General features: G+C 71.5%; 45 protein-coding genes and 7 pseudogenes (1 of these 52 running past the window's edge). 32 read left to right on the top strand and 20 right to left on the bottom strand.

All coding sequences use genetic code 11. The annotated features are described in order from the left end of the window. Together ACZ58X_RS31990 and ACZ58X_RS31985 are read left to right on the top strand one after the other, a co-directional pair. Positions 1-660: the final stretch of a glycosyltransferase gene (locus tag ACZ58X_RS31990; protein ID WP_470337065.1), read on the top strand. 765 nt of this gene lie to the left of the window's left edge; 660 of the gene's 1425 nt are visible here — the last part of the coding sequence; the start codon falls outside the window, past its left edge; its stop codon occupies positions 658-660. A 308-nt stretch (positions 661-968) separates the two neighbouring features. After that, positions 969-1703: a L,D-transpeptidase family protein gene (locus ACZ58X_RS31985; protein ID WP_470337064.1), complete on the top strand. Its 735-nt coding sequence runs from the start codon at positions 969-971 to the stop codon at positions 1701-1703. A 303-nt stretch (positions 1704-2006) separates the two neighbouring features. Here ACZ58X_RS31985 and ACZ58X_RS31980 read toward each other — a convergent pair whose 3' ends face one another. After that, the gene (locus ACZ58X_RS31980; protein ID WP_470337063.1) at positions 2007-3290 is read right to left on the bottom strand and encodes a hypothetical protein; all 1284 of its coding nucleotides are present in this window, start codon (positions 3288-3290) and stop codon (positions 2007-2009) included. A gap of 225 nt (positions 3291-3515) precedes the next feature. Between ACZ58X_RS31980 and ACZ58X_RS31975 the strand changes: the two genes are divergently transcribed. Continuing rightward, entirely contained in the window at positions 3516-3890 is a 375-nt protein-coding gene (locus ACZ58X_RS31975; protein WP_470337062.1) for a hypothetical protein, read from the top strand. Positions 3891-3963: 73 nt separating this feature from the next. On the opposite strand, the pseudogene ACZ58X_RS31970 reads toward ACZ58X_RS31975, so the two are convergent. Then, a pseudogene (locus tag ACZ58X_RS31970) lies at positions 3964-4117 on the bottom strand (sigma factor); the annotation flags it as partial. A 40-nt stretch (positions 4118-4157) separates the two neighbouring features. On the opposite strand from ACZ58X_RS31970, the gene ACZ58X_RS31965 reads away from it, so the two are divergent. The 11 genes and pseudogenes from ACZ58X_RS31965 to ACZ58X_RS31915 all read left to right on the top strand — a co-directional run bounded on the left by ACZ58X_RS31965 (position 4158) and on the right by ACZ58X_RS31915 (position 15953). Next, positions 4158-6863 carry an ATP-binding protein gene (locus ACZ58X_RS31965; RefSeq protein WP_470337061.1) on the top strand — a complete coding sequence of 902 codons (2706 nt, stop codon included), beginning with the start codon at positions 4158-4160 and terminating at the stop codon, positions 6861-6863. Positions 6864-7163: 300 nt separating this feature from the next. After that, the gene (locus ACZ58X_RS31960; RefSeq protein WP_470337060.1) at positions 7164-7619 is read left to right on the top strand and encodes an SRPBCC family protein; all 456 of its coding nucleotides are present in this window, start codon (positions 7164-7166) and stop codon (positions 7617-7619) included. Positions 7620-7666: 47 nt separating this feature from the next. Beyond that, positions 7667-8872 (top strand): annotated as a pseudogene (locus ACZ58X_RS31955) (MFS transporter); the annotation flags it as partial. A 313-nt stretch (positions 8873-9185) separates the two neighbouring features. Next, entirely contained in the window at positions 9186-9626 is a 441-nt protein-coding gene (locus ACZ58X_RS31950; RefSeq protein ID WP_360235006.1) for an SRPBCC family protein, read from the top strand. A gap of 64 nt (positions 9627-9690) precedes the next feature. Next, positions 9691-11037: a carotenoid oxygenase family protein gene (locus ACZ58X_RS31945; protein WP_470337059.1), complete on the top strand. Its 1347-nt coding sequence runs from the start codon at positions 9691-9693 to the stop codon at positions 11035-11037. A gap of 96 nt (positions 11038-11133) precedes the next feature. Beyond that, the gene (locus tag ACZ58X_RS31940) at positions 11134-11724 is read left to right on the top strand and encodes an SRPBCC family protein (RefSeq protein WP_470337058.1); all 591 of its coding nucleotides are present in this window, start codon (positions 11134-11136) and stop codon (positions 11722-11724) included. A 127-nt stretch (positions 11725-11851) separates the two neighbouring features. Further along, positions 11852-12157, top strand: coding sequence for a hypothetical protein (locus ACZ58X_RS31935; protein WP_470337057.1), 306 nt, complete (start codon positions 11852-11854; stop codon positions 12155-12157). Between the two features lie 340 nt (positions 12158-12497). Then, the gene (locus ACZ58X_RS31930) at positions 12498-12740 is read left to right on the top strand and encodes a peptidoglycan-binding domain-containing protein (protein WP_470337056.1); all 243 of its coding nucleotides are present in this window, start codon (positions 12498-12500) and stop codon (positions 12738-12740) included. Between the two features lie 760 nt (positions 12741-13500). Further along, positions 13501-14172, top strand: coding sequence for a DUF402 domain-containing protein (locus tag ACZ58X_RS31925; RefSeq protein WP_470337055.1), 672 nt, complete (start codon positions 13501-13503; stop codon positions 14170-14172). 690 nt (positions 14173-14862) lie between these two features. Then, complete coding sequence (locus ACZ58X_RS31920; protein WP_470337054.1) at positions 14863-15654, top strand: maleylpyruvate isomerase family mycothiol-dependent enzyme; 792 nt, start codon at positions 14863-14865, stop codon at positions 15652-15654. Then, a complete protein-coding gene (locus tag ACZ58X_RS31915; RefSeq protein WP_470337053.1) occupies positions 15651-15953 on the top strand; it encodes an SDR family oxidoreductase in 303 nt (100 codons plus the stop codon). Before ACZ58X_RS31920 ends, ACZ58X_RS31915 begins: the two co-directional genes overlap by 4 nt. A 35-nt stretch (positions 15954-15988) precedes the next feature. Here the strand turns inward: ACZ58X_RS31915 and ACZ58X_RS31910 are convergent. The 7 genes and pseudogenes from ACZ58X_RS31910 to ACZ58X_RS31880 form a co-directional block, all read right to left on the bottom strand. After that, positions 15989-16483: pseudogene (locus tag ACZ58X_RS31910) on the bottom strand (Tn3 family transposase); the annotation flags it as partial. 979 nt (positions 16484-17462) lie between these two features. Then, positions 17463-18340 (bottom strand): annotated as a pseudogene (locus ACZ58X_RS31905) (helix-turn-helix domain-containing protein). 307 nt (positions 18341-18647) lie between these two features. Then, a complete protein-coding gene (locus ACZ58X_RS31900) occupies positions 18648-18824 on the bottom strand; it encodes a hypothetical protein (protein ID WP_470337052.1) in 177 nt (58 codons plus the stop codon). A gap of 333 nt (positions 18825-19157) precedes the next feature. After that, complete coding sequence (locus ACZ58X_RS31895) at positions 19158-19316, bottom strand: hypothetical protein (RefSeq protein ID WP_470337141.1); 159 nt, start codon at positions 19314-19316, stop codon at positions 19158-19160. A gap of 130 nt (positions 19317-19446) precedes the next feature. Then, positions 19447-19722 (bottom strand): annotated as a pseudogene (locus ACZ58X_RS31890) (helicase associated domain-containing protein); the annotation flags it as partial. Positions 19723-19878: 156 nt separating this feature from the next. After that, positions 19879-20787, bottom strand: coding sequence for a hypothetical protein (locus tag ACZ58X_RS31885; protein ID WP_470337051.1), 909 nt, complete (start codon positions 20785-20787; stop codon positions 19879-19881). Beyond that, positions 20787-21290 (bottom strand): hypothetical protein, encoded by a 504-nt coding sequence (locus tag ACZ58X_RS31880; RefSeq protein WP_470337050.1) that lies wholly within the window; start codon positions 21288-21290, stop codon positions 20787-20789. The genes ACZ58X_RS31885 and ACZ58X_RS31880 overlap by 1 nt, the downstream gene beginning before the upstream one ends. A gap of 372 nt (positions 21291-21662) precedes the next feature. Here ACZ58X_RS31880 and ACZ58X_RS31875 point away from each other — a divergent pair, with 372 nt between their 5' ends. The 7 genes from ACZ58X_RS31875 (at position 21663) to ACZ58X_RS31845 (ending at position 31640) form a co-directional block, all read left to right on the top strand. Continuing rightward, on the top strand, positions 21663-23123 hold the full coding sequence (locus ACZ58X_RS31875; protein ID WP_470337049.1) for a peptidoglycan-binding protein: 1461 nt from the start codon (positions 21663-21665) through the stop codon (positions 23121-23123). After that, positions 23120-23815: an ABC transporter ATP-binding protein gene (locus ACZ58X_RS31870; RefSeq protein ID WP_470337048.1), complete on the top strand. Its 696-nt coding sequence runs from the start codon at positions 23120-23122 to the stop codon at positions 23813-23815. The genes ACZ58X_RS31875 and ACZ58X_RS31870 overlap by 4 nt, the downstream gene beginning before the upstream one ends. Positions 23816-23823: 8 nt before the next feature. Next, positions 23824-25080, top strand: coding sequence for an ABC transporter permease (locus ACZ58X_RS31865; protein ID WP_470337047.1), 1257 nt, complete (start codon positions 23824-23826; stop codon positions 25078-25080). A 198-nt stretch (positions 25081-25278) separates the two neighbouring features. Next, entirely contained in the window at positions 25279-29277 is a 3999-nt protein-coding gene (locus ACZ58X_RS31860) for a golvesin C-terminal-like domain-containing protein (RefSeq protein ID WP_470337046.1), read from the top strand. 68 nt (positions 29278-29345) lie between these two features. Continuing rightward, the gene (locus tag ACZ58X_RS31855; protein WP_470337045.1) at positions 29346-29684 is read left to right on the top strand and encodes a hypothetical protein; all 339 of its coding nucleotides are present in this window, start codon (positions 29346-29348) and stop codon (positions 29682-29684) included. A gap of 158 nt (positions 29685-29842) precedes the next feature. Further along, entirely contained in the window at positions 29843-31141 is a 1299-nt protein-coding gene (locus ACZ58X_RS31850; RefSeq protein ID WP_470337044.1) for a hypothetical protein, read from the top strand. Between the two features lie 25 nt (positions 31142-31166). Then, positions 31167-31640 (top strand): hypothetical protein, encoded by a 474-nt coding sequence (locus ACZ58X_RS31845; protein WP_470337140.1) that lies wholly within the window; start codon positions 31167-31169, stop codon positions 31638-31640. A gap of 12 nt (positions 31641-31652) precedes the next feature. Here the strand turns inward: ACZ58X_RS31845 and ACZ58X_RS31840 are convergent. Further along, positions 31653-32222 (bottom strand): annotated as a pseudogene (locus tag ACZ58X_RS31840) (bifunctional DNA primase/polymerase); the annotation flags it as partial. Positions 32223-33187: 965 nt separating this feature from the next. Between ACZ58X_RS31840 and ACZ58X_RS31835 the strand changes: the two are divergent. Both ACZ58X_RS31835 and ACZ58X_RS31830 read left to right on the top strand, forming a co-directional pair. After that, positions 33188-35071 (top strand): DNA/RNA helicase domain-containing protein, encoded by a 1884-nt coding sequence (locus ACZ58X_RS31835; protein ID WP_470337043.1) that lies wholly within the window; start codon positions 33188-33190, stop codon positions 35069-35071. Positions 35072-35334: 263 nt separating this feature from the next. Beyond that, positions 35335-37812, top strand: coding sequence for a helicase-associated domain-containing protein (locus tag ACZ58X_RS31830; RefSeq protein ID WP_470337042.1), 2478 nt, complete (start codon positions 35335-35337; stop codon positions 37810-37812). 229 nt (positions 37813-38041) lie between these two features. Here ACZ58X_RS31830 and ACZ58X_RS31825 read toward each other — a convergent pair whose 3' ends face one another. After that, positions 38042-39118 (bottom strand): ADP-ribosylglycohydrolase family protein, encoded by a 1077-nt coding sequence (locus tag ACZ58X_RS31825; RefSeq protein ID WP_470337041.1) that lies wholly within the window; start codon positions 39116-39118, stop codon positions 38042-38044. 96 nt (positions 39119-39214) lie between these two features. Between ACZ58X_RS31825 and ACZ58X_RS31820 the strand changes: the two genes are divergently transcribed. Beyond that, entirely contained in the window at positions 39215-39400 is a 186-nt protein-coding gene (locus ACZ58X_RS31820; protein WP_470337040.1) for a hypothetical protein, read from the top strand. Positions 39401-39633: 233 nt separating this feature from the next. Continuing rightward, a complete protein-coding gene (locus ACZ58X_RS31815) occupies positions 39634-40188 on the top strand; it encodes a hypothetical protein (RefSeq protein ID WP_470337039.1) in 555 nt (184 codons plus the stop codon). Positions 40189-40505: 317 nt separating this feature from the next. Here ACZ58X_RS31815 and ACZ58X_RS31810 read toward each other — a convergent pair whose 3' ends face one another. Then, a complete protein-coding gene (locus tag ACZ58X_RS31810) occupies positions 40506-41054 on the bottom strand; it encodes a hypothetical protein (protein ID WP_470337038.1) in 549 nt (182 codons plus the stop codon). A gap of 107 nt (positions 41055-41161) precedes the next feature. Between ACZ58X_RS31810 and ACZ58X_RS31805 the strand changes: the two genes are divergently transcribed. Beyond that, positions 41162-42031, top strand: a complete 870-nt coding sequence (locus ACZ58X_RS31805) for a hypothetical protein (protein ID WP_470337037.1) — start codon at positions 41162-41164, stop codon at positions 42029-42031. Positions 42032-42170: 139 nt separating this feature from the next. On the opposite strand, the pseudogene ACZ58X_RS31800 reads toward ACZ58X_RS31805, so the two are convergent. Continuing rightward, positions 42171-42380, bottom strand: a pseudogene (locus tag ACZ58X_RS31800) (IS21-like element helper ATPase IstB); the annotation flags it as partial. Positions 42381-42499: 119 nt separating this feature from the next. Between ACZ58X_RS31800 and ACZ58X_RS31795 the strand changes: the two are divergent. Continuing rightward, complete coding sequence (locus ACZ58X_RS31795; protein WP_470337036.1) at positions 42500-43231, top strand: DUF7873 family protein; 732 nt, start codon at positions 42500-42502, stop codon at positions 43229-43231. A gap of 583 nt (positions 43232-43814) precedes the next feature. On the opposite strand, the gene ACZ58X_RS31790 is transcribed toward ACZ58X_RS31795, so the two are convergent. Beyond that, positions 43815-45305, bottom strand: coding sequence for a PKD domain-containing protein (locus ACZ58X_RS31790; protein ID WP_470337035.1), 1491 nt, complete (start codon positions 45303-45305; stop codon positions 43815-43817). 308 nt (positions 45306-45613) lie between these two features. Here ACZ58X_RS31790 and ACZ58X_RS31785 point away from each other — a divergent pair, with 308 nt between their 5' ends. Next, entirely contained in the window at positions 45614-45853 is a 240-nt protein-coding gene (locus ACZ58X_RS31785) for a hypothetical protein (RefSeq protein WP_470337034.1), read from the top strand. Here the strand turns inward: ACZ58X_RS31785 and ACZ58X_RS31780 are convergent. The 6 genes from ACZ58X_RS31780 to ACZ58X_RS31755 all read right to left on the bottom strand — a co-directional run bounded on the left by ACZ58X_RS31780 (position 45846) and on the right by ACZ58X_RS31755 (position 54002). Then, positions 45846-49175, bottom strand: coding sequence for a NaeI family type II restriction endonuclease (locus ACZ58X_RS31780; protein ID WP_470337033.1), 3330 nt, complete (start codon positions 49173-49175; stop codon positions 45846-45848). The two genes, ACZ58X_RS31785 and ACZ58X_RS31780, sit on opposite strands and share 8 nt — an antisense overlap. After that, a complete protein-coding gene (locus ACZ58X_RS31775; protein ID WP_470337032.1) occupies positions 49165-50193 on the bottom strand; it encodes an AAA family ATPase in 1029 nt (342 codons plus the stop codon). The genes ACZ58X_RS31780 and ACZ58X_RS31775 overlap by 11 nt, the downstream gene beginning before the upstream one ends. Before the next feature lie 29 nt (positions 50194-50222). Then, on the bottom strand, positions 50223-51962 hold the full coding sequence (locus ACZ58X_RS31770; RefSeq protein WP_470337031.1) for a VMAP-C domain-containing protein: 1740 nt from the start codon (positions 51960-51962) through the stop codon (positions 50223-50225). After that, complete coding sequence (locus ACZ58X_RS31765) at positions 51962-52306, bottom strand: CU044_2847 family protein (protein WP_470337030.1); 345 nt, start codon at positions 52304-52306, stop codon at positions 51962-51964. The genes ACZ58X_RS31770 and ACZ58X_RS31765 overlap by 1 nt, the downstream gene beginning before the upstream one ends. A 330-nt stretch (positions 52307-52636) precedes the next feature. Next, entirely contained in the window at positions 52637-53638 is a 1002-nt protein-coding gene (locus ACZ58X_RS31760) for a hypothetical protein (protein WP_470337029.1), read from the bottom strand. A gap of 7 nt (positions 53639-53645) precedes the next feature. Beyond that, complete coding sequence (locus tag ACZ58X_RS31755) at positions 53646-54002, bottom strand: nucleotide pyrophosphohydrolase (RefSeq protein ID WP_470337028.1); 357 nt, start codon at positions 54000-54002, stop codon at positions 53646-53648. Positions 54003-54697: 695 nt separating this feature from the next. Here ACZ58X_RS31755 and ACZ58X_RS31750 point away from each other — a divergent pair. From ACZ58X_RS31750 to ACZ58X_RS31735, 4 genes are all read left to right on the top strand, one after another. Further along, entirely contained in the window at positions 54698-55459 is a 762-nt protein-coding gene (locus ACZ58X_RS31750; RefSeq protein WP_470337027.1) for a hypothetical protein, read from the top strand. Positions 55460-55815: 356 nt separating this feature from the next. Then, positions 55816-56187 (top strand): hypothetical protein, encoded by a 372-nt coding sequence (locus tag ACZ58X_RS31745; RefSeq protein ID WP_470337026.1) that lies wholly within the window; start codon positions 55816-55818, stop codon positions 56185-56187. A 119-nt stretch (positions 56188-56306) separates the two neighbouring features. Continuing rightward, positions 56307-56579, top strand: coding sequence for a hypothetical protein (locus tag ACZ58X_RS31740; RefSeq protein WP_470337025.1), 273 nt, complete (start codon positions 56307-56309; stop codon positions 56577-56579). Between the two features lie 51 nt (positions 56580-56630). Then, positions 56631-57218, top strand: a complete 588-nt coding sequence (locus tag ACZ58X_RS31735) for a hypothetical protein (protein ID WP_470337024.1) — start codon at positions 56631-56633, stop codon at positions 57216-57218. Positions 57219-57671: the final 453 nt, after the last annotated feature.

Below are 57671 nucleotides of genomic sequence, written 5' to 3'. Positions count from 1 at the left end.
ACCATCAACTCCGGCACCCTCGCGTTCTACCGCGCCGGCATCATTCGCAGCGCGGCGGGAGCCTACGAGAACGAGCACTTCCGCGGCCGTCCCATGCAGATGAACGACGACTCGATGCTGACCTTCTACGCGATGCTCGCCGGGGACACCGTCCACCAGCCCTCCGCCCTGGTCTTCACCCTCGCTCCCGAACGCCTCGGCCACTACGTCAACCAGCAGATGCGGTGGATGCGCGGCACGACCGTGCGCCACCTGTGGTGGCTTCGCTACCTGCCCGCCGGCGGTGTCGTCTTCTGGACCACGGTCGGCGAGTACGTCCACCTCACGCTCGGCCTCGTCATCCCCGCGACCCTTCTTGCCGTCCCCGCCTTCCGTGCCAACCTCGGGGAGATCGCCTTCTACGGCGCCGTGGTCGCAACCGCGATGAGCTACCTGATGGCACTGCGGCTGTTCACCGTCAGCCGCAGCGACATGAGCCGCCGCCAGCTGTTCCTCCTGTTCGCGTGCGCACCCGTCGCGGCACTGTGGCGCACCCTCGTGCTGCGGCCCATGTACCTGTACGCCATGGCGACCTGCACCCGCGTCAACCGGTGGGGAACCCGCGACGCAATCGAGGTCACCCTCGCCGGCGCGGGCCGGGAGGCACCGGCCACCGGATGAAGCCGCGATCGCGTTCGCCGCGCCCGCCGGTCACAGCGACAGAGCAGCCCTTCCCGGCTGCTGCCCGCTGTTCCTCTGCCCCGAGGCCCGGCCGGGCTGCGCGCCCGGGCCGAGCCACTCTGCAGAGCTGCCTGGACCACCGCGCCCGCACCGGGTCGGCCAACCCCCACATCCTCACCACCCGTCTGACCGCCACCACTCGCGTCCCTGCGCAGTGCCGCCCACATCCGTGACAGCCTCACCCCCGTCGCCCTGCTGCCGCGGGTCCGTCACCCCGCCCATGTCGTCCGTACCAGAAAGCACCGTCCATGGCCGTCTCCCGGACACCGTCCTCCCACCGCCGCGGCGCGGCACACCGCTGTGTGAGCGTCGCCCTCGCACTCGGCGTCGCCGTCACGGCAACCGGCGCGAGCCCCACCCAGAAGGCATCGGCCGACGACGGCCCGTTCCCCGTACCGGTGACAGCCGGCCCGGCCGACCAGGTGATCACGGTCAAGGCCGACGGCACCCGCGCCACCGTGACCCTCTGGAGCCGACAGGACGGCCGCTGGCGGCCCCTCGACTCCACCACCGACGCGCGCATCGGGTCCGGCGGCGTCCACGACGGCCCCACCCGTGTCCAGGGAACCGGCACCACACCGACCGGCACGTACACCCTCACCCAGGCCTTCGGCATCTCCCCGGACCCGGGCACGAAACTGCCCTACCACCAGGTCACCACCCACGACTGGTGGGTCCAGGACCCCTCCTCCGCCCACTACAACCGCATGCGCACCGACACCCAGGGCGGCTTCCACCTCACCGAGGAAGGTCCCCTCGGCAGCGAACACCTCATCAACTACCCCGTCCAGTACGACAACGCCCTGGTGATCGACTTCAACACCTCCCCCGTCGTCAAGGGCCGCGGCGCCGGGATCTTCCTCCATGACCTCGGCCCCCGAGCCGGCGCCACCGCCGGCTGCGTCGCCGTCCCCGCCGCCTTCCTGACCCGGACGCTGCACTGGATCGACCCCGCAGACCATCCCGTCATCGCGATCGGCTAGTTGCTCCGACCGGGAAGGTTCGCCGGGTCGTTGGTCGTGGCGGTTCGATGTGCGGTGACGTCCGTCCGGCCGATCGTCGGGGGTGTGGTGGCCGAGCCTGGCGCGGGAGTCCTCGAGCACCCTGCTGGAGGCCTCGGAGCTGCTGGAGGACAAGGACCGTCCGGAGCGGATCCGGGCGAAGGCGGTTGACCCGTCTCATCGAGGTTGGACGAGTCTCACCGACGTTTGGCCGCCGATATCGGGGGGTGTCGTTCTCGACGGTCTGGGGGGAGGACGTTCGGGTTCACGGGGCTGGGTGTGGGGTCAGGTGGTGGCGCAGTCCAGGATTCGACCGTCGGAGGTGCCGACGAGCAGGCGGCCGGGTTCGGGTGCGGTGAGCGCGGTCGGGACGGCTGGGGCGCCGGCGATGGTCAGCCGGTGGCGCCAGCGGAGGGTGCCGTCATGGAGGTCCAAGGCCAGGAGCTCGCCGTCGCGGTAGGCCAGGTAGGCGGTGTCCGCTCCGGTGTCGAGGTCGGTGGCGACGTGGTCGGTCCGGAAGATCCAGCGGGGCACGCCGTCGGCGGCCGAGCGGCGGACGACGAAGGAGCCGCCGGGCTGCAGGCCTCGGCCGTCGTAGACGGTGCCGGCGTAAACCAGGTCACCGTCCCCGGTCTCCGCACCCGGGCCGGGGACGTGCGTCTGCCCGGGCTCCCAGGAGAACGGGAACAGGGGTTGGGCGCCCGGCCCCTTGGGGGAGCACGCCGCGAGCCAGTCCTGCTGGGGTCCCCGGCGGGCTCGTGCGACCTGGCGAACGTAGTCCCGGCTGCCGCGCCGGATCCGCAGGCGTTCTTGCCGGTCGACGTACGCGGTGGTCCGGTGCTGGATCAGCAGGCCGTCAGCGAGGGCGGTGCGTACGGGCCGCTCCGGGGTGTCCTCCTCCTGGTCGAGGGTGGCCAGGACGGTACCGTCCGGCAGTTCCTCGACGGCGAGGACGTGGCGCCGGGGCTCCCAGCCCGGGCCCAGCGCGGAGAGCGCCCGATGAGCTTCGTCCCGTCCGTCGGGGCGCGGTGCGGGTCCCCGGGGGCCGGCCAGGTCGGCGGCGGCGAGCGAACGGGGCGCGGCAGCACGCCAGTCGGACCGCCGCACGACGGCGACGTGGCCCTCGATGTGAGCCCTCCGGTCGTTCTTCCAATCGTCGGGCGGTGCCATCAGCACGCGCAGGGCCTGCCCGTCCAGCCAGGTCAGTCCGAGGACCTGACGGCCGAAGCCGTGCTCGATGAGGGTGGTGGAGGAGCCCGTTTCCCAGTCGAGCAGGAGCAACTCGCCCTCGAAGAAGTAGCCGCCGTCGTACTCCCCGGTCCCGACGGCGAGCAGGGGTTCCGTCGGGTGGAAGGCAAGGGCGTGCACCGGGAACCGGGTCCGGAGCACGGCCCGGCAGCCGAGGTCCCCTACGCCGTACACCGCCACCGTCGCCCTCTGGGCGAACCCGGGCTCACCTGCCACGGCGAGCAGACCACGCCCCTCGTCAGACACCGCCAGGACAGGCTCACCGGCCTCGGCGAACGGGCGCTCACCGAGGACGCGCAGGACATGGAGCGGGGAGGTCATACCGAAGATCCTCCCAGCCGGTGCCGTCGGGCCTACGAGCAGGCCTTGGCCAATTCGTGTCACACCGCCGCGCCGGGTGGATATCGCCGCGGTCTTCCCGGAGCTGGGGCCGTTGGCTCGGCAGGCGGTGCGCCTGCGTCCGCGCCCGGGCGAGCCGACCGTTGATGACAGTTCGGTCGGCGGCCCAGACTCCGGCTGGTAGCCGAACAGGCAGTCCGCCCCGAGGTGCCACCGGGCCCGTCGCCCCGGTGGCCGCTGCCCACCCCCTGCCGCAAGAAGCACCCGGAGCGCCGGAGGGAGGAGGCCACCGCCGCACTCAAGTGCCTGGCGGTCGCGCGGGCGGCGAACGCGGTGCTGCGTCCGTGCCGGACGTACCGGGGCTCGATCGGCGGGAAGAAGGGCTCGAAGCTGGAGCTGCGGGAGAAGGCCGGCCCCGACCGGCTGGGGTGCCCGAAGTGCGAACAGGCCCGCACCGTCAAGGATTTGGGCCCGTTGTTGCTGCCCGCGCCGACCAAACTGGAGCTGGAGCTGATGGCCGCGCTGGTCCCCACCCGGGTGCTTCACGCGAAACTCCATCCCGTGAAGGGGCGCAGTGTGTGACCTCGTGGCGATGGGGTGTCTTGGCCTGTCCTGCCGAGTTGTCTGGACCTGTGGTTGGACCTGTGGGGTTGGTGGTGGCGATACCGGGCGGCCATGGCCGGAGCGAGCCTCCGTCGGCATCGATCCTGTCGCGAAGGCGCCACGCCTCCAAGAAGGGTGGTGGCCGTGACGTCCTCGGCCGTCGACCGGTCGGTGGTCACACGGAAGGCGGGGTCGTACACGCCTCGGCGTATCTGCCGAGCTCAGAGGGCATGACATGATTCCGACGTGGCTCCTGTGACCGGCTCAGAGTATTTCCCGCCCACCGACCGCGTCGCTCTCGTCGAACTGTTCGCCGCCGCGCGAGCGGGGCGGGGCGGGGCGGCGGTCGTTCGCGGTGAAGCCGGCATCGGCAAGACCACGTTGCTGCGTCATGTCACCGAAGGGGTGGCGGGCGTACGGCTGCTGTGGGTGAACGGGGCTGAGTTCGAAGCGGAGTTCGCCTACGCGGCGGTGCACCAGCTCACCCGCTCGTTGCACGACCGGATCGAGCGGCTGCCCTCCGCGCACCGGCAGGACCTGGCCGTGGCCATGGGGCTGCGGGACGGTGGCACACCGAGCCGCTTCACCGTCGGCCTCGGCCTGCTGGGCCTGCTGTCCGATGCTGCGGCCGAGGCGCCGGTGGTGTGCGTCGTGGACGACGCGCAATGGTTGGACCGGGCGTCGGCGCAGGTGCTGGCGTTCGTGGCCCGGCGGATCGCGGACGAGCCGGTGGCGATCGTGTTCGGAGTGCGCGACCCGCACGCCGTCGCGGAACTCGAGGGGCTGACGGCGCTGACGCTGTCCAGGCTGCCCGACCAGGCGGCCCGGGCCCTGCTGTCCTCCCGCCTCCCAGGCCCGCTGGACGAGCGGGTGCGCGAACGGATCCTCGCGGAGGCACGCGGAAACCCGCTCGCCCTGTTGGAACTGCCGCGCCGCCTCGGCCCCGCAGGTCTGGCCGGAGGGTACGGGCTGCCCGCTCCGGTCTCGCCCGCCAACCGCATCGAGCGCAGCTACCAGGAACGCATCTCCCGGCTCTCCGAGGGCGCGCGCACGCTGCTCCTCGTCGCGGCCGCGGAGCCGACCGGGGATCCCGGCCTGCTGTGGCGGGCCGCCGACGTGCTGGACGTGGCGCCGGAAGCCGGACCGGAGGCCGAAGCCACGGACCTGATCGAGCTGGGCGGCCAGTCCCGATTCCGGCACCCGCTGGTGCGCTCCGCGGTGTACACGTCCGCGTCACCGGCCGAGCGCCGCCGCGTCCACGCGGCACTCGCCGATGCCACCGACCCGCTGACCGCGCCTGACCGGCGGTCCTGGCACCGGGCCCAGGCCGCGCCCCGCCCCGACGAGGACGTCGCGGCCGAGCTGCTGCGCTGCGCGCAGCGCGCACGGGGCAGGGGCGGTGCCGCCGCCGAGGCAGCCTTCCTCGAACAGGCCGCGGCCCTCACGGCCGATCCGCGCCTGCGGGCCGGACGAAGCCTCGACGCGGCTCGGGCCGCGCTGGAGGCCGGCTCCTTCGAGAACGCGATCACGCTGGTCGAGGCGGCCGAAAGCGGCCCGATCGACGGCACGGGCCGGGTGGAGGCCGAACTCCTGCGCGGCCGGGCGGCGTTCTTCCGCGACGGCGCGGCCGACGCGGCCGGCCACCTCATCAGGGCCGCCGCTCTCGATCCCGCCCGGGCCCGGCTCCACCTGCTCGACGCCCTGCAGGCGGGGCTCGTCGTCGGCCGCGCCTCCGCCGCCGCGCGCGACGCCCTGGAAGCAGCCCGACGCGCCCCTGCCGCGACGGGGGAGCGCACCACGGCCGACGAACTGCTGGACGCGCTCGTCGCCTACCTCGACGACGACCTCGCAGCGGTCCCGAGGCTGCTGCGCCTGCTGTCGGACGTCACCGATCCGCTGTGGACGCGCCGCCTGTCGCTCGCCGCTCTGCTGGCCATCGAACTGTGGGACGTCGCCCTGGAGGACGAGCTCGCCACCCGTGCCGTCGACACCGCCCGGACCGACGGAACGCTGATGATCCTCCCGGTCGGGCTCTGGATGCAGGCCATGGCAGCCGTCCAGCGCGGCGACCTGCTCACGGCCTCCGCTCTGAACAGCGAAGCCGACGCGATAGCCGACGTGACCGGAGTCCCGCGGCACTGGTACGGCCGACTGTTCGCCGCCGCGCTGCGCGGCGGCGCCGCCGAGGCGGAACCCCTGATCGCCCGGGTCCTGTCCGAATCCCACGCGCGACGCAAGGGCATGCTGACGGCGACCGCCCACGCGGCGGCGGCCCTCCACGCCAACGGGACCGCCGACCACCGCACGGCGCTGGCCTCGGCCCGGCTGGCCCTGACCGACGGCGACCTCGGGACCGCCAGCCTCGCCCTGCCCGAACTGGTCGAAGCGGCACTGCGCTGCGGTGAGGACGCTGCGGCCCGCGAGGCGTTCGCCCGGCTGTCGGACCACGCCCGTGCCGCGAACACCGACTGGGCACTCGGCGTGCGCGCGCACCTCGCCGCCCTGCTGTCCGACGACCCCGAGCCGCTCCACGCCGAGGCCGTGGCACGGCTGGAGGCCGCCGGCCTGCGCCTGTGGCACGGCCGGGCCCTGCTGCACCAAGGGGCGTGGCTGCGCCGGGACGGCCGTCGCCTGGAGGCGCGCCACGCGCTGCGCGCGGCCCACGGGCTGTTCACCGCGACAGGTGCGGAGGGGTTCGCCGAACGGGCCCGGGTCGAGCTGGTCGCCGCCGGCGAACAGGCCAGGTCCGCCACGCTCGGGGCGATGGAGGTGTTGACCGGTCAAGAGTTGAACATCGCCAGACTGGTGGCGACCGGCGCGACCTCCCGGGAGGTCGCCGACCGTTTGTTCCTCAGCCCCCGGACCATCGACGCCCACCTCCGGAGCGTCTTCAAGAAGCTCGACATCACCTCCCGCCGCCAGCTCGCTGCCGTCGTCGGCCAGACGACCTAGGAAGCTCGTCCCGGTGACCAGGTGACTGCCTGCTGTCCGGGACGTGGACCGTACCTCGACGCCACCCCGGGGGAGCGCGGACGACGTCGGCCGCGCGAGGTTCCGTCGCTGTGCCGTCAGCCCATCGGCCCGTCAGCCCGTCTGCCCGTCTGCCCGTCTGCCCGTCTGCCCATCGGCCCGTCGGGTCGTACGGGGCGATGCCGCTGCGCGTCCCGGTATCGGTTTCCGGACGACTTAGGCAGTCGCCTAGGCGACTTTCGCCGATGAGGGCGTGGGGCCGGCCGGACGAGACTCGAGCCCATGAAGAACACGCCCTCGGGCATCGACCGGGCCGCTGCGGTCGTCGCCCGTCGTGAACTGCCGATCAGCGCCCCGGCCCCCGCCGTCTGGGATCTGCTGACCTCCGTGCCCGACTGGCCGTCGTGGCAGCCGGACATCACCGAGGCCCGGGCGCTGACCCCGTTGACGCCGGGCGCCGTGTTCCACTGGCGGACCGCCGGACTGGACATCACCTCCACCGTGTACGCGGTCGAGGCGCCCCGCCTGATCCTGTGGGGCGGTCAGTCCCAGGGCATCACCGCGATCCATCAGTGGAGGCTCACGCCCTCGGCGGGAGCGACCCTCGTCGCCACGGAGGAGTCCTGGGACGGCACGCCCGTGCGAGCCGATCCCGCAGGCATCGGGCAGGCGCTCGACCAGTCCCTGCTCCAGTGGCTCCTCCATCTGAGGTCCGCCGCCGAACGCGCCCCGCGCTGAACGCCGCCGCCCACCCCAGCTCCCCCACCGGCCCGTCAGGAGCCCCCATGCGCAAACCGCCTCCCGGCGCCGTCCTCGCGGTACTGGCCGCCGGCCAGTTCACCGTCATGCTCGCCACCTCGATCGTCAACGTCGCGCTGCCGCAGATCCGTGACGGCGTGGGGCTCTCCGACGCCACCACCACGTGGGTGGTCAACGCCTACGGCCTGGCCTTCGGCGCGCTGCTGCTGGCCGGCGGGCGCGCCGCCGACCTCCTGGGCCGGCGCCGGGTGCTGCTCGTCGGCCTGGGCGCGTTCGGGGCCGCCTCGGCCGTAGCCGCACTGGCCGCCTCGCCCGGTGTCCTCATCGCCGCCCGCGCCGCGCAGGGCGTCGGCGCGGCGGCGATCGCCCCCGCCGCACTCGCCCTGGCCATGGACCTCCATCCGCCGGGCCCCGGCCGCAGCAGGGCGCTCGCGGTCTGGGGCGCGGTGTCCGGTGCGGGAGGCGCGGCGGGAGTGGTACTCGGAGGGCTGCTCACCCAGGCGTGCGGATGGCCGTGGATCTTCCATGCCGTGACGATCGGAACGTTCGCGGTCCTGGCGGCGACGGTCACGTTCGTCCCGTCCACCCCTCCCGCCGACAGAGCCGGCTTCGACCTCGCCGGTACCGCGGCCAGCGCCATGTCCGTGACCGCCCTGGTGTGGGGCCTGACCACGGCCCGCCGCGACGGCTGGACCGACACCCGGGTCCTCGCCGCGTTCGGCGCCGCCACCGCACTCGCGCTGGTCTTCCTCCGGATCGAGCGCTGCGTCGCGGCCCCGCTGGTTCCGCCGCGTCTGTTCGCGGGCGGGAAGGTGGCGGCCGGGAACCTGCTGATGGGCCTGTTCGGCTCGACCTGGATCGCCCTGTTCTACTTCCTCCCGCTCTACCAGCAACAGGTCCTCGGCGAAGACCCGCTGACCACGGGCCTTGGCCAACTCCCGCTCGCCGGTGCCAACATGGCCGGCGCAGCCCTCGCCCCCGCCCTCGCCCGCCGGGTCGGCACCCGGGCCGCGCTGGTCGGGGCCCTGCTGGCCGAGGCGGCCGGGATGCTGTGGCTGTCCCGGATCAGCGCCGACGGCGGCTTCCCGACCGACGTCCTCGGCCCCACCCTCCTCGTCGGCGTCGGTCTGAGCATCGCCTTCGTGCAGCTGACCGCCCTGTCCGTCGAAGGCGTCACCGGCGCGGACGCGGGACTGGCGGGCGGACTGGTCAACACCACCCGCCAGGTGGGCGGCGCCGTCGGGCTCGCCGTCCTCGCGACCGTCGCGGGAACCGTCACCGCCCACGCCACCGGCCACCGGCCCGGCCCGGAGGCGCTGACCTCCGGCTACCGCAGCGCCTTCGCCGCCTCCGCCGCCGTCCTGGCCGCCACCGCCCTGCTCGCGGCCCGGCTGACCCGGCGCACCCCCACCGGCCCCACCGACCGCACCGGCCCCACCGACGCCCCGAACCCCGCTCCCCGGCCCGCACTGACCACCCCATTCCCCGGCAACCCCCGACACCCCCCCCGAAATCCGCCACACACCGACCGAGAGGAACCCCGCCGTGACCACCATCGACGAGACCGCACCCGTCATCGTCCGCCTGTCCACCGAGATCGACGCCCCGCTGGAGCGGGTGTGGGCCCTGCACACCGGCATCGGCGACTGGCCGGTGTGGAACACCGACATCGACCAGGCCCGCCTGGACGGTCCGCTCGCCGAGGGCAGCTCGTTCACCTGGCGCACCCACGGGCTGGACATCACCTCCACCGTCCATGAGCTGGTGCCCGGCGCCCGGATCGTGTGGGGCGGGCCCGCGCACGGCATCGACGGCGTCCACGTGTGGACCTTCGAGCGCGCCGGCGACCGGGTGCTCGTCCGCACCGAGGAGTCCTGGAGCGGCGCCCCCGTGGAGGCCGCCGCCGACCAGCTCGGCGCCGCCCTGCGCACGTCCCTGGAGGACTGGCTCACCTGCCTGAAGAACCGTTCCGAGCACCGCTCCTGACGAGCTGCCACCACCACGCCCTGTGCCGCCGGTACCACCGCACCGACACCCTGAGGAACCGACCATGACCGACAAGCCCTTCCTGACCGGCCACCACACCCCCGCCGCCGACGAACTGACCGCCACCGAACTGACCGTCGAGGGCTCCCTGCCGCCCGAGCTGACCGGTCGCCTGGTCCGCAACAGCCACAACCCGAAGCCCGGTGTCACCCCCACCCACTGGTTCAAGGGCAGCGGCATGGTGCACGGCATCCGGCTGCGCGAGGGCCGCGCCGAGTGGTACCGCAACCGCTGGGTGCGCACCCCCGCGCTGGACGGCGCCCCGTACATCACCGAGAACGGCCCGGACCTGACCGCCTCCACCGCCGGCACCCACGTGATCGAGCACGGCGGCCGGCTGCTCGCCCTGTGCGAGGCCAACTTCCCGTTCGAGCTCACCAGGGACCTGGAGACGGTCGGCCCGTTCGACTTCGCCGGCAAGCTGCGCAGCGCGATGACCGCCCACCCCAAGAGTGACCCGGTCACCGGCGAACTGCACTTCTTCGGCTCCTCGCCCTTCCCGCCGTTCCTCCTCTACTACGTCGCCGACTCCGACGGGCACATCACCCACAGCGCCGAGATCCCCGGCGCCACCGCCTCGCTGAAGCACGACTTCGCCGTCACCCGCAACCACGTGGTCTTCGTCGAGGGCACCGTCACCTTCGACCCCGCCGAGCACTCGGGTATCCCGTACTCCTGGCAGGACGCACAGCCCGCCCGGATCGGTGTCATGCCGCGCGGGCCGCAGGGCGCCGCCGCGGTCCGCTGGTTCCCGATCGAGCCCGGGAACATGCTGCACGTCGCCAACGCCTACGAGGACGCCGACGGGCGCATCGTGCTGGAGGGCCCGACCGTCGACCGCGAGGGCTTCCAGCTGTCCTGGAACTGGTGGGTCGGCGCCCCCGGCCGCGGCAGCGAGCCCAACGCCCGCTCCTACAACCGGCGCTGGACCATCGACCTGGCCGCGGGCCGGGTGGACGAGCGCGTGATCGACGACCTCGCCATCGAGTTCCCCACCCTCAACGAGGACTACCTCGGCCTGGAGAACCGCTACCAGTACGCGGTCTCCTTCCCCGACCAGGACGGCTTCGGCGGGTACGGCGTCGTCAAGTACGACCGTGCCACCGGCGAGCGGCGCATCCACCAGGCCGGCGACGCCCGGCTGCCCAGCGAAGCGGTGTTCGTCCCCGCGGCCGACGGCACCCGGGAGGACGACGGCTACCTGCTGACCGTGGTCTCCGACCTCAAGCAGGACGCCTCCCGGCTGCTCGTCCTGGACGCCGCCGGCCTCGACCGGATCGCCACCGTCCACCTCCCGCGCCGGGTGACCGCCGGCATCCACGGCTCCTGGATCCCCGACGGCACCCGGTGACGAACACCCGGTGACGAACACCCGGTGACGAACACCCGGGGACGACCACCGCCCCGGGACCCCCAGTAGCCCCCCTCCCCACGAAAGAGCACAGCCTTGCGCACACTCACCGCAGCCACGACCGCGGCCATCACCGTGGCACTCCTGCTCACCACCTCCACCGCCGCCTCCGCCCTCACCACCGACCGCCCCACCGCGGCGGCCGAGGCGACCGCCAAGCACCCCGCGAACGTACAGATAGATCAGCAGGCCCCGGTCATCACCCGTACCGACATCCTCATCCACGCCCCGCTGCACACCATCTGGAAGATCCAGACCGACGTCGAGAACTGGCCCACCTGGCAGCCGAACGTCGACAGCATCACCAAGGACACGCCCGGCCGCCTGCGCCCCGGCTCGGTGTTCCGCTGGAGCACCGAAGGCCTCGACATCACCTCCACCGTCAAGCAGGTCATCCCCTGCAAGCGCCTCGTCTGGGGCGGCCCGGCCCAGGGCATCACCGCCGTCCACGTCTGGACCTTCACCCCCACCCGCGACGGCGTCCTCGTCCACACCGAGGAGTCGTGGACGGGCGAGCCGGTCACCGCCAACCAAGCCGTGCTCCAGGCCGCCCTCGACACCTCCCTCCACAACTGGGTCACCAACCTCAAGCACGAGGCCGAGGCCGAGGCACGGGCCACCCGGTAACCCACCCCACCTTCCCCGGCCCGGAACCGGCAGCCGCCCGGTCCGGGCCGAGGCGGTGCCCTGCGCCGGTGCGTCCGATGGTCGAGGCCGCTCCGGCGCGGAGGCCGGCGGCCGCGTCCACGCCCAGGTGACCACCCAGGCGGCCCGGACCGTCGGCCTGATCGCTGCGGCGAGGGCGGGCGAGCCGGTCACCGTGTACGCCACCTACGCGATCCTGGAGCGGATCGTCCGGGCCCACCAGCTGCACCGGCTCCCGGCCTGGGACCTGGTGGTGATCGACGAGGCGCACCGTACCGCCGGCTCCCAGGGCAAGGCGTGGGCGGCGGTCCACGACGACGACCGCGTCCCGGCCGCCCGCCGGCTCTACTTCACCACCACGGGGCCCTGGCAGAACGGGCACCGTCAGCCGTCCGGTGCCGGCCCGGCGTGGTGAGGCAGTGGCGGCTGCGCGCACCTGGGCGAATCGGCCGGCAGGCGGGCTCAACTGGCTTGCGGGCGTCTCAAGGTGGAGGAAGGCCCTCGGAGTGTCCACAGATGAGCGCGGTGGGACAGGACGTTGAGACGGGGGAGGAGCGTGTTGAGACGCCAATCCGTCGCGGGCGGAGCCGGCCGGACCGCACGATGATCAAGCCCGGCGACGCCGCGACTCTGCGGTCACACCGCGCCGCCGCGCCATCCGTTCATCCCCTGCGAAGCCGGCTCGCCCGCAGCTCACGCAGCGAGCGCCCTGGCTCGGCTACGGCCACACCACCTCGGGCACCGGGGTGTGGTGCGTGCAGTACCTCGTCAACGACTACCTGCGCGCGGGCGGCAGCCCGACCATTGACGAGGGCAGTCAGTGGGGCCCGAAGACGGACGGCGCCGTGCGTGATTTCCAGGCGAACGTGTACGGCAACCTGCAGCAGGACGGCATCGTCGGCCCGCAGACGGGCAGCAAGCTGCTCAACTACGACTGGAACGACGCGTACGCCGGACCCAACGGCAAGTGCCAGCCGTTCGTCCCGACGGTCAGCTGACCGCCGGAACCGGAAAGTGCGGGTAAGCCCCGGACGACTACCACCCAGTAGCCGTCCGGGTCGGGGCGGCCGCGCCGGACCGGCCGCGACTGCCGAGCTGCGCCTGACGGTCGAGGACGCGGCCCGGGACGGACTCGGCGACGGGTACGGCGCCCTGCACTCCCGTACGGTCAACGCCCGCTGCACCGGGCGGGGCCGCGCCGCCCGGCCCCGCGAGGCACTCCTGCAACTGCCGGACGAACACGGCGGCGTCAGCACGGCGACCCAGCGCGCCCGCCGTCGTGCGTCGGGACGACGTGGACACACCACGGCGCCGACCACGGCCGGGACGACCGCCAGGTCGTCGTCGCCGATCCGGTCTGGTGGTGAACCCGGACTACGGATCCACCCGCGCGGTGCCGGTACCCGTTGCGATGCCGGCCGGCATGGACGACGAGGCGAGGGAGGCTCTCAACGAGCGTTGATGAGGCCCAGTTGCGTAGCGGGTGCTCAGTCGTCGCATCGCACTGCGAGTGCTTGGTGCAGAGAAGGTCCAGCGGGCATCTCACCCGCGCGGGATGGTCGTCCGGACGACCTGGCACGAGCCCGTCTACGTGGGCCCGGCCGCCCGTACCGTCCCGGTGACCGGATCGTTCCGGACCGCTGGCCGCCCTGGCGCGGATAGGCTCGGCGGCCGAACGCTACGGCTTCCCCAAGCCCTGACCCGCCGTCACACCTTCGAGCGGACTTCCCGGCCCCGCGGCCGGGAAAACTCTTCGCCATGACCGACACCGCCCTGTTCGAGCCCGGCACCACCGCGATCCGCCGCGACGTCCACGCCGACCGGGTGTGGACCGCGATGCCCCAGCGAGTGATCGACGACACCGGCCACGTGCTGACGCTCGCCTACTGGCCGGGGATCGAGAGCCTGGCACCGACGACCTGGATCACCGCGACGCGCACCGGAGACGACGTCACCCGCAAGCAGGGCCTGGAGGACCTGGCGGCCGGGTCCTGGACCCTCGGCCGGTATCGGTGGACCGGCACCGCACTGCTCTCCTCCTTCCTGGCCGGCGAGTGGTTCTCCGTGCACTGCTTCCAGGACGCCGCCACCGGCGACCCGCTGCGCTGGTACATCAACTTCGAGAAGCCCTACCAGCGTCGCCCCGGCGTCGGCATCGACACCCTGGACCTGTGCCTGGACCTGGTCATCACCCCTGACCTGTCGGGGCACCACTGGAAGGACCAGGAAGAGTACGCCCAGCTGCGCCGCCTCGGCCTGATCGACGACTACCTGCACCGCCAGATCGATCGGGCCCGCGGGCGGGCGATCAGCATGCTCGACGACCGTACCGGCCCGCTCGCCGCCGGCTGGCCGGCCTGGGCGCCGGACCCGTCGTGGCCGCTGCCCGAGCTGCCCGCAGACGCCGACGACCCGGCCACCGACCGGTGACCTCGCCGACGACCGGCAGCAGCCAGGGCACCGAGGCCCGCGTACGGGTGTGCGCGGTCCTGGTCGACAACGGCCGGCTGTGCCTGATCCGGCGCCAGCGCCCCGCCGGCCTCCAGCTATGGCATCCGGTGGCCTCACGGGAGGCGCACCCGGGGACGTGGTTGGAGGCGGATCCCCGGCCCCCGAGGCGGATCCCCGGCCCCCTTTCACTGTGGGTGACACGACCGCGCGGGCGGTGTGGCCGAGGAAGCTGTGGACGGTCCACCGCAGGCGTGAAAGGCCGCCCCGGTGAGGCGGCGGCGGTGCAGGTGGCGTACGCCTCGCCGAGGTGGGCGTCGGCGGGGGCGCCGGCGGCCTGGATGATCCGGTCGACGAGGGCGAAGAACGCCTCCCCGCCCTTGGCCTGCACGCCGTGCCCGTCGGCCGGCCGTCGAGCTGCCGGTAGGCCGCGTCGACCTCCTGGTGGTGCCGGAGGGAGGCCGCCGCGGTGAACCACCGGACCTGCAGCGGGCCGTACAGGTCTCTCAGTTCCCGCATGGCCTTCGCGCCGTCCTCGAAGCACTGCTGCTGCTCGGGCCCGGGGGTGGAGCGGCCCGCGGCCGCGCCGCCGGCGGCGGTTCGGACGGCGGCGGCGGGCGGCGGCTGGGAAATTCGCTTTCGGCCGCCGGAGGGCGGTGATAGACAGTCGCAGTGCAGAAGAATCTTGAACTCCCTGACCTGCTGCGACTGATCGACGAGCGGGCGACGGCCTTCCGGGCCGCGATCGCCGCCGCGCCCAGCCTGGACGTGCAGGTGCCGACCTGTCCCGAGTGGACGCTGTTCGACCTGGCGCGGCACCTGGGCTCGGGCCGCCCGTTCTGGGCCGCCGTCGTCGAGGCCGGTCCGGCCGACGCCCCGCCGGCCGAGGCTGTGGCGGCGCGCGCCGAGGCGCAGGCGCCCCGGGAGCGCGAGGCGTTGGTGGCCTGGCTGGCCGCGTCGACGCAGGAGCTGCTGGACACCCTGCGGGAGGTCGGCCCGGACGCCGAGTGCTGGACGTGGTGGGGCGCCTCGCAGTCGCCGCGGACCAGCGGTGCCGTCGCCCGGCACCAACTTCAGGAGATCGCGATGCACACCTACGACGCCCAGCTCACCGCGGGCGCCGCGCAGCCGCTGCCGGCGGAGGTGGCGCTGGACGGCGTCGAGGACTTCCTGTTCACCTGCTGCGCGTGGTCGGGCGTCTGGCCGCACGAGCCGGCCGTCGTCGACTACCACGCCACCGAGGGCCGCTCCTGGCGCTTCACGGTCGAGGCGGACGGTGCCCGCGCCGTCCGCCTCCCGGCTGCCGGCGAGGGCGAAGCCCAGGCCCCGGCCGACGCCTCCGCCCGGGGCACGGCCGGTGAGCTGGTCCTGTGGTTCTACGGGCGCACACCGCTGGACTCGGTGAAGATCGACGGCGACCGGGGCATCTTCGAGCGGCTCTTCGCCTGGGACCCGAACGCGTGACCGTCGCACGTCGCAGCAGACGCGAATACGCGACGGTCTGCGCGTACGCCGACCACGACGGGTGCCCGAGCAGGGTCCAGACCCGGGCCTGGTGGGCAGCGCGGACCCGGCGGGCCAAGACCAGGACGGCGGCCCGGACGTCCTCGATCGGTATGCGCCAGGGTCTGGCCGGGCAGACCGCGCTCGGCCGTGTCGGCGAACCCGAGGAGATCGGCGACGCCATCGCCACGTTGGCGTCGGAGGGCCTGCGCTGGATGACCGCCCAGCGCATCGAGGTCTCCGGCGGCATCCTCCTCTGAGCGACCGGGCGAGCCTGTCCCGGGCCGCGCCGGATTCATCCCGCGCCGGTCTCGTCCTCGTCCAGCCCCGGGGCATCCGGGGCGCGCAGCGGGCGCAGGGCGCCGGCGGCTGGGGTCGAGGCGGTGAAGCCGTAGTGGGTTGTCCAGAGCACGATGGCGTTGAGGACCAGGCCGAGCGCGCCGAGCTGGTCCTCCAAGCCGTCGCGGTGCGCCTGGTGGATGGTGCCGCGCTTGCCGTGCCACACGTCCCTCGCCAGCTTGTGGCGGGACTCCTGCACGGTGAGCTGTCGGTTCGTCTGCCGCCGGTAGGTGTCGTCGACCGGGTCGACCACCCGTAGCAGGTGCTCGGTCTCGGCGATCCGCCCGTACTCGGCGAACGCCGCCCCGCGCGGGGTCGGGCGGCCGTCACGGCCGAACACGCGCAGCAGGTCGTAGGCGCGGACCTGATCGGTGACCAGGGGACCGGCGACCTTGAGCATGTCCGGCCAGTGCGTGATCACCCTGTTCAGGTTCACGCGGTTGCGAGCCACTCCTCCGCCACCTCGCCGCGCACCCCGGTGGCCGCCGTGCCGACCAGCACCACCAGCAGCCGGGGGGAAGTCGCGCCGGCGCCGCTCTCACGCCCGCCCCGCCCTCGCCCGCCTGTTCCCATACTCGCGGCCAGGCCGCCAGCTGCGCCGCGGTCTGCTCGTTTCCGGTGCCGGGGCGGTGGCGTTCGATGAACGCCCGCAGCCGGTGCCGCTCGTCGCCGGTGCTGGCGGTGTTGGCGGTGTTGGCGGTGTTGGCGAGGTGGGCGGCGGCCCGGTACACCCTCGCCGCCGGCGGGCAGCCCCGGTGTGGGGAGGAGGTCGAGCGGGCCGCGGGCCTCGCCGCCGCCGGGTGCGCTCGGACGGCTCTTGCCGCCCAGCCCCGGCCTCCTCTGCCGCTCGCTCCAGCGCCGGATCCTGCCCGAGCTCGTGGCTGACCAGGTCGTGCAGCTTGTCCATCTCCGCATCCAGACCCCGTCCGCCCGCCCCGCCACCCGCTTCGCCTCGGAAAGGCCACACACAGCACCCCGACGATGCCCGCGCGCCCGCCCCCGCCCCCACCCACGCCATGACCGGACCCGTTACCGACGTTGGCCAGGAGCTCGCCGACGATGGCGACCAGGTCGTCCAGCACGCCGCCCGCGACGCCCCATCCGGCGGCGGTGGTGCGCATCACCGAGCGGGCCAGGGCTATGCAGGCCATGCGCTCGACGGGATCGGCGGCGGTGGCGGCGACGCTTAGACGGTGGACCGCGCCGGGCCTCGCAGCCGGGTGAGCGGCGGCACCGGACACCGCCCGCGTCCTACGCGGCGCGGGCGGCGCTGCCGGTGGTGACCAGGACCGGGCCACGTGGGCGGTTGTGTTCGCCGGCCCCGCGAGACTGCGCGCAGTGTCACCCAGCTCCAATGAACGGTGCAACTCGGTTCGGTTGAGTCAGTGACGGCCGGCGCAGAATCGGCCGGCCACACAGCCTCGACGGCCTCAGCCGAGACGGTCCCCGGGGGAGGGGGACCGGGCGCCGCTCGCCCGCGCGAGGAGCGCCAGAGCCTGCTCGGAGGCGGAGCCGGTGGGGGTCGTGCACACGATGAGCACCTGGTCGGGCGAAGGGGCGATCGACAGCGTCTGTTGCCTGACCGTCAGCGTGCCGACGACGGGATGGCGCAGCTCGTAGCAGGAGGCCCCGCACGGCGCCACCCGGTGGTCCCGCCACAGGGCGAGGAACTGCGGGCTGCTCATCGTCAGTTCGCCGATCAGCTGCGCGAGCGGGGGGTCCTGCGGGTGCCTGCCGACGGCCAGCCGCAGGCTGCCCACCACCGATCGCACCTTGCGCTTCCAGTCCGCGTACAGCTCCCGGCCATGCGGGTCCAGGAACAGCATCCGGCTCATGTTCGGGTGTCGTGCCGGGTCGTTCGGGGCGAGGAAGTCCAGGTTGTCGGCCAGCAGGGCATGCCCGAGGGGATTCCACGCCAGCACGTCGGTGCGCCGGCCCAGCACGAGCGCCGGGACGCTGTCGAGGGCGCGCAGCAGGTCGCGGGTCTCGTCGGCGAGCTTCTCGGGCCGAGGGCGGCGTACCCGTGGCGAGCGGCCACGGCGAGGCACTCCAGGTGCTCGCGCTCGTGGGCGTCGAGCAGCAGCGCGCGGGCGATCGCGTCGAGCACCTCGGCCGATGCCCTGCGGGACAGACCCTGTTCGAGGCGGGCGTAGTAGGAAACGCTGACGCCCGCCAACTCGGCCAACTCCTCGCGCCGCAGCCCGGGAACCCGCCTGCGGGGCCCGAGGTCGCGCAGGCCGACGTCCTCGGGCCGCAGCCGCGATCGTCGGGCATGGAGGAAGGCGCCGAGCGGGCCGGGTCCGTTCATCACCCCAGTATTCGGCGCGCGGTCCGACCCCAGCCACACCCTGCCAGGAGTAGGACAGCCCGGGAGTGGTCGTGGTCCCCGCCCCGGCAGGGGGCCGGAGTCGGTCCCCGGGCGTGTTCCACCATTCCGGCCTGGTGACGCCGGGCCTCCCGGCCGGGCGGCCGGGGGAGCCGCACGCCGGTCCGACGCGAAGGACGGAACACGCCCCAGTCCGCCACCCACCCCACCGGCCCTGGAGGTACCCCATGGAGCAGCGCCCGGAGCAGATCACCCTCGGCAATGTCGCCATCACCCGCGTCAAGGAGTTCTACGGCTCGGCCCAGCTGGCGCCGGAGCGGTTCTTCCCGGACAGCCCCGACGGCGCGTGGCAGGAGCAACGCCACTGGCTGGCACCCGACTTCTGGAACCCGCGGACCAACGAGTGCCACACCGCGATCCAGTCCTGGCTGCTGCGCAGCCAGAGGCGCACGATCCTCGTCGACACCGGCGTGGGCAACCACAAGGACCGGCCCTACGTGCCGGTGTGGAACCGCATGGACACGGACTACCTCGACAGGCCCGCTACCGCAATCTGCTGTAAGCCTTCGCATCGGATATATCCGGCGCCTGCGGACGGAGCCGATGATGTCCGTCCGCCGCCTCCAAGGGGCAATGGTCACCATGATCGGACACACCTGCCTGCCCAAGTGCGTTGGTGGAGAACTCAGCACGAACATGATGGGGCTTGGTGCAGGACACCAAGCCGGGGAGCAGTAGACCCGTATCGCACGACGAGATCAGGTGGGTCACCCGCGAATGCGGTGACCCACCCCCGGGCTCAGCGCCAGTCGAGTCCGAGTCCGGCGAGCGCGGCCAGCTGCTCCCCCGTGAGCTTGGCCCGCTGGCTCTTGGTGTTGGAGACCCACACCCCGGGCTTCACCGCCACGGTGCCGCCGGCCGCCTCCAACTCCTCCACGTGGCCCCTGGGGACCGTCACAGTGCCGGTGCGCTTTGTACTGGGCCAGCGCCGCCACGCCCCGCTCGAAGGCCCCAGACGCCCCCTTGGAGGCCTTCCCCACGCCCTTCTCCGACTCGGCCGGGGCGGCCAGCGGTTCGACGCCGAGCGCGGTCAGGCGCTCGCGCTGCTCGTCCATCAGCCCCTGCCACACGATGTGCTGACGCTGCCGCTCCAGCCACCGCCCCACATCCAGCTCGTGGATCGTCACCCCCGGCAGTAGATCCGCCAGCTTCGCCCCGCCGTCCAGGCAGTCGGCGACGGCGGCGTAGTGGCGCTGCCAGTCCAGCGGCCACGCGGGGTTCCAGTCCGGGTCGATCTCCGCGAGGGCCTCACCCGGTCCGGGCGGTCGGCGAGCACGCCGGGCCAGCGCTGATTGGACAGCCACTGCCCCACCGGCTTGTCCAGCGCGGTGGCCGTACGGGAGGTGCCGTGGCGCTCGAAGTACTCCGGCGCGCGGCCAGGTTCTCCTCCCACGCCGCGTCCAGCGGACCCCGACACCATCCCCAGGGTTTCCAGCCGCCTTACTTCCACCAGACGCTATTCAGCCCAGGGAGGAGGCCCGCTTGACCACCGCTGTGTTCTTGTCGCGCTCCTCGGTCAAGGCGAGTTGGTTCGCCGCGATCAGCTCGTTCTGGATCCGCACTTCGTCCTCGAACCAGATCCGGGGCAGGTCCGTCTCCCGCTTGCAGGCGATGTCCGCGGTCGCCGAGGCGATCTCGGCCGGGATGACCTCTCCCGAACCGCGGTTCTGCAGATAGTCGGTGGCGGTCAGCGGGCTAGTGGCTGAGTAGCCCTTGGCCTTCATGCACGTGCTCCACGCGGAGATCACCTGGACGACTGTCGGGTCTGATTGGGAGTGTTCGAAGCTGTCCCCATTCAGCTGGTTGACCAGCGACTCGTCGATCCGGCCGATCTTCCGGTCGGACTCCCCTAGGCAACCGCCGTCGGGAATGCGGGGGTCGGTGGCCTTTGTCCCCTTCTCGTCCTTGCCCGTGAGCGCCACGCCGGCTGCCTTACCGGGCTCGTACAGCGGCGGGTCTGCAGGGTTGCCGGCCAGGTGGTAGCCGAACTTCTCAGCCTCCTCCGGGACACTGATCCCGTAGCGGCGCGCCATGTTGGCACCGTCGAAGTTTGAAGGCGGGTAGCTGCCCGGCTGCGGCGGGTCGTAGTCGAACCCCAGCCCTTTCATGCACTCGCGCTGGGTCCGCCGCTTCGCCTGTTCGACCGCCAGTCGGCTCGGGTAGCCCGTCATGTATGCCTGGAGCGGCAGCACCATGCCCTTGACCAGCCCGCTGTTCACGGTCGCACCGGGCGCCTTCGCGCCACCCGTCGCCGAGGGCCTCGGCGTGGTCGCCGTGCAGCCCGCCGCGCTGGCGGCCAGCGCGGCCAGTGCCAGCCAGGCCGCGGCGCGGCGGGCAGCGCGTGGTCCTCGGAACGTTGCCGGCCGCATCAGCCGTTGCGCCGATGAGACGCGTTGTTGTTGTGCAACCGGGAGATGAGGTTTCCGTTCGAGTTCGGGTCGAACGTCTGCGCCGTCCCGTTAAAGTTGGAGTGGTAGAAGACGGTGTAGCTCGCCCAGGCGTCGCCGTTGACGACGGAGGCCGCCTCGTTCTTGAGCGCATAGCCACTGCCCTCGGAATTGGCCTCGCAGTGCGAACCGCCGAGGTTGGTCCGGAGATACTGGTCGGACCAGCCGAACTGATAGAGGCTGATGATGTTGCCGTTCGGCGAATTGACGCCGTAGTGGTCGTCGATGCTCTGGCTCGACAGGAAGCACGGACTGGTGGACACGCCGTTGCTCGCGGAGTTGTAGAAGATCCCGAAGCAGTACGACTTGTCCTGGTAGCCGCAGGTGTCGGAGACGTAGTCGAACGCGTAAGCCGGGACGACGGACGCGAAGGTGGCCAGGGCGGCGCCGGCGGTGGTGAGCAGGGCGGCCATTCTGCGCTTCATTTCCACTCCTTCGGAGGCGTTAACACAGGGAAGAAATGCACGTAGATGCACCTGGGGGCATGTGGAAGTACGTACAGCAAACGCACCTGGAAACGCTCGACGGAACGTGCAAGCAGTGCACTCGATCCGAGCGGAAGAATTGCCACCCCCCGGTAGCCGCCGTCCATCGTCACGTCGACCCGACGAGCCGTCAAGTGTGACGCGGAACACTCTTGCAGGTTCACGCAGACCGCCGAAAACGACGTTGCTAACGTTCCGTCAGCATGCCTAGGGTCTGTGTTCGCATGACTACCGAGGGCTTTGACCCGCCCGGGCGCGGAGCTTCCATGGCCTTCGCAGAATCATTCGGCTTTACCTCGGGGGGAACTGAAGATGCCAGCCGCCGCGCGCCGACGATCGGTGCTGATTGCCACCGCATTAGTCTCGATCGCCCTGTCCAGCACGGGTGCAGGGGCGTCGCTGCTGATCAAGTCGCCGGCCCAGGCGGCGGCCGAGACCGGGCCGCCGCCGCCCGACGTTCTGACGGCTCCAGTGGAGCGGCGCGTGCTGACATCGACGGTGGTGACGCGCGGTCAGGTGATTGCCGGGCGGACCGTCGACGTGACGCCGGCCGGGAACGCCGGCAACGGCGGCGCCCTGCCGGTCGTGACCCAGCTGCCACTCAAGGCCGGCGACGAGGTGAAGTCGGCGTCTTCGGTACTGGAGGTCGCGGGCCGGCCAGTCTTCGCGCTGCCGGGTGAGCTGCCGGTCTACCGGGACCTCAGGCCGGGTACGAAGGGGGCGGACGTGAAGCAGTTCCAGGACGCCCTGGCCGGCGCCGGGTTCCCGGCTACCGGGGACGAGCCCGGCACTTTTGGGGAGGCGACGAAGGCGGCCGTCGCCAGCTTCTACGCGGCGCACGGGTACGACCCGTTGCCCGCCGCCCAGGACGGGGAGCAGCGCGTCTCTGCGGCTCAGGACGCCGTGACGAACGGAGAGCGAGCCTTGGCCGATGCCCGGGATCAGCTTCAGTCGGAGGCCTCCGGCGGTGCCGGTCCCGCTTCACCGGCCCCCAGCGCATCTGGCCGGAGCAGCAATCCATCAGCGTCCGGCCCTGCGGCAGCCAAGAAGCAGGTCGCACGCGCCGCCGAGGACCTGGAACGCCTGCGCGGCAAGCTGGCCGAGTCGAAGGCTGCCCGGGGCCCGATGGTGCCGGCCGCCGAGCTGGTGTTCCTGCCGTCCTTCCCGGCCCGGGTCGACAGCGTCGCCGGTCAGGTCGGGAGCACCGTCAACGGCAAGGTGCTTTCCCTCTCCGCAGGTGCCCTCGTGGTCCGGGGGAACCTGACGGCCGCAGAGCGCGGCCTCGTACGGCCCGGGCAGAAGGTGGAGGTCTTCTCCGAGCTGACCGGAACGAAGGCGCCCGCCACGGTCGTCTCGGTGGCCGATGCCGTGGCCGCCCCGCAGGCCCAGGACGGCGGCGCGGGGAAGCCCAAGACGGCGGGCCCGGGCAGCGGCGCCGGGTACCAGTTGCTGGTCCAGCCCGACGGCCCGCTGGACGTCTCGCTGGCCAACCAGGATGTTCGTCTGACGATCGTGGCCGCCTCCTCCCCCGGCCCGGTGCTGACGGCGCCGCTCTCCGCGCTCTCCGCCACGGCGGACGGGAAGACCGTGGTCACGGTGGCCGAGGTCGGGCAGCGGCGGCGGGTGGAGGTGACCCCGGGGACGACCGGCGCCGGCAGCGTGGAGGTGCGGCCGACGACCGACGGTTCACTGCACGAGGGCGACCAGGTCATCGTCGGCGTCAAGAGTCCCGGCGCCGGGGCTGGCACCGCCGCCGGGGCGGGTGCCAAGTGAGCCCCGCCGTCGTCGAGTTCCGCGGGGTCGGACTCACCTACGCCGGTCCTCCGCCGGTCGAGGCCTTCAAGCCGTGCGACCTCGTCATCGAGCAGGGCGAGTACGTCACCGTCACCGGCCCGTCCGGCTCCGGCAAGTCCACCTTCCTGAACATCACGGGCCTCCTGGACACCCCGACCATGGGGCGGTACCTGTTGGACGGCATCGACACGGCGGCGCTCCCGGACGGCGACCGGGCGGCCCTGCGCGGGAGCCGGATCGGCTTCGTGTTCCAGTCTTTTCACCTGCTGCCGCACCGCTCCGCCACCGAGAACGTCGCCCTGGCCATGCTGTACACCCGCGAGCACGGCCACCTCGGCCACGCCATCCGGCACGAACGGGCTCGCGCCGCGCTCGATCGAGTCGGGCTCGGCCACCGGCTCGATGCCCTGCCCACCCGGCTGTCCGGCGGAGAGCGCCAGCGCGTGGCCATCGCCCGCGCTCTGGTGGGCCGTCCCTCGCTGCTGCTGTGCGACGAACCCACCGGCAACCTGGACACTGCGACGGCCGAATCCGTCCTCGCGCTCCTCGACGACCTGCACGCCGGCGGCATCACGATCGTGTTGATCTCGCACGACCCCGGGGTGGCCGCACGCGGTGGGCGCACGCTGTCGATCCGCGACGGCGGACTGACGGAACTGGTGACCCGGTGAGCATCCGCATGACTCTCCGGCGTCGTGAGCACGTTCGGCCCGACCGCCCGCCCCGGGCGTGCGAACCGTCCAGGCTGTCGGGCCGGGACCTGCTCTCCGAGGCACTGACCGGAATCCTGCAGCGCCCCGCGCGCTCGGCGCTGACCGGGCTGGGCACCGTCCTCGGGGTCGGGACGTTCGTGGCCGTTCTTGGGCTGGCCGCGACGACCTCGTCCCAGGTCGACTCGCACTTCAACGTCTTGACCGCCACCGAAGTGTCCGTCGAGGACATCGGCAGCACGGCGGAACTCCCAGCCCTGTCGTTCCCCACCGACGCCGACGCCCGGGTACAACGCCTCCATGGGGTCACAGCGGCCGGCGTGTACTGGAACGTCCGGCTGGCCGATGACGCCGTGCGGTCGGCGCCGGTCGGCGGCGCGGCAGGCGGCGAGCGGGCCCAGGTCGTGGCGGCCTCGGCGGGTGTCCTGGCCGCCGCGGAGCCGCACCTCCTCCAGGGCCGGACGTTCGACTCCTGGCACGACAGCACCGCGCAGCCGGTGGCCGTGCTCGGCGCAGGCGTCGCCTCCCGATTGGGGATCTCCACGCTCGACGTCCAGCCTGCAGTCTTCATCGCCGGGCAGCCGTTCACCGTCATCGGGATCGTGGACGACGTCCGGCGCAAGGCCGACCTCCTCTCCTCCGTCACCGTCCCCCGGGAGACGGCGACGAGGCTGTGGGGGGCGCCGTCCGGCGACCGGGCCAAGATGATCATCGCCACCGGGATCGGCGCCGCCCGGCAGGTCGCCGACGAGGCCGCGCTCGCGCTCGATCCGGTCCGCCCGGAGAACTTCCGGGCCGTTCCGCCACCGGATCCACGAACCCTGCGCAGCACCGTCACCTCCGACCTCGACCAGTTGTTCCTACTGCTCGCCGCCATCTGCCTGGTGATCGGGTCCATCGGCATCGCGAATACCACGCTGGTCGCGGTGCTCGAACGCACCGGGGAAATCGGACTCCGACGCGCGCTCGGCGCCTGCGGTCGGCACATCACCGCCCAGTTCCTCGCCGAATCGGCCGGCCTCGGCATGCTGGGCGGACTCATCGGCACCTCGCTCGGCGTAATCACTGTGCTCGGCGTAGTGCTCGTCCACGACTGGACCCCGGTCATCGCGCCGGTCACCGTCGTGGCGGCTCCGCTCATCGGCCTCGCCACCGGCCTCCTCGCCGGCCTCTATCCCGCTTGGCGCGCCGCCCGGGTCCAGCCCGTGGAGGCGCTTCGGCGGTAGAGAGGCCCGGGTCCGGGCGCATGCCGAACTCCCGGGCGGGAGTCCCTGGCGACCGGGTATCAGGCGGCCTTGCCTCGATGACCCCGTATCCGGCGACCGAATTCCCCATGGCCGAATTCGGCAGTCCCGGCGCCCAGTCTTTGTCCGCAGCCGACCGGCTGTTACACGCTCTCCACGAATCGAGAATCAGGGGGTTCCATGTCCTTCCGACCACGCTCGGCCATCCTGGCCGGCGCGTTCGCACTACTGCCCGCCTTGGCGGTCGCGTTACCCGCCGCCGCCGATCCGCCCGCGCCGTCCACCGCGCCGTCCACGGCCGCCCCTGGCACCAAGCCCGGCCAGCCGCCGGTGCCGTCCAAGGTGACCGACCCCGACACATCTCTGCCCAAGGACTGGCGCAGCTCGCAGGACCGGGCTGTGACGCTGGCCGGTGACGGCAGCGGTCTGCACGTGCTGGCCGCCGAGAGCAGCCAGGCCTACCAGTGGCGCACGGTCACCACCCTGTCCGAGCCGGGGTTCAGTACAGACCTGTGGGTCGGCAACTCGTGCGTCACCGCCTCGGGCCAGCGGGCCGTCGTGGTCTACGCGCCGCGGCAGTTCGTCAACCGGCCCGAACTGCTTCAGCGCGGCGCCTTCGCCGCGGTCGTGGACCTGACCTCCGGTGCGGTGACCAAGCTGTCCGAGACGGTCTCACTCGCCTACTTCGACCCGGGCTGCGGCGCGGACGAGACGGCGGTGCTCACCCAGAACGGGGACACCGACCTCGGGCAGACCCGGCTGCTGACCGTCGACACCCAAGCCGGGCGGATCACGCGGACCGTCACCGTGCAGGGGCAGGTCACCTCTGCGGTGCCCACCCGCAGCGGTCTGGTGGGCGCCCTCGGCGCACGGCTCAGCAAGATCGACGACGCCGGGCACGTGACCGAAATCGCGACCACCTCGGGCGCGGCGAGCAACGTCCATCCGGACACCGACGGCGGCATCGCCTTCATCGACCACGCCGACGGCCGGGCCACCGTGAAGCGGCTGGCCGACGGCCAGGTCGCGACGCTCGCCCAAGCCCCCACCGGCGAGATCGCCCTCCAGCCGGGCGCGGGCGGCAAGTTGTTCGTCACCGGCACACCCGAGCAGGTCGCACCCCTGCCCGGCACCGTCCAGGCGCTGGCCGCGCCCGCCGATGCCGTGGTGTCCACCAAGGGCGCCCTCGCCGTCGACGAGTCCGTGTCCACGAGCGCCCGCAGCCTCGCCGCCCACCCGCTCACGGCCCCCGCGCAGGAGGCCGGCGCCTGGATCGAGGTCAAGGCCGAAGTCCCGACCACCGGCAAGAAGCTGACGTTCTCCGTCGCCCCTGACACGGACACCGACCACGCGCAGGGCGCCAACGGCTCACCGGCGCTCAGCCGCCCCGCCGCCCACGGATCCGCCACCCCGCAGGCCAAGGACCTCGCCCCGGCCGACGGCGCACCCGACACGGGCAGCGGCAACGGCAGCGACACCGCCGACGAGGACCGGACCTGCTCCGTCCCCCGCAACGACCCCACCCAGCAGGCCTACCAGCCCACCCCCAACCAGGTCGAATGGGCCGTCGACATGGCCGTGCGCGGCCAGCTGACCGCCCAGTGGATACGCCAGGGCGGCTGGCGCACCCAGGACGGCCTGGGCACCGTCGACCCGCAGGCCATGTTCCCGCTCCCCAGCCTGACCGGAGCGCCCAACGCCCACATCCCGCCGCAGGTCCTGCTCGGCGTCCTCGCCCAGGAGTCCAACCTCTGGCAGGCCGAGGGCGGCGCCCTGCCCGGCCAGACCGGCAACCCGCTCACCGGCGGCTACTACGGCCACCCCAAGGCCGACCCCGCCCACCCACAGGACGTCTGGCAGATCAACTGGGACAAGGTCGACTGCGGCTACGGCATCGGCCAGCAGACCGACGGCATGCACGGCCCCACCGGACTGCGTACCGGCGACGTCATGTGGCCCTACGACAAGCAGAAGGCCGTCGCCCTCGACTACGCCTCAAACATCGCCGCCGCGGCCAAGACCCTCGCCGACAAGTGGAACGAACTCCACGACCCAGCCCTGCCCACCCCGCTGACGCTCAACGACGACGACCCGACCAGCATCGAAAACTGGTTCACCGCCGCCTGGTCCTACAACTCCGGCCTCAACAAGTACAACCCGGCCGCACCCTTCACCCAGTGGGGCCTCGGCTACCTCAACAACCCGATCAACCCCCTCTACCAGCCCGACCGCAAACCCTTCCTCGACGCCAACCACTACGCGGACGCCGCTCATCCCCAGTACTGGCCCTACCAGGAGAAGGTCCTCGGCTGGGCAGCCTGGCCGATCGACACCGGCCGCTCCTACGATGACAACGGCAACCTCAACAAGGGCAATACCGCCGGCTACTCCGCCGCCTGGTGGACCAGCAACATCCAGAAGTCGGGCGTGAAACCCCCCGTGGACACGTTCTGCAACGCCAGCAACAACTGCGACCCCAAGAGCCCTCCGCGCTGCGAGGTCGACCACATGGGCCCCTCCTGCGACCCGCCGTACTGGTACCACGCCACGGCCTCGTGGAGGAACTGCAAAACCGCCGCCTGCGGCCACGAGTACATGACGTACAAGACCCTGCGCACCGAACCGGGCAACGGCAACACCGGCGCCCCGGACTGCGGTGCACCGCCCGCCGGAGCACTCGTCATCGACTCCGTCTCCGGCCAGGTCCCGCCCATGCGCGACGGCTGCACCCGCACCTGGAACAACGCCGGCAAACTCAGCTTCGGCTTCGCTCCGGACCAGGCCAACCACTACGAGGCCAAGGCCGACCTCCACCAGATCGGCGGCGGCTACGGCGCCCACTTCTGGTACGCCCACACGCGCAGCGACAACGCGTCGGTCAGCAACCCGGGCAACGACGTGACGCAGCCGGTGAACGCCACCGGCCCCATGGCGATCACCGGTTCCTGGCAGCTGGGACAGCAGGTCTCCGGCTGGCAGCGCGTCATCGCCCACCTGCCCGACACCGGATCGCAGACCCAGCAAGCGATCTACACCATCCACATCGGCGACGGCACGACCCGCAACCGGGCGATCAACGCCTACGCGAACACCAACAGCTGGGTCAGCCTGGGCGTGTTCAACTTCCAGCCCGGGAGCGACTTCCAGGGTGTCTCGCTGAGCAACTGGACGCCGGACGGCGACGCCTCCGAGGACATCGCCTGGGACGCCATGGCGTTCCAGGCGCTGCCGGGCAAGCCGAAGGACATCGTCGTGCAGATGGGAGACTCCTACTCGTCCGGTGAGGGAGCCAAGCCCTACCTGATGGGCACCGACGTCGGCCCCTACGCCGACCAGAAAACCGACACCTCGCCCGGCCGCTCCTGGAACGCCTGCCGCCGTAGCAAGAACTCGTGGATCCGCCAGACCGTGCTCCCCGGTGACAGCCAGAACGTCGGCGCGCTGGCGGACAGCCTGGACACCAGCCTCGATTACCACACGGTGGCCTGCTCCGGGGCGTTCGCGGGCAACATGATCGCCAACCAGCAGTGGGGCATGATGGGCCAGCACCACGAGATCCCGCAGCTCAAGTCGGGCTTCATCAATGCGGACACGACCGTCGTCGCGCTGACCGCGGGCGGCAACGACGCCGGCTTCGGCCCCGCCATGGCGGGCTGCGGAGACCCGACCTCCCAGTGCCCGGACGTGACCACGCAGAACAAGCGGATCGACAACGTCCAGCAGCCCCTCACCGACCTGCTCGCCGCGATCCACGACAAGGCGCCCAAGGCCCAGATCATCCTCCTGGGATACCCGCAACTGTTCGGCGACATCAGCAAGATGAGCCCCGGCTGCAGCGTCGTGCTGCCCTCACGGGTGGCCACCGTCAACGGATTCTCCGATCGCATGCGCGACATGCAGGACGCGGCGGCGACCGCCGCCAAGGCGCGGCTCGACCCGGTGCCGGTCACGTTCTACTACCCCGGGGTCGAGTTCCTCGGCTACAAGATCTGCGACGACAATCCCGGAATCAACGACCTGGTGGCCGGCCCCTCCACAACGGGCGGTGGAGACTACTCGTGCCCCGGCAGCGTGGTGTGCCCGAGCATGGAGAGCTTTCACCCCAACAACACCGGCGTCCAGCGGTACGCCATCGCGCTCCAGAACGCCCTGAACGGGCTGTCGAAGAGCGGACAGTGACTGTCGGCTGACACAATCGCCGGGGCCCGGAAGACAGTTCGGGCCCCGGCTGCGACTCGTGGGGAGACATGAACGACGACGATCCGTACCGCCGGCAGGTGAGCGGGTGTTCGGTGGTCCTGACCGTGCTCGTGCCGGTTGCGCTGCTGGCGATGCTCGGGTACCTGACGCACGTCCACTCCACCTCGCACCAGCCCGGGCTCTGGAGGGAGGCGCTGATCATCGTCGGCGTGACGGCCGCCGGGGCCGCCGTCGGGGCGGGCTGGTCCTGGCTGGCGTCACGGCGGACCGACCGCCTCTGGTTCTCTGCGGGGCTCGGAGCCGCCGTCCCCGTGCCGTTCCTGGGCGTCTACACCTTCCTGAGCGCATTGCACGCCGGTCTGGCGGGCGCCCACATTCCCTGGTGAGCGGTTCGGTGCGGCGACGAGGCGCTTGCGGTGGCGGGCAAACCGATACTGGAAGTCCGGGGACCACGATGTGGGCAGGGAGGTTTGGTCGGCGGGACGGCCGGCTGCGCCTTGGTAATGTTCGGCGGCCCTGGCGACGGGGTCACGTACCTCGCCGGGTGTTCGGGCTGCGGGAGGGACGTCGGCTGCGCCGCCTTGATGACGGCACGGGATTCCTGGATGGCCACGGTGGGCACCTTGGTGGCCGGGCAGAACACCCTGATAGCGCCAGCCCCGTTGGAGAGCGCGGAGGCCGGCGGCCGGGTCCGCGCCTGGCGATTGCAACCAGCGAGTCCGAGCTACACGACCAGCTGCGCAGACTTGAGAACACTCTGACCAACGCATCAGCAGCCACTGGGGCACTGGTCACGCAGCGCTCCGCACTGGTCGAACGCAGCCGATCCCTGCAATTGCGGACGAGTGAGAATCGCGAACGCGCGGGGGAACTCCGGACCCTGATGGGCCGTTTCGGACTCCTCCGCCAGCAGTACGAGTCTGACCTCGACCGCCTGCGCATGGTCGCCGAGGCGGGCAACCTTCTTGGCTACTTCTTCCGAGAGGGCCCGTGCGTCTTCTGCGGAGCGGCCCCCGAACACCAGCAGCCCGGCCACCAGATGGCCGAGACGGATGACCTCCAGGCGGCCGTTGCGACCGAGACCCGCAAGACGACCGAACTCCATGCTGACCTGCTCACCACGATGGAGGATCTTGAGGAGCAACTGAGGCTGCTGGAAGGCGATCTCGCCTCACTTATCTCAGCCAGCGGCGCGATCAGTGGCGAACTCGCGAGCCTCGATGAGCGCCTCGCACCACTACACGAGGACACCGGAGCCCTGCTCACAACTCGAACCAAGATTCAGGCCAATCTTGCCCTCCATGCCCAGATCCAGCGGCTGGAGGACCTGAAGGCCACCTTGTCGAGCACACCGCCCGTGCCCGCGACCACCCGAGCTGACGGAATTCCCGCAGCTGACATCGCCGACTTCGAGCGGACGATGCATGAGATCCTGACCTCTTGGCAGATCCCTGGGGCCAACCGCGTCAACTATGACCAGAGGACCGCCGAGATCTGTGTCGACGACCGTCCGCGAAGCAGCCGCGGCAGGGGTATGCGCTCGATCATCCACGCGGCATTCTCCATGGCGCTCGCGCGATACACGGCAGAGCGAGGCCTGCGCCACCCGGGCTTCGTTGTCCTCGACTCACCGCTCCTGACCTACCGCGAGCCTGACGAGGACTTTGAAATTCCCCGCAACGTTATTGGCCACTTCTACCGGGCACTCCACGACGACTCCAGCGCCCAGGTCATCGTCGTTGAGAATGTCGATCCCCCACTGGACCTCAGTGACCAGGACCAGGCCACGATGTACCCGTTCCATACCTCCGGCGCGGAGAGGGTGGGTTTCTACCCGGTCTGACACCCGCACCCGTCACCGCCTTGCCTTGCCCGATGACAACGACGACCAGGCCGACGCGGTCGAACCAGCGCAGCCGCAGCCGTCCAGGCCGGGACGGACCGCGTACCGGCGCGGCGCCGCCAACCCGAACGGCTCGACCACCGCGCTGCGCGCCGACGTCCTCGGCGCGCTCGGCGTTCTCAAGGCCGCCACCGCCGACCAGCTCCAGCGACTGCTGCGCCCTGGGGCGGCGTCGAACACTGTGATCCGGCAGGCGCTGCGCGCCCTCGGGGGTGGTGGCGCAGTCGGTGACGTCTTGGAGGACGGTGTCGAGGACCTTCTCGGCGCCGCGCCTGCCGCCGCCAGCGGCGACTACGGCCTGGCGGGCGCGGTCGGGGACGGCGGGCTGGGGCGCGGTCGGCTGGCCCGGTCGGTCCTTGAGGTGCCCGGTGCGGATGAGTTCCTCGGCCAGCCACTGGGGGAGCGGGGCGGGGGCGGTGGCACCGGGCAGGGGGTGTAGGTGCCGCCGGTGGTGACGGTGCTGGGGGCGACGATGTAGCCGCCGTGGGCGCGGACGTCGACCTGCCAGGCCATGGCCCGCCCGGGGGGAGGAGCCGGTGGAGCAGGTGAAGCGGTGGTTGGCCTCGTCGCGGTACCAGGGGTGCAGTCCGCCGGAGGGGGTGCGTACGCGCAGGGTTCCCGTGTCCTGGGACGGGTCGGGGGCCTTGCGCAGGGCGGCGAGCAGGGCGAGCGTGTGGTAGCCGTTCTCCAGGCCTTCGAGGTCGACGCCGTCGTGGATAGGGATGCCGGGGAGGATCCGGTCCCGGGCGGGGACGTCGGCGGGGTGGCTGTCGACGTCGATGACCACCACGCCGACCGGGCCGCAGGCGACTCCGGCGCCGAAGCCCGGGTTGGCCTTCCACCAGGCGCCGATGATGTCCTGGTCGGTGGTGGCGGCGTGGAAGCCGTGGCACCAGCGACCGACGCGGGGGCACGAGCACTCGGTGGGGGAGTGGGGGGAGTCCTGGCAGGGTTGGCAGTTCGCGGGCGGGGTCTTGCGTCCCGGGCCAGCGGATGGACGGGCCGGCCCTGGGCGGCACACCAGCGCGCGACGGCCAGTGCGTCCGGCTGGCGCTCCGTTCGGTCGCTCCCCACGGCCATCGGCGCCGTCACGCTGGTCTCTTCCCCTTTTGGTTCGGTAGCTGCTCAGCTTCTTCGGTAGCTCGGTAGCTGCCCGGATTCGAGTCCTCGTTCGGTCGCTGACAGAAAAAAGCCAGGTCAGAGTACTGGCGGGTGCTGGATCAGCGACTCAAGCGACCGAAGTCCAGAAGATAGCTCACACAGACTAGCCGAGCGAGCACATACGGTCCCGGACTGCTGGGACTTGGGACGAAACTGAGCGACCGAACCCTGGGGCAGCGACCGAGTCGCTTCGGTCGCTGTTTTCGGCCTACGGATGTTTCCGCAGGTCGGAGCCGATTTTCCCAACCAACAGCGACTGAAGCGACTGAAGCCCGGGTCTATAACGCGCACACGCACACGGGAATGTCTTCATATATCCGACCTTGGGTCGCTTGGGTCGCTGTTGGGATGAGTGTATAGCGTCTGACCTGGGGTTTTATTCAGCGACTGAAAGCGACTGAGTCTCTCGGGGGGCTCAGGTCCAGGCGTGTCGCGCGCGTCGGCCCCGAGGTGAAGCCGTCGGCTCCGTCGCTGGGGGTCGCCTTCAGTAGCTGGGCCGCCGCTGTCGGCGACTGGGACCTGGTACGGCGCCAGCGCCCCAAGACAAGGTTCCGGCACCGAACAGTCGTGCGCGCAGTTCCCGCTCTGGGTCGCTTGAGTCGCTCGGTCGCTGCTGGCGGGGCGGCGGTCACTGGGGAACTGACCCAGCGAAACGCCGTAACCCCTCCGGGCAGCGACCGAAGCCGTCGAGCTACTGAAGCGACCGAAGCGACTCTGGTCCGGATATGCCCCGTCCTCCGGGCCGCCGGTCTCAGACCAGTGCTCCGGCAGGTTCCGGTCGGCCGGGTTTACCCGGTATCGGCGGCCAGTGGTATTCATTCGGGCATGCATGTATACGGGGGGACCATCAGCGAGGCGGTGCGCCAGATCGCCCGGCCGGAGTTCGTCGACGCGTGCGCCGCACGTTTCAGTGCACAGCACGGGACGAAGCCGGGTGAGGAGGAGGTCGGCAGCTGGCGACGCAGCTGGCCTGTGTTGTTCGAAGCACTGGAGCGGGCCGGCCTGGGAGACCTCGACGTCCTGCTGGAGCTGTCGCTCCCGGGGACGGGCGAACGCGTCGACGTCGCCGTCGTCGGCCAGGACGCGAACGCCGAGCTGACGGTGGTGACGGTCGAGCTGAAGCAGTGGACGTGGGCCATCCCTGCCCCCGGGGAGCCCGGAATGCTGGAGGTCGGGCAGCGGACCCTGCCGCACCCCGCCCGACAGGTCGGCGGCTACGTCCACTACCTCAGGGACTGGGCCGTCGGCGGAGCCGGAGTCCAGGCCCGGGGCGTGGCCCTCCTGCACAACGCCGGGCCCGAACTGCTCGGCCACCTGCGCGCCATGGTGTCCCCGAACTCGCCCAGCGCCGAGTTCCCGCTGTTGGGCCGTGACGACATCGCCGACGCAGTCCCCGCCGACGAGCTGGCGGACCGCCTCCGCTGCAGCGGCCTGACGCCTGCACCGAAGGAAGCGATCGACCGCTTCCTCTCAGGCGAGCACCGGCCCTCCCAGCGCGCACTACGGCGACTGGCCGACAACATCGAGGGCCGGGACCAGTTTCCCCTCGTCGGCGAGCAGGACCGCGCCCGCCTGGCGATCCTGGACGCCGTCAAGGCGGCCGGCGGGAAGGGCCCCGGCGGCCTGGTCGTGGTCACCGGCGGCCCCGGCACCGGCAAGACAGCCATCGCTGCCCGCCTCATGGGCGAGCTGTGCCGCATGGAAGGGCGCAACCCCCGCCTGCTGACGACCTCGGGCGCCCTGACCCGGCAGCTCCAGCGGCTGCTGCGCGAGGACTCCCGCGGCCTCGTCGCGACGTTCAGGCGCCAGCCGCCCGGCGGGCTGGACAAGAGCAGCGTCGTCCTCCTGGACGAGGCCCACCGCGCCGAGACCTACCCGGAGCAGCGCACCTCCGGCTTCCCCGCCTCCCTGCGCAACCTCCTCGACCGGGTCGGTGTCCTGGTCCTGTTCCTCGACGAGCGCCAGATCGTGCGCCCCACCGAGGGCATCACCCTGGACGAACTCGAACAGCACGCCGACGAGTCCGGGACGGTGCTGCGCCGCATCGACCTGGAGACCCAGTTCCGCTGCAACGGCTCCCAGGCCTACCACCGGTGGGTCGACCTCCTCTTCTCCCCGGACGAAACCCCGACAGCGTGGAACGGCACCGGCTACGACCTCGCCCTCAGCCCGGACCCGCACGCCCTCGCCGCCTGGGTCGACGGTCACGCCGAGCAGGGCCGCAGCGCCCGGATCACCGCCGGCTTCTGCTGGCCCTGGAACTCCGAGGCCGTCCCCCCGCTGGAACCCGAGGTCGCCATCCGATGGCACGGCCCGGACGACGACGAGCACTCCTGGGCCCGCCCCTGGAACCTGCGCGCCGAACAGCCCGTCCCCGGATTCCCCGACGTCCCGCCCCGCCCCTTCTGGGCGACCGACCAGGGCGGCCACGACCAGGTCGGCTGCATCTACACCGCCCAGGGCCTCGAATACGCCTTCGGCGCCGTCATCCTGGGCCCCGACCTGCTCCGCCGCGACGGCCGCTGGCAGGCCCACCCCGAGGCCAGCCACGACGCCAGGCAACTGCGGGACCTGCCGCCGCAGCGCTACCTGCGCTATGCCCTGAACACCTACCGCGTCCTCGCCACCCGGGCCACCCATGGCACCCGCCTCCACTCCACCGACCCCGAGACCCAGGCCTACCTCGCGACCCTGCTGCCCTCCTCCTGACGCGGGCCGGCCGGCGGATCGTCGGGTTCGAGCCGAAGCGCTCACAAACCCGGCCGACCGAGAGGACGAACAGGGTGAAGCGGGCGTCGGACGAGTGGTACCTCCCGATCCGCGGCCTCGAATCCTCCATCGTCTCGAAGACCCGGCCCGTCCACAGGAGTTCAGGAGCACTTCGCGCTCACTGCGGGCGGTAGGCCATCCTGGTGCCTCCGGCCGGCCCCGGCCGGCCCCGGCCGGGCACGGCCGTCCTCCTGCGTGGTGAGGTGTTCCCCATCGGTAAGAAGAGCGGATCGGCTCTGGCCGCCTGGCTGGGCGGACTGGACGCACCCGCGCTGGAGCGGGTCCTGGCGGCGCGTCCGGACGCCGCGTCGGCTCCGGAGCCGCGCTCGGTCGGTGAACTGGCGGACCGCCTCCAGCGTCCGGCGTCGGTGGCGCTGGTCCTACCCCGACTCACGCTGCCGTGCCTGCAGGTGGCGGAGGCCGCCGCGGCGCTGCCATCCGCGTCGCGGGACGACCTGGCGCGCCTCCTGGACGCGACGCACGGGGAACGCGCCGACGGACTGGCCGCCGCCCTGGAGGCGCTGGCCGACCGCGCGCTGGCGTGGTCCGACGGCGAGGGCCGGCTGCACCTGGCGGCGCCGCTGCGGAACGCGTGGGGCTCTCCCCTGGGACTCGACGCACCGCTCGTGCGGCTGCTCGCGGGTTCGAGCTCCGACGACCTGGCCCGGATGGCGGCCAAACTCGGTGTCAAACCCGCTGCCAACAGGAAGGAGCAGCGGCTGGCGGCACTGGTCGACCATCACGGCGACCCCGCCCGGGTCGCCGCGCTGGTGGCCAAGGCACCCGCGGCCACCCGGGAACTCCTCGAACGGCGGGCACGCGAGGCCCGGGACCAGCCGCGCCCCATCATGTTCGGGGCTCCGCAGACCGACTCCACGCCCGCCGAACGGTGGGCGGTGGAACGGGGACTGCTGATCCGCGACCACTACCGGTACGGGCCGGCCCGCATGCCCGCGGAGGTGGCCCTCGCCCTGCGCGGCGCCGACTGGCACGCCCCGTTCACACCCGTCCCTCCCGGCGTGCGGTCGGTGCCCGCCACCGCCGCCGAGGTCGAACGGGAGGCCGCGGCCGCCTCGATGGCGTTCGCCGCCCACGCCACCTCCGTCCTCCAGGTGTGCGCCGCGGCCCCGCCGGCCTGGCTCAAGTCCGGCGGGGTCGGCGCCCGCGAGCTGTCCCGGATCGGCAAGGCGGCGCAGTGCGACGAGATCCCGGTACGCCTCGTCCTGGAGACCGCGAGTGCGGCCGGGCTGATGGCCCGGGACGGCGACCGGGTCGCGGCGACCGCCGCCTACGACACCTGGGCCGAGCAGGAACCCGCCGACCGGCTCGCCCTACTGCTCCGGGCCTGGTGGGCAATCCCGCTGACCCCCGGCGCCGGCCGCGACGAGGACGGGAAGGCCCTGCCGGCCCTGGCCGGGGCACCGCCGTGCGCAGGCTGCGCCCAGGCCAGGCACGGGCTGCTCACCGCCGCGGCACAGCTCCCGGCCGGCGAAGGCGCGGCGAACCCGGCGGACCTGGGGGAGCTGCTCGGGTGGCTCCGTCCGCTCGCCGACGAACTCCCGCAGGACGCCACGCCGTTCGCCACCCTGATCCGGGAGGCGGAACTGCTCGGCGCACTCGCCCTCGGGGCCGTGTCCCCGATCGGAGCCGCCCTGCTCGCCGGCGGTGGCGCCGCCGCTGACGACGCCGAGGCCGCCCGGGCCCTGACCGACGCCTGCCGACGGCTGCTGCCCGCCGCCAGCGGGAGCGCCCGCTTCGGCAGCGACCTCACCGCGGTGGTCACCGGTACGCCGTCGGCGCACCTCCACGCACTGCTGGACTGCGCCGCGGACCGGGAGAGCGCCGGTGCGGCCTCCGTCTGGCGGTTCAGCCCGGGCAGCGTCCGCCGCGCCCTCGACGCGGGCCTCACCCCCGACGCCCTCGCGGCGGACCTCGCCGCCGTTGCCGTCGAACCCCTTCCCCAACCGATCTCCTACCTCATCCACGACACCGCGCGCACCCACGGCCGGGTACGCGTCGCCGCCGCGGCCTGCGTCATCCACGGCCAGGAGCCCGCCCTCCTGGCCGAACTCGCCGCCCACCGCAAGCTCGCCCCACTCGGCCTGCGGCAGCTCGCACCCACCGTGCTGATCAGCCGGACCCTACCCGACAAGACACTCGCGGCACTGCGGGCCGCGGGCTACGCCCCCGTCGCAGAGAAGCCCGACGGGACCGTACGCATCGAACGGGCCCAGCACCACCGCGCGGCCGACCCGCTCCGGTCCCCGCTTCCGTCCCCGCGCCCGCCCGGCGGCAGGCCCCGGACGCGGCGGACAGAGGCCCGCAGCGCGAGCGCGGGACCGTCCGTCGACCTGCGGGCCCTCGCCGCCCGGCTCCGCGACGCCCCGCAGGACGTACCGGAGCCCGACCCGTACGACGGCCGCCCCTACGCCAGCGACACCGAGGAGATCATCGCCGGGCACGCGCGCAACCTCTCCTTCACCGACGTCCGCCAGCTGGCCCACGCGGTTGACGAGAAACTGGCGGTCACGATCGAGTACGTCGCCACCTCCGGCAACACCACCGTCCGCACCCTCAGCCGACTCGCGCTGGACGCCCCCTACCTGAACGCCTGGTGCCACCTGCGCGACGACGAGCGGGTGTTCACCCTCTCCCGCATCCACGGGGTGATGCCCGAGTAGCCCGGACACGGCGAGCCCGTCCGAGGAGCATCTGACGTAGGCACGGTCGGGAGGCACTTGCTACTGCCCCCCAGGGGAGTCGACCCCCCGTTGCCCGCTCGTGGCCCGGCCGAACGCCCGCCGGGTCCTACCGGCCAACGACACCCGGCGGCGTCGCCGACAGGCCCTCGACGGCCTGGCCGCCCGGACCCCGACCGGGATCGGCACACAGAGGGCTTGCCCGAGGTCGTCACCCGCCCGGGTAGCGGTCCCACCAGTGCGGGTCGCGGGCCGGTACGTACGCGCTGCCGCCGGGCGGGTCGACGTACTGCTGGAGCAGGTCCCGGGCCAGGGTGTCGAGCACCCAAGCGAGTTCGAGCCGGCTCAGCAGTTCGACCGGAAGCGCGTCGACGCCGTGCGCGGCACCGAGCAGCGCCCCGGCGGTGGAGGCCACCGAGTGGCCATCCGGTGCGCCGGCCGCGAACCGCAGGGCCGCGTCCACCGTGTCGCGGCCGGGGAAGCGGGAGACCACGAAGAGTGCGCCAAGCAGTGCCGAGGCGGCGGTCGCGTCCGGGGCGATCCAGGCGAGCTGCCCGCGGTCGGGCACGGCGCGGGGGGCCTTCAGCAGTTCGAGGACCGTGTCGGGGCTCGCCGAGTGCGGCATGGCCAGGGGCCGGAGCAGGGCGTCGACCGGGTGGGCGTCGTCCGGGGAGGAGGCGGTCCACGTCCGGAAGGGGTCGTCCTCGGCGAGGCAGTGGGCCACGAGCCCGGCCGCGGCGAGGGCCGCGTCCTGTGCGTCCGGGGCGCCGTGGGTGAGAGCGGCCGTCTCGCGGACCGCTTTGGCGCAGGTGTCGGGACCGGAGAGGAGGTGCAGCAGTCCGAGGGCCAGGCTCCGGGTGAGCGCGTGGGCTCCTCGGCTGCCGTTGACCGGCATCATCGGGGTGCCCTGCGTCAGCCCGGTCAGGGCCGCCACTGTGGCCGGCGCCGAGCCTCGGCGCTCGCGGAGCGCGGGCACTCGCGCGAGCCAGCCGGTCGGCCACCCGCTGCCGCTGCCGGATGCCCAGCGCTGTGAGATCCGTTCCGGCTCGATGCCCTGCAGGAAGGCCCAGCGGCAGTACGCGTGCCAGATCACGGTCGGCGCGTGGCAGATGCCCTTGTGGTCCAGCCGTACCGAGGCACGGATCGCCCCTTCGATGGTGAAGGCCGCCAGCTGGGTGCTGACGCCGATCCGCAGCGGCCCCTCGGCCGGCCACCGGCCCCGGACCACCCCGGCCGCGTCCCCCAGCGCGGATCCGAGGACCAGCCCCCGTACCCGGGCCTCGCTCACAGTCGCATCCCCCACCCGCCCCCGCCCTTCCCCTCGCGTCGCCGTGTTCGTCATGACATCCCACCACAGCTACGGAGAGAAGCGGCGGGCCGGCCGGTGCTGCTACAGAGCGGGCCGCGCCTGATCGGCGACGAGGTGATGACCGCCTGGGCCCAGTGGGAGGGGCTGGGACGGCCCGAACCGTACGACTACGGCATCACCGTGACCCCCGACTCCCCATGGGCGTGGCAGGGCAGCCCGGACGGACCCCGCTGGCAGATCGCGCAGCCGACACCGGCCTGAACGGCGGACACCGTCGGGGACTCCCCGACGGTGTCCGCCACCGAGACGGGACGTGCGAGCTCGGGGCGTCTGCACGGGCTTCGACTGATGGGCTTCGACGCCTCGGACACCTATGGCCCTGTTCTCGGGTCGATGCCTTCGCCGGCGGATCGCACTGGTTGTCGCCGGGTCTTGACAGTGCGTCATGGACTGAGAACCCTGGTGCTGTACTCCAGGGACGCGAGGGACACGGCATGCCATGGATTGACGAGGGTGGGCGCCACCAGGGTTTTCCGGCGGCCGTGTTGGCGGACGGCAGCGAGCCGGCACCGTTGCCGGACGGGCGCACCACCTGGTGGCTCTACAACGGTGCGGACGGTCCTCGGGCCGCTGCGGTGCGCGGTGGTTGCAGCTGCGGCTGGCGGGGCGAGCGGGCGCACCTATTGGACTTCGGTGACGACGCGGCGACCGAGGCGGTGGGCGGGGCCACCGGGCCGTTCGCGGACTGGGAAGGGCACGTCGACCAGTCCGAGGGTGTGGTGCCGCGCGAGGTCGAGGAACTGGTCGCGGCGCTGGTGGACCGGATCTGCGACCTGACGGACAGTGCGCCGTACGCTGCCGCCCGTGCTGCCGCCCGGTTCGAGCGCGCCGCGGGATCGACCGCGCTGATGGCCGGCCGCCAGGCCCGCAGCAGCATGATGACCTGGGAGTACATCGGCCGCGCCTTCGGCTGCGGGCCGGAGGAGGCGCTGGCACGGTTCGGCGAGACGCTGCCCGACGTCGACCAGGGCGATGAGGACGGGCTCTGAGACGCCACCCCACTGTCGGAGGCGCGTGTGCCGAGGCCCGCTCAGTGGCGGCAGATGCCGGGGCGGGGGACAGGAGCGTGGCAGGCGCGAGCCGTTTACCCGCTGCGGCGCGGCGCGCGCCAGATGAGCCCTGTGCACGGCCTGAACAGCCTCACTCAGCCTGGGTATACCAGCCCCGGCCGGCTGACCTCCGGGCCGGATCCCGGCCGCGCCCCACCATCTGGGATCGTCCACGCCTGTTCATCAGCACAGTCTCACCGTTCCGACGGGCACCTGACGAGGAAGGTCGGTGAAGCGTTCGTCGTGGACCGGCGAGGTCAGGGGGCGCATCGACTGCTCGAGGACGCCAGCCAGAGCGTCGTGCAGGTCGCCCAGGCCAGCGGATAATCCTGGAACATGCTGGCGAGTTCGGCGCGGAGCGTGCCGGAGTGGCATGAGTCAACGAGCACCATGACGTGCTCGGACTGACTGTCCAGGACTGCGGTGATGAGCTCGCTCGTCGGGAACCCGGTTGCCAGCAGCCGCTCTTCATCCGTCGCCGGAAGCATCAGGTAGTGGCGCTGTGCCAGGCGGCGCAGCCCGTGGCCGGTGACGTACACCACCACGGCTTCCTTGTAGCTGGCCGCTGCCAGCTTCTGGCCGTGCAGGAAAGCGCGCAAGTTGTCCACGGAACGCGGGGAGTGCTCTGCCCTCACAACCTCGAAGCGGCGGTCATCGCCGAGCTCGGGGTCAGCCAGCCAGCCAGTGATCCGTTCCACCTGGGCGGCAACGGCCTCTGTGAAACCTTCCTGTCCGTCGTCGTAGTTGTCGACTGCGACGACAACAAGCCGCCTGCGGACGATGCCGTCCAGCTCTTCCGCGCTCAACCCCGTTCCCCCCTGTCCGGCCGACAGCCTAACCCGGCCTGCACCGGCCGCAGCTGCCTGGCTACGATCGGCCACCGACATGCCGGAGACAGCGGACAGGGGGAAGCGTGGACGCGCTGCAGATCGCCGGAGTGCACGGAATCAGGCAGGGAACGGGAGCGACCACGGCAGGTCTGAGCTCCAGCTGGCAGGCCACCGTCGACGGTGTGCTGGCCACCGTCCCGCCCGAAGCGCCCCGGGTCGCGGTCACCGTTCCCTCCTACCAGGCGGTCTTCCCGCGGACTCCGACCCGCTTCCTAAGGCTCGGCGCCCCGGAGACGGACTCCTTCTCGCAGGACGGGCCCATCGGCGAGGAGGAAGAAGCCTTCATCCTCGAGGCGCTTGCGGCTTATGCCCCCTCAGCCCTGGAGGACGACTCGTCCGAAGCCGGCATGACCCTCGGAGGGAGCTCCCTCGCACCACGGATCGTGAGCAGGGTCCAGGCCGTGGACCGGAAAGTGGGCAAGGGCGTCACGAACCGCCTCCTGTGGCTCGTACGCGAGGCGTATACCTACCTGCGCCACGAGGAGACGGCTGACGCTGTACGCGCAGAAGTCGCCAGGGCCCTGGCCCACACAGGTGCGCGAATGGTCATCGCCCACTCCCTCGGCAGTGTGGTGGCGTACGACCTGCTCAGCCGTGGCCAAGCTCCCGGAGTGGCCGCGCTTGTGACATGCGGGTCCCCGCTCAGCTGGCTCATCGGCCGCAAGGGGCTCCACCCGGGGGGCGAGCCGCTCACCGTCCCAGCCGGGGTGGAGTGGACGAACCTCTACGCGTCGAAGGACTTCGTGACCGGATGCGCCGGCCTGTCCCGACTGGCCGCCGGCATTGCGGACATCGAGGTGAAGACCGGGAGCTTCCCCTCATCCCACGATGTCCACCGCTACCTCGACACGTCGGCTGTGGCCAGCCTCATCGTCAAGAGAACTGCGGCCTGACAGGCAAGTCCGGTACGAGAGCCCCGACACCGGCCTCAAGGCGGGACGCGTGAAGCCAACTGCGGTGCTCACGAAGTGCGACAGCTTGGTGGTCCCAGCCGGACCGGGGCCGCGGGCTGGTGGCTTCGTTCACGTGGCGTCGCAGCGTTCGATCAGCGGTTTGGCCCATGCTCTGCCGCTCGGAGCGACGGGCCCGGTCGTCGCACTCGGCCATCAGCTGCTCGGCGAGGAAGCCGCGGTAGGTCATCTGGTCCTGCGCCGCGCGGTCGGCGGTACCGGCGAACTCGTTGCGGATCGACAGCAGCCGCAGCAGGCGAAAGGCGGTGCCGACGGCCGTGGTGGCGGCCATGCTCGGCGGGGCCTCGCTGGCGGAGCCGGTCGGGCACGGCACTGATCCCTCCGCAAGACCAGGTGCTCGATCAACAATTAAGTATCACCGGTCGGTTCAGGACTGATAGCGTCCCGGACGTGGCAAAGCTGAACCAGATCATCGCCGTTGAAAAGGGCGTCAAGTCCAAGTCCTTCCAGGAGCTGACGCAGGCCCACCAGGACCTGCAGAAGCCCGCGCTGCTGGCCGGGATCTCCCGGACCTACCAGCCCAAGGACGAGGAGGGCGAGCAGCTGCCGCCGGAGTCGACCCGTGTGCAGCTGAAGGCCGAGGACATCCTGCGGTCCACCGCGAACACCCTCACCCGGCTCTTCGACGTGACGGCCACCAAGGACTGGGCCAACATCGGCGCCAGCGCGGACGTGGTGGTGGACGGCCAGGTACTCCTCACCCAGGTGCCGGTGCCGTACCTGCTCTTCCTGGAGAAGCAGCTCACCGACCTGTCCACCTTCGTGAAGAAGCTCCCGGTCCTGGACGCCTCCGAGTCCTGGAACCTCGACCCGTCCACCGACTCCTGGAAGACCGAGCCGGTGCGCACCATCCGGACCAAGAAGGTGCCGCGAAACCACGTCAAGGCCGAGGCCACCGAGAAGCACCCGGCCCAGGTCGAGGTCTACTACGAGGACATCGCCGTCGGCTACTGGACCACAGTCAAGTTCTCGGGCGCGCTGCCGGCCCGCCGGGTGAACGAGCTCGCCGAGCGGGTGGAGAAGCTCCAGCAGGCGGTCAAGTTCGCCCGCGAGGAGGCCAACGCCGTCGAGGTCACCGACCAGCGGGTGGGCGACGCGGTCTTCGGCTACCTGTTCCGGTAGCCTCACGATCACCCGCCCGGGGAGCCGGGCGGGTGCACCGAGCGCGCCGATCCGTCCTGGGAGACCGGGCGGGTGCGCTGCACGGTGCGAAAGCTGACACTGACGTTGAAGCTGACCAGGGGTCACAGTGGAGGTTCGAATCCTCCCCCCGGCACCACCGGCCGGGGTAGCCCAAGCCAGGCAGAGGCAGGCCCCGTGAATCTCAGACTCTCGCTCCAGTCTCAGCATTCGCCGCCGAACACCGGATCGACCGGGTGCGGACGAATATCGACGAATGCAGGTTCAAGTCCTGTCTGTGCCGCTCCGTGGCACGGTAGTTCAAAGGTAGAACGCGTCGATTTCAAGCTGATCCGCGACCCTTAAACGTGCCGGTGTGCGCAATTGGGCGGCAAACAGGGGCCCGGGAGCTGGCTACGCTCCCGGGTCCTCTTACGTTCTCCGCGTCGTAGCGCTCGCGCGGGACGGCGGAAGGTGTGGCATTCGGCGGTTGCGGACCTCAGCCTCCCGTCGGCCCGTCGGCGCGGCGTCAGGAGGCGAGCCGACGGGGGTGGTCGTCGCCACGACATCGCCTGACAAAGCGCTCCTAGGGGACGAGCGGAGCGGGCGGCACGACCTGCACCGTGTCGCTACTGGTGGTGGTGTCGCCGTTCTGCTCGGTGGCGACGACCGTGAGCTGATAGGAACCCGCGGTCCGGTAGGTGTGCTCGACCGCGAGCTGTGTGGTCGTCACGGCCGGAGTTCCGTCACCGAAGTCAAGGGAGTAGGAGACGACCGGCGACCAGGTCTCCTGGTCGCGGATCGAGAAGGTGGCCGGCACTCCGGCTGGAACCTTCTGAGGCTGGCCCTGGACCGAGATCCAGCGGGACGAGGTCGTGAACTCGAACGCGCCCCGGTCGTAGACCTTCGAACCGGTACCGGTGTTGGCGACGTAGGGGTCGTCGATCCGCTGGTAGCCGTAGAGGTCGGTGCTGAGCTCCCCGGGTGCGTCGGCATCGGCCGAGTCGATGGCGGGGGAGTTGGAGCCGATGGGGAGTTGCGTGTCGACGCTCCCGCTGTAGTGCGCTTCGGCGGTGAGGTCGTGGGCGCCCTGCTGCGGGACGGACTTGGTGAAATCGGCCGCGCTGGCATAACTGGTGCCTGCCCAGCGGTAGATCGGCCCGTTGGCAAAGGGTTCGGCCAGGTTGTAGTCGGCGACGGTGCCCGGTACCGAGCCGGAGGAGACGGAGAGCTTGGCCGTGCTCTGGTCCGGGGAGCACGCAGGGGCGTTCCTGCCAGTGTCGAAGGCGGTGGCGAGGACGTTGTTCTCGACCACGGCCCTGGACGAGTCGCCCAGCAGGCCGATGGCCGGGCCGCAGGCCGAGCTGACGGTGTTGCTCGTGATCACCGTCCCCGGGGCGTCGGTGACCTGGATGCCGGCGCCGCCCGCCTGGTTGTCCACGGCATTGGTGGTGAGCACGGTGCCGGTCGCACCCGCGTCGACGACGACGGCGGTGTGGGGCCTGCCCCCGATGATGTTTCGGCTGATAGTGGTGGCCTGGGTCGTCCCGCCGATGTGGACGCCGGCGGTCTGCGGGCCGGACGGTGTTCCGCCGCCCATGATGTTGCCGTCCAGGGTCACCTGCTGGGTGTCGGCCAACTGGACGGAACCGAGCGCGCCCCCGATGCCGAAACCCGTGATCGTGACGTCGTGGACGCCGTTGAGGACGAAGCCGTAGTCCGGGTTCGCGCCGCCCGGGTTGACGCCGACGATCGGAAGCGTCCCGAGGCCGTTGCGAATGCTGCCGCCCCGAACGGTGATCGGCTTGCCCGGCTCTCCCGAGCGGCTGAGCGTGACCTGCTCGCGGTACTTCGCCGCGGCCACCTGAACGGTCTGGCCGGGCCGCGCGGCGTCGACGGCTGCCTGGACGGAGCAGAACGGCGCGGCCTGGGAGCCGCCGCCCGTGTCAGTGCAGCCTGCGGCCGGGTTGACGAAGAGCGTGGCGCCGTCTGCAGCCGCGGAAGCGGGGGCGGACAGACCGGCCCCAAGCGCGGTGACGGTGGCGATGGCAAGGCTGGCGAGATGACGTTGGCGCACGGAAGACCCCCCGGTGGACCGGATGCTGAAGGCTGCCCGCGCATGCGGCGGGAAGCCGGGCACATCCTCCTCTCGATCTCCATACTTGTCACTTCGCCCCGTACACGACTGCCCGCTGCAGTCCACCCACGCCACCGCCATCCGAGTCGGCGACTACGCCTGTGTCGGCTCCTTGCCCGCCCCAGATCGTCAACAACAGCATCGAGTGGTACGCAAGGGGCCGCGGATTCGGACGCCGGCTGCTGCACCCTCTCGTGTGTCAGGGGCCCGCTGTGCAGCCCCGACGAGGGCTTCACCCGGGCAGCCGTATGTCCGACGACGCCGAGTGGCAGGCGGCGCAGCCGCCGCGGAACGCGAAGGGCTGGTTCCGGGTGTGGGCGCAGTTCTACAGCGAGGACTGCGCGAAGCACGAGCCGGGCCAGTCCGAAGCCGCCGACCTGCCGCGCACCGACCGACCGGCTGACGGGCCGGAGGGCTGCGCGGGCCGCTCGGACCTCCCGGCGGGCGTCGCATCGGGACTCTCACGCTATTCGGGTCCTGTCACGTGAAGCTCTGCCGACCGCCGATCCTGGGAATGGTCACCACCGGGTCGCCAAGGTGGGCGACGGTCCAGAGCACACCGTCCAACTCGACCGAAGGCTGGGTGGCGTGGTGTGGCGTGACCGGGGTGAGACGTGCGCTGACCCACTCGGACTGATCGGGGACGGGCAGCCCCAGACGTTCGGCAAGGCGCTTCTGCAGACTGCCGATGACAACGATGCCCTCGTCGCGAAGGCGCACACGAGCATCGCGTACCCGCTTTGGGTAGTCACTCTGTTGTGCGACGGTCTGCAGGCAGTTGGCATCGAGGGGGCGGCGCTGGACCCGTCGGAACAGTTCGAGTATCCGGGACCCGGCGGAACCGGCACGCATGACGGCCTCTCGGTCCTCCGGCGGCATGTGCAGGAGGACGTTCTCCTTGAGCGGCATGTCGCGCCACAACCATCGCACGCTCGACCGAGCCCAGGGCGCCAAGGTCGACTTGCCGTCCCGGTTCTGGAGGCTGCTCAGGTACTGGGAGTCCGCACGAATCAGTCCCGCACTCCATCGGGAGGTCTGATCGTCGGCCCAGATCAGGAGGCACACGCGGCCCGTCGCTTCGCGAGGGAACGACCAGCTTCCCTGTCTCTGGGTGAACTTGCAGTCGACCTCGACGCCCGCGATCTCGTAGTCCATCACATTGCCGTTGTTGAACGGGAACGCGTGTTGGACGCTGATCTCCACACGGGTGCCGAGGTACATCTTCTCCACCTTGCTCACGGCCGCCAGGTCGAAGCGACCGGTCCGGGCACCGTCAAGCACCGCGTCGATGCTTTCCCGCAGAGCACGGCCCATCCGGGAACCGTCCGGATCCGCGGCCAGCATGGCGCGTTCGACCGCGTCGAGTTCCAGGTCGTTGCCTTGCATGCTGGCGAGCTTCCTCATGACCTCGCTGGCGCTGCTCGGTCGATCCAGGGGATCGAAGGCGAGGAGCTGGGTGACAAGTGCGTCGAAGCCCGGGGATATGCCCGACCGGATCTTCGGGTGAGGTGACGAGACTCGGTGCGCCCAAGCGTTTCGTAGGTGTCGGGAACCGGTGATCGGTGGCCTGCCTGTTGCCATGGCGTGGAGCAGGCAGCCGAGTGAATACAGGTCGCTGCGGCTGTCGCCGACTCCGGCGAACAGGCTTTCCGGTGATCGATAGGGGGCGGCCGGGCCGGACAGGACCAGCAGGTCGGGTTCGACCGCACTGGTGTCTAGAGTGGACAGGCCATGGGCGCCCATGCCGGGATCGAAGACCAGGAGTCCGCCGTTGCGGTGCGGGGAGATGGTGGACGGGCTGAGGTCCAGGTGGGCCACGCCGTGGAGGTGAAGCCGGTCGAGCATGCCTGCGAGCTCCATGGCGAGGCCGCGAACGGCTTCCCAAGGCATGGGACCCGATCCGATCAGCGGTCGCCCGAGAGGCGCGGCTGCGGCGGGCAGGGTCACCAGGTAGGGGCGGCCATTGTGGAATCCCCAGCCATGGACCGGTGCCAGCCCGGGAATGTCGGACCCGGCCAGTCGGCGCGCGTCGGCGAGGAAGCCCTGCCGTTTCGGCCAGCTCTCCAGCGGCAGGCCGAAGAGCTTGAGACCGACCTCCTTGCCCTCCTTCTCATCGGTCGCCGACCAGATGTCCGCCGCCGGGCCGGACAGTGCGATCTCGCGCAGCCGGTAGCGTCCGTCGACGAGCGTATCGGGGGCGTCGGCCTGCGCAGTCCGGTTCTCGACCGGGCCGGCCGGGGCGGCCGGGGCGCCGCCCAGCCGTCGCAGGGTCTCTTCGGTCACCGCCGTCACAGGCTCTCCGTTCGAGCGGCCTTCCGCACCGGCGATCCCGATGCCCGGCACGACAACGGGAAGCTCCCCGGGCCGGGATCCGGCGTGACGTCGGATGACCTCGCCGATGCGTGCGGCTTCCGAACGCGGCAGCATCCGCAGCAGGACTTCCTGCACACCCGGCCGAAAGACGTATCGTCCCGCCGTCGCGGGAGAGCCCGCCTCCGTCGTCAGCATGCCGCTGAGCACGACCTCGGCCAGGTGCTGCGGTTCCGGCCGTACCTCGGTGGCGGCCTGGACCAGCCGCATCACCGGCAGGCTCGTCCCACCGGCTGCCAGGTGCCCGGCGAGCCGGAGCGCCTGTGGTGAGGCATGGGCACGGAAGTTGAGGACCAGCCGCTCCGGCTCGAGGGAACGGGGGTCGACGTCCTCGGCAGGCTCCGGTACAGGGGCCGACAGATCGGGGGGCAACGCTGCGGCCACCCCCGGTACGTCGGCGCCGGGCGCTCCTGCCACGAGTTCCGCCCAGTGTCCGAACCACCGGGCGGACGGTTCCAGTATCGGCAGTGGCATACCGGCAGGAGCGTGTCCGGGTCCGTCGAACGCCGTGAACCGCAGGGCGGAGTTCGGGCTGGCGGGGCCACGTGCCGTCAGCAGCCCTGCGGCACCGCGCAGCGCCGTGCGTCGCCACAGGCGCTCCGGGAGGGGTTGGACGACTGCCACCGGCATGGAACGCGCCCAACGGTGCAGAGCCCGGTACCACCTCTCGGCCGACTCCGAACCGACATGCCACGCAGGCCCGCTGCAGTCACTGAGGACCAGCGTGACGGTGCGCCCGGCCGACGGGGGCAGAGAGGCCGGACCCCGGCCGGACGGCCGGTGCAGCCGTCCGTCGGCCGCTAGTTCGAGAAGGCTGATCCTCTCGAAGGCGCCGGTCTGTTCGAACGTGCGCTGCAACTCCCCCAGGAGCGGCCGCCAGATCGGCATGGTCGGCCCGGCGTCGAACACGAGGTACAGGGTGAGCCAGCGTTCGGTCCTCGGACGCAGTACCGGCAGCCATGCGCCCGGCCGCGCGTTCTGGTGGGCGATCCGGTGAGCCGTACCCAGCTCGTCCAGCTCCAGGCTCCGTCGTGAGGGCACCCGGCGCCGCAGCGGGCGCAGGGCGCGCTGGAGCCCGAGCGGGTGCGCCAGCATGGGCGGCAGGGGTGCCGACAGCAGTGCGTGCGCACGGTCACCCTCCGAAGCCTCGTCGGCCTGGTGGAGAAGCAGACGGTCCTCGTGCACTGACGCGTGCGGAGGCATGGAACCGCTCCGGTGTTCTGCGACGGACGGGACGGCGTCGGACGTCGCGGCGACCGCTTCGTCCGGCGCGACCGCCGAGGTCCCGTCCGGGGTCTCGCCCGTGGGAGTACGACAGCGGCTCGCCAACCAGATCGTCTCGGCGAGCTCGGGCGCGGTCGCCCGGCGACCGCCCGCCCGGTCGAGGACCTCGAGCAGACGCCCCAGATCGGACGGTGGCTGAGCCGGATCAGAAGTCATGGAACTCCGTCACCGGGCCGAGGTGGGCCAGGACGGCCTGGGCCAGGTCCTCACGGGACTCGGCGGGCAGGCCCGGGACGCGCGCGAGATAGATGGCATTGAGCAGTTGGTCGGTGGCGAGCTCTCCGACGCTGTTCTGCTCCAGGAACGACGTGATCATCTCTTCCGTCCCCGGGTCGAGGTCCCCGAGGTGGGCCCGCACGATGTTCTCCAGGTGCTCCCGTTCCGGCCTTCGGAGATGGAGGCGGACACACCGGCGAAGGAACGCGGGCGGGAACTCCCGCTCTCCGTTGCTGGTGAGGACGATGAAGGGGAAGGCGCGGCAGCGGACACGACCTTCGGCAATGGTGACCCGGTCATCGCTGTCCGAGGCCATCAGCCGCGCCGTGGGGGCCTGCCGGGCGGCGCGGACCAGCTCCGGGATCTCGTACTGGCCCTCCTCCAGGACGTTGAGCAGGTCGTTCGGCAGGTCGAGGTCGCTCTTGTCGATCTCGTCGATGAGCAGTACACGCGGCCGTTCATACGGGAGCAGGGCCGTCCCCAGCGGTCCCAGCCGCAGATGGTCCTCGACAGTGTTGCCCGCCGGGGCGCCAGCGGGTTCGTCCCCACCTCCGTTCCCCGCCTCCCTGCTGGCGGCGAGGAGGCGGGCCATCGGGTCGTACTGGTACAGGCCGTCTTGGAGGACGGTGCGGCTGGTGATGTTCCAGCGGAGCACCGGCCCCAGCTTCAACTCCCTGGCCACGGCGTAGGGCAGCGACGACTTGCCGCTGCCGGGCGGCCCGGTGATCAACAGCGGCCTGCGCAGGACCAGTGCGGCGTTGACCAGTTCGACGCTCTGCGGTGTCGCCTGGTAGGTGGCAGCCCGGTGCTCCCGGTCCGGCGATGCGGATCCTTTCGGTTCCAGCGGGAGCGGCAGCGGCGGGCCACCGTTGAAGGTCCGCCACGGCGGCGGATCGGGCAACCGGGCCATGCCGTCGTGCGGCTCTTCCGTTCCGGTGTACACGGGCCAGATGGACATTGCCGTTCTCCAGGTCGTTCGGCTGCAGGTCAACTGATCGGTGACTGCTGATAGACGGGTGTCTCCGGGAACCACCGCGGGTCGTCCCAGACGAGGGCCAGCCCTGAGGCCCAGTGCCGGTCGGTGTCATCGGCCAGGTACGCCTCCCGCCGCAGCTGGTGGACGTGGCGGGGAAGGTCCGACGCGGACAGTGCCGTCAGTCGTTCTACGAGTGAGTCGAGGAAGTCACCACCACTGCACGAGTGCCCTGACGGACCGTTCTGCGCCTTCTCTCCGGTGCAGCCTGTCCGCGGCCAGACGAGGACCGGGATCGCCGCGTTGAGGCCGGCGTGCAGAAGTCCACGGGCTGGGCCGGTGTCGGGAGGAGCTCCGTATCCCACTGCAGTCTGCGTGCCTTCGAGCCGGACCTTGAGCTTGGCGGGGTTCTGGGGAGTGCCGCACTCGACCCGGTACCAGTCGGTGCCGGACCGGACGTCGAGGCCCTCCCACGCCTTCCCGAGTTTGTACCGGAGCCTGGCCTCCCGTCGCCGGCCCAGATCCAGCAGCACGACCGGGGAGGAGCAACCCAACGGAGTCGGGTCGTCCGGGCTGGTGTGCCACTGGTCGACGGGCTCTCCCAGCCAGTCCCTCGGCAACGCGAAGGCGATCAGCTCTTCTCCGCCGTGGTCGATCTGCCGGAACGCGGCGTCGAGGCGTTCCCTCACGTAGCCCTGAACACCTCGGCGGGCGACGGTGTCACTTGCCACCAACTGCGCGCAACCGTCATTGATTGCGAAGATCGAGACGACGAAGGCATCACGATCGGATCCGCTGCGTTCGACCTCGACCAGGATCGGGGACCACCTGGGACCGTTGCCCGGCACCGGCGACATCGGTTTCCTCGCCGCCCCGCCGGGCCCGTTGTCTCCTGCCCAGGCGCGCAGGGCACGCCCGACGACCGGGTCCTTGGCATGGTCGGCGATCCTGACAGCGAAGACCGACCAGGGCGCGGTGCCCTGAGCCGGTGCGACCTCGGTGAGCAGGAACCAGGCCACGTCCCACAAGGACCGGAAGCCTCCGACGGGCGGGGGCGGCGCCAGCACGCCCACCGTGTTTCGATACTCGCGTTCCGGATCGCAATCGGCCTCGCACCTCCGGAGGAGGTCACGCAGCCGCACCAGCTCCTGCCTGGGATGGTCGGGGACCGGAACCAGGTCGGCCGCACCGGGCCAGTACCGGACCAGTGCCCGGGAGGGAAGCATCCTGCCGCCGCTGCCGTTCTGGTACCTGGCGGTGACCATCCCGATGACCTCGCCCGTGTCCTCCCGCACCACCGCAGCGCCGCTGAAGCCCTCCTCCAACGGCTGGCCGTGGCCACTCCAAGCCTCGAGCTGGATCCACTCGCCCGCGACCAGCTGGTCACTGGTGACCCTGAACTCGCCGAGGATCCCTTCGTCGAAACCCCGGGGGAATCCGTAGGCAGTCAGCTTGATCGAATCCGGAGCAACGGATGCGTCGACTGCGGCGAACCTGGCCGGTGCGACTCTGACCGGCTCGGCGAGCTCCAGCACGGCGAGATCGCCCTGGTCACGGGCCCTTCCGTCCCAGTCGGCTCCGACGACGACCGAGGCCTCGAGGCCACCGAGGTCGGGGTACTGCGCCAACCGGATCTCGGCGCGGGCCTCGCCTGCTACGACGTGCGCACACGTGATCACGTGACGGTCGGTGACCAGGAACCCGGAGCCGACACGGCCAGCCCGAACCTGCACCTGCCAGGACTGCGAACCCATCAGCCGGCGGAGGAGCCCCCGTCGGTGCCCGGCTTCCAACTGAGCTTCACTACGAGATGCCCCTCCACCGCGGTCTTGGCGATGACAGCGCCGGCCTCCGCGGAGAGCTTCACACCGAACTCGATCTCGACGGTGTCGGGCTTGAGACTGCCGTCCCGAAACACACGAAGCGCGGACTCGGCAGCAGTGTGGATGCTCTCCAGCGCGCCGTCGAAGGTCTGCTTGGCCTGCCGGACGACGTCATCCGCACGGCCGACGCGCCTAGCGCCGGTGCTGCTGTCCTCCTCGACCGCGACCACGATGAAAGCACCGCTGTCCGTCTTGAACTCGACCAACTCGTCCACAAGCCCCCCACGCCCCGCCCGAACCGACGACACCATCCTATGACTGGTCCACTGTGCTTCTTCAGGTGGGCAGCCACCCAATGACGTAGGGACCTGGGGCCACGCGCGCGTCAGGGGGACCTGTGCTCCTCTCGAGTGGGGAGGAGGCTTTCCGACCTGCGGCTTAGCGCGGCCTTTGTCATTTCTTGACTGTTCTGGAATGGCTGGCGAGGCAGCGGATTCGGCGAGCTGTTCTGGTGTCAAGGGGGAAGTCTCATCGTGCCGTGCGAGCGCCCGACGCGGGGCGGGACGAACTCCCGTTGTCCCTGGGCGGCAAGGCTTGGCGGGCCGTTAGGCCGGCGGGTTGGCCTTGAAGGTGTGGGCGCGGTGCCAGTGGAAGTGGGGTTCGCGTTGCTCGGTCCACCAGGGCACGGCACGGTCGGCGAGGTTCTGCTGGATGTGCTCGTGGACGCCGGGCATGGTGTGGACGAGGGGGCTGACCTGGATGTGGCCGGTGTCGGTGACGGTGATGTAACCGCGTTCGTAGAGGCTGTCGCAGCCGAGGCTGCAGGCGAGCATGGCGATGTTCGCGAAGTCGCGCTTCTCGTCGTCGGTGCAGACGGCGCGCTTCTTGATGTGGGCCGCTATCAGGAACGTCGCCGGCAGGGTACGGCCGCACAGGGCGCAGTCTCCGGTGGGGCCGGGCAGGAGGTGGCGTTTGAGGGCGGCCTGTTCTCCCCGGTAGGCGCGCATCGCCGTGCGCTCCAGCTCACCGTCGAAGGCGGTGGCTGCGTTGGCGTCGGCCTGCGGGTCCGGGGCCGGGGTGTCGGTGGTGTCCGCGGTGGAGGCCTCGAGGGTGAGGTGGGCCTGGAGGGTGTCGCTGTCGTCCTGGTCGAGGACGTAGACCCCCTGGATGTTGCGCTTGGGCTTCCACGCGAGGAGTTGGCGTATCTCGGCGACGGTGACGTCGAAGCCCTGGGTGCCGGACAGCGCGTACATGTACTCCCAGGTCTGGCCGTTGTCCTTCCGGCCCCATAGGCGCGCGGCAAGGTCCTCGTTGCGCCACAGCAGGGCGATGGTCCCACCGAAGTAGATCTTCTTGTCACCACTGAAGAGCGCGAAGTCCCCCGCGCTCATCTGCTTGACCCACTTGACGTTGGTGTCGCCCACTCCGGGGACGACGCCCCACATCTGAGCGGATCCGTCGGGGAACAACTGGTCCAGGCGGGCACGGACGCCGGGGTCGAGCAGGTCCGCGTGGTCGTCGAAGAGGACCGGGGAGGCGATGGTGTCCAGGTAGTGCTGGTTGATGACCTTCTTCGACCTGCCGGCCGGCTGCAGCACGATGCGCATGCGGTGTTCAGCCCCCCAGCTCGGTGTACTTGTCGGCCCGGCCGCGGGCGAGGTGCACCGGGTACTTGGCCCGGTTGGCCTCGATCTTCTCGGCGAGCGCCTGCTCGAGGTCGATGCCGAGGACGTCCGCGAACCGCAGCAGGTAGGCGAGGACGTCCGCTGCCTCCTCCCGGACCCGCTGCGCGCGCCCGGGGTCGGCCATGACCGCGGACGACTGCTCGGGCGTCAGCCACTGGAACAGCTCGAGGAGTTCACCGGCCTCTCCGCTGAGGGCCATGGCGAGGTTCTTGGGCGTGTGGAACTGCTCCCAGTCCCGTTCGGCCGCGAACTCGGCCAGTTCCTGCTGCAGAGACCTGATCGTCATGGGAACGATCTATAGCAGCGCAGTACGACTAGATGCTAATAGGTTCTTTCTTTGGCCCTCGGTCTCCCCTGAGAGGTCCCTCCCGCACGGCCGCCGACCGCCCGCGGACCCGAGAGCCGGCCGCGCCGTCCGACTGCGACGCCCGGCTGGACCCTGGCCCCCTGTGTCACCGCCGGATGGCAGCCATGGGACATGACCGCACCCAAGGGGACGGATGGGACGGCCGAGGAACCGGTGTGGGACCACGAGCGGGTGGTCAGGGAGGGAGGGCTGGGAGGTGTACGAGGGGACCTCCCTCGACGTCCGTGTGGCGATCGCGGGGATGCGCAGGACGTCAACGGCTTCCGTCTCGACGAGGTCCCCTGGAATCGGCTCCGGCGGGGCCACGGACCGGCCGACGACGTGCCCGCGAAACGGCATCCGGCCCAGGCGCGTTCCACGGACGCCCGGACGACCGACGGCGCACTGGCACAACTGGGCTTCGAGATCGTCCACCAGGGGACGGTCTCCGCCATCGCGCCGCTGGCCGTGTCCTTCCTCCGGCGCCTGGCCGCGGACCCGTCCGCCCGCTGCCGCACGCACGCCCTCGGTCTCGTCACCGAAGTCGCCCGGTACGAGCACTGGGGGACGGCACCCGCGAGGCATTTCCCAGAGTGGCCAAACCCGGCTGGTGGTGCGACCTCGGGGGCTTCGCGATGAACTGGTCCATCGGAGCCTCCCGCAACGCCGTCACCGCCGACGTCGACCTGCTCCTCCCCCTCCTCCACGACCCGGACCCCGAGGTCCGCGTCCACGCCTGCTACGCCGTGGCCACCGCGACCGCCGGCGCCGAGCGCATCACGGACGCCCGCCGCGCCCGCCTGGCCACCGAGCCGGCCCCCGAGGTCCGTGCGAGCCTCGTCCTGGCCGTCGCCGAGCTCGCCCGCGAGCACGCCGGTGCCCACCGCACCGCAGCCTGGCTCCAAGCCCTGTGGTCCGGCTCCGCGCAGCCCGCCGACATCCGCGTGCCCGCTCTGGCCTGGCCGTGCCTCGTGGACGGCCCAGTCCCCGAAGACCTGCGCACCGTGCTCGGCAGCCTCGTCACCGCCGACCTGGCCCGCGTCCTCGATACCGTGCCGTGGATCGGGCACGTCCGCCACAGGAACGGGCTCGCGGAGACCGTCCGGCAGATGCTGAACGACGCGTCGCCGGGCCGCCACCTTGACGCTGCCGCTCTGACGCCTGACCGACGGACAGGTACCGCGGCCGCCCCGCTCGGAAGCGTCGTGCCAACGTCGGGTCAACGGCGTGGCCCGCCCACCCGTCGCGCAGCGAGGATGAGTGCCCAGCGGAACTGCCTGACCGAAGGCGTACGTCATGCAGGTCCGACCGGGGCCAGAAGCGCGTGTCCCGCCGTGGTGGCCGCACCCCCTCTCAGGGGCGGGGTCGCACCAGGAAGCACGTCCACCGCAACCTGATCCGACTCCGATCTCCGTGCACGGAGGTGACACCACGGGCCGGCACCGGCCCGGACACCTGTCCGATCGTCCCTGCCCGACCGCGCGACCAACCAGAGCCCGGCGAACGGAGCCTGTTTCCGGACCAAGGACGGGCAGAACCCTCGGAAGCATCACCAGTCCTGACCGCGCCAACCCGACCTCCGGCCCCGGTGACACGACCACGCCTCCGGCGCGGACCACGACCGCGACACGATCCAGGTTGTCGCGAGGCCCGGACACGCGCGGACCTTCGGCACCGACCCGATCCACCGCGGCTGAGAGCCGCTGCGCCCGCAGCCGCTGACCGCCCGTACCGACCAGCAAGGGAGACAGGCATGCGCGTCAGGAAGACCCTCGCCGCTCTGGCCATCGCCACCGCGGCGACAGTAGGCGCCGGCGTCGCGACCGCCGGCACCGCGTCCGCCTCCGACAGCGGCTCCGACAGCGCCACCAGCTCCACGGGCGCCTGGTACCAGGTCTACGCGAACGGCCCGACCGTCGGGTGGTTCGTCACGCCGGGCAACACCGACGAACGGTTCTGGCTGACGGCCGGGGACACCTGCGGGCACACGTACAGCTGGAACTGGAACGACGTGACCGAGTCCCAGTGGAACAACGCGCACTGGCAGTTCCAGTGCAACCTGTCGTGGGCGCACCTGTACCCGACGAACAACGGCAGCCAGTCCGGCCGCACCGTCTCGCGCTGATCCACGGCGCGCACACCGTCCCGACGCCCAGTGCCCTGACGGGCGGGCTAACGCTCGGCCCAGGGCCGGGCGGCCCCCACTCGGGTACGGCGGAGCCCCACCACCGAAGGCTGAGGGTGGTGGGGCTCCGCGCCGCGCAGGAACACGTCGGCCAGGGATCCCGGCTGCTGACGATCGGGCGGACCTTCACGGTGCCCTCGCCGGACGGTGGGCAGACGATGCTCGGGCTGAGGAATTGGATGCCCTACCCCGGCGACGACCTGAAGGTTCCGTACAGCCCGGACACCCTCGTCTACCACTACGACCGGACGAAAGAGGTTCTGACGCTTCTCGAGGTCTCGACCACCTCGTCCCCGTCCCCGATGTCGCGACGCTGGCCGACCTCAACGTGATGATCGACCGGTGGGACCGTAGGCGAGTACCTGGCCGCCGAGCGGCCGCTGTTGGCGCCGCTGCCCGACGAGCCGTTCGAGACCGGTCGACCTTTCACCCCGCGGATCGACCGCTACGGCCTTCTGTTGACTGAACTACCGCGGGACCGGCAGTCCAGCGTCGCGCAGCCGGGCCAGGGCGACGGACATACACTGCTGGAAAGTCGTCCCGTCAGCTCGCATGCCATGCTCCAACGGGCCGCCGCTGGCGGCAAACGTCCATGCTGGCGCGTTATTGGCCAGTCTTTCAGCGTTCATCCTGATCATGGCGCTCACACCCTGCTCGCCCGGCCACTCCAGGATCAGGAGCGTCACGTCCTCGACGTCGCGATCCTCATCGATCTTTGGCCGGCGGCGCCGGCTCCCAGTCATCGCCCCAACCCTATCGACGTGCTGGAGGCAGCCAAGGGGTGCCCCAACCAGCAGTTCAGAGAACAGATCTCGGTCCGCACCAACCGCTACGCGGTGCCGGTCCGCCTGATCGGCAAGCGCGTCCGGGTGCTGCTGCACGCCTCCGGGACTGGCCACGGCGCTGATGGCGGGGCGTACCAGTCGTGTGGAGAGGTGTTCCAGGCGCCAGCGTGCGGTGACGGTGGCTAGAGCGAGAGCCGCTTCGGTGAGAGTGAAGGAGTCCTGCGGCTGTGCGCTCCTGCGTTCCAGCCACCGGTCGGGGTCGAAGACGTCTGGATCGGGGTACAGGTAGGCGTCTTGATGGGGCCTCGCCGCTCTGGCGGCGACCGGGCTCGCTGCCCCGACCGCACGGCGCCGTCGCCACCGCATGGCCCACCGCTGCCACGGCGGGCAGTCCGGCCCGGGGCTGATCGCCACCGGGCCGTCCCGTGCCGCCCGGATCTGTGGCGTCCTCGCAGGGGCCCGACCGGTCATGACGACCGGTCGGGCCCCTGGCGGTTCGGCACCGGACGGGGATGAGCGTGCGTTGCGCACGCTTTTCCTGTATCGTCAGATGCGTGCTTGAGGCACGCATTTTTCGTGACGACCATCGGAGGACCCCGTGCAGCACACCGACATCACCACCGCCCTCACCGACCTGCT

The organism is Kitasatospora sp. NPDC040550 (assembly GCF_055594965.1).
The sequence above is the reverse complement of the archived record's forward strand: the minus strand, read 5'-3'. Positions and strand labels throughout refer to the sequence as shown.

Coding starts and splice junctions, on each gene's coding strand:
- ACZ58X_RS31815 (WP_470337039.1), top strand. CDS start 39,634: ATGCCATGGATTGACGAGGGTGGGCGCCACCAGGGTTTTCCGGCGGCC.
- ACZ58X_RS31750 (WP_470337027.1), top strand. CDS start 54,698: ATGAACTGGTCCATCGGAGCCTCCCGCAACGCCGTCACCGCCGACGTC.
- ACZ58X_RS31855 (WP_470337045.1), top strand. CDS start 29,346: ATGAACGACGACGATCCGTACCGCCGGCAGGTGAGCGGGTGTTCGGTG.
- ACZ58X_RS31755 (WP_470337028.1), bottom strand. CDS start 54,002: ATGACGATCAGGTCTCTGCAGCAGGAACTGGCCGAGTTCGCGGCCGAA.
- ACZ58X_RS31875 (WP_470337049.1), top strand. CDS start 21,663: ATGCCAGCCGCCGCGCGCCGACGATCGGTGCTGATTGCCACCGCATTA.
- ACZ58X_RS31745 (WP_470337026.1), top strand. CDS start 55,816: ATGCGCGTCAGGAAGACCCTCGCCGCTCTGGCCATCGCCACCGCGGCG.
- ACZ58X_RS31980 (WP_470337063.1), bottom strand. CDS start 3,290: ATGACCTCCCCGCTCCATGTCCTGCGCGTCCTCGGTGAGCGCCCGTTC.
- ACZ58X_RS31985 (WP_470337064.1), top strand. CDS start 969: ATGGCCGTCTCCCGGACACCGTCCTCCCACCGCCGCGGCGCGGCACAC.
- ACZ58X_RS31780 (WP_470337033.1), bottom strand. CDS start 49,175: ATGACTTCTGATCCGGCTCAGCCACCGTCCGATCTGGGGCGTCTGCTC.
- ACZ58X_RS31865 (WP_470337047.1), top strand. CDS start 23,824: ATGACTCTCCGGCGTCGTGAGCACGTTCGGCCCGACCGCCCGCCCCGG.
- ACZ58X_RS31945 (WP_470337059.1), top strand. CDS start 9,691: ATGACCGACAAGCCCTTCCTGACCGGCCACCACACCCCCGCCGCCGAC.
- ACZ58X_RS31785 (WP_470337034.1), top strand. CDS start 45,614: ATGTCCGACGACGCCGAGTGGCAGGCGGCGCAGCCGCCGCGGAACGCG.
- ACZ58X_RS31960 (WP_470337060.1), top strand. CDS start 7,164: ATGAAGAACACGCCCTCGGGCATCGACCGGGCCGCTGCGGTCGTCGCC.
- ACZ58X_RS31760 (WP_470337029.1), bottom strand. CDS start 53,638: ATGCGCATCGTGCTGCAGCCGGCCGGCAGGTCGAAGAAGGTCATCAAC.
- ACZ58X_RS31775 (WP_470337032.1), bottom strand. CDS start 50,193: ATGTCCATCTGGCCCGTGTACACCGGAACGGAAGAGCCGCACGACGGC.
- ACZ58X_RS31835 (WP_470337043.1), top strand. CDS start 33,188: ATGCATGTATACGGGGGGACCATCAGCGAGGCGGTGCGCCAGATCGCC.
- ACZ58X_RS31880 (WP_470337050.1), bottom strand. CDS start 21,290: ATGAAGCGCAGAATGGCCGCCCTGCTCACCACCGCCGGCGCCGCCCTG.
- ACZ58X_RS31925 (WP_470337055.1), top strand. CDS start 13,501: ATGACCGACACCGCCCTGTTCGAGCCCGGCACCACCGCGATCCGCCGC.
- ACZ58X_RS31770 (WP_470337031.1), bottom strand. CDS start 51,962: ATGGGTTCGCAGTCCTGGCAGGTGCAGGTTCGGGCTGGCCGTGTCGGC.
- ACZ58X_RS31885 (WP_470337051.1), bottom strand. CDS start 20,787: ATGCGGCCGGCAACGTTCCGAGGACCACGCGCTGCCCGCCGCGCCGCG.
- ACZ58X_RS31860 (WP_470337046.1), top strand. CDS start 25,279: ATGTCCTTCCGACCACGCTCGGCCATCCTGGCCGGCGCGTTCGCACTA.